This is a genomic window from Methyloceanibacter sp. (assembly GCF_051306395.1).
In the GTDB taxonomy this organism is placed as follows: domain Bacteria; phylum Pseudomonadota; class Alphaproteobacteria; order Rhizobiales; family Methyloligellaceae; genus Methyloceanibacter.
On the sequence record NZ_JBPPND010000143.1, the window covers coordinates 1 to 51,183 of the forward strand.

The following is a 51,183-nucleotide window of genomic DNA, read 5'->3' on the forward strand; positions in this document are numbered from 1 at the left end:
CGGACCTCACTGGGCTTACCAGCGCCAAGGAGCTCAAGAGGATCGAGTCCGCTGGATTTGCAGGCTCCAATCTCTAAGACATCCGATCCAACACAACTCTCTCCACTAATAGAAATTTTTCTCTCTTAGCGATTCGATGACGGTCCAGAGGTAAGCCGTCGCCGAAGTCGGTATCGAGTGAGGCTGAATTCTGGCGGCATGTCCATCGTTCTCAGTGGGCTCACGCAATATGAGGAACACGGTCACGAGATGAAGCCATTGCCACATCTGTACGAAGTCAGCCTTTCCGGTGGTCCAACAGGTTATCCAACGCTATCGGCCGCAGGACTTCCCCCGTTACGTTCGGCGCCGCCAAAGGAGTTTGACGGCCCTGGCGATGCATGGAGCCCTGAACAGCTCCTCCTTGCCGCCGTGGTAACGTGCTTCTTGTTCACATTCCGGGCGGTCGCGCGGGCTTCCAAATTCGACTACGCATCGCTCGATTTGTCGGGCAGCGGGACGGTCGACCGCGTGGAAGGCACCACCCGCTTCACAGAAATTGTTCTCAAGCTGCGGCTCACACTTCCCAACGGCGGAGATCCTGAGCGCGCAAAAAGGATGCTTGAGAAGGGCAAGAATGCCTGCCTTGTGACCGCGTCGCTTTCGGTCCCAGTTCGTCTAGAAAGCGTAATCGTGGTTGAGTCCGTTTAGGGTCATGAGCGCACGTCTTCGAATGAACACGGGAGGTCCGCTTTCCGGCCGATTGCGGACATTCTGCTACTAAGCCAGACCGAACAATTCCGAGCGTCTTTTCCTCTGGACTTCTGGTGCACACGAAGCATGTGTGGTGGAGGCGGACGGACAGACTGACCTCTGAGCACGCCCTGATGCCCGGCCTCGGTTCCGGGCTTGTAACGGTGCAAGAACCCAAGCTCGGGCCCAAAGGAGGTCAACGATGAGCCCTCTCAACTGCTCTGTCGCGGAAGATCACGACAGCGAGCCCAAGTCGGCGCCGAGGCGATTTCTGCACGGCCCCGAAGGAGACCTGGCTGGCGCCAGTCTCGACGAGCTTCGTGGCGAATGGAGGCGACTCTACCGCTGCCAGCCCCCAAGGGTCAGCCGCGAACTTTTGATCCGCGGGATCGCCTATCGGCGTCAGGAGCTTCAGCATGGCGGCCTCGGCAAGACGACCCGCCGTAAGCTCAAGACGCTAGCAAAGATGTTCCGAACCACAGGAAGAGTGGCTCCAGATCCCGGCCTCGCTTTGAAGCCGGGCGCGCGGCTCGTGCGGGAATGGCATGGCGGCACGCATACTGTCACGGTGACGGAGGACGGCTTCGAGTATGCCGGGACGAGTTACTCATCCCTCACGAAAGTCGCCAAGAAGATCACGGGAGCCCATTGGTCGGGGCCCCGCTTCTTCGGTCTCGTGCGAGCCAGTGCAAGCTCTGAGAAAGAAACCGGCAATGCCTAAGTCGCAAGAACCGACGCTTCGCCCCTCGAGACGGCTGCGTTGCGCCATCTATACCCGTAAGTCCTCGGACGAGGGTCTGGAGCAGGCATTTAATTCGCTCGATGCGCAGCGTGAAGCCTGCGCTGCCTTCATTCTCTCCCAGAAGCACGAAGGGTGGTCGGTCTTGCCGACCTTGTATGACGACGGCGGCTTCTCGGGAGGAACCCTGGAGCGCCCTGCCCTGCAACGGCTTCTCAGCGATATTGCGGACGCCAAGGTGGACGCGGTGGTCGTCTACAAGATCGACCGTTTGACGCGCTCGCTGTTCGACTTCGCCAAAATCGTGGAGGTCTTCGAAGCGCGCGGCGTCTCGTTCGTCTCTATCACGCAGCAGTTCAACACCACCACGAGCATGGGGCGGCTGACCCTCAACGTCCTTCTCTCCTTTGCGCAGTTTGAGCGGGAGGTGGCCGGCGAACGGATCCGCGACAAGATCGCCGCCTCCAAGAAGAAGGGCATGTGGATGGGTGGCCTGCCACCGCTTGGCTACGATGTCCGGGACCGGAAGCTCGTCATCAACAAGGAAGAGGCACAGACCGTCCTCGATATCTATAGGCGCTACGCTGAACTCCGATCGGTGCGTGCTCTCCAGGCAAAGCTCGATACTGCGGGGATTCGCAGCAAACGCCGCACCTTCGCCGACGGGACTGTCTATGGCGGTCACAAGCTCTCTCGCGGCGCCCTCTATCTCATGCTCCAGAACCGCATCTATCGCGGCGAAATCACGCACAAAGGCGACGCCTATCCCGGAGAGCATAAGGCCATCGTGGACCAGGCCCTTTGGGACAAGGTCCAGGCTGTCCTCGCCGAGAACCGGATCGACCGCACCACAGGCGCAGATGCAAAGTATCCCAGCCTCTTGGCCGGGTTGACCTTCGACGACAGCGGCGAACGATTGACGCCCACGCACGCCGTGAAGAAGGGCACGCGCTACCGGTACTACGTCTCGAAGTCACTGATTACGGGTGCTGCTAAGGACCATTCACAGGGGCGGCGGATTCCTGCCGGCAACCTAGAGACTCTGGTCATCGACAGACTCCGCGACTTCCTCGGCGATGAAGGGGCCGTGCTGAGTGCTATCAGCGATGCTGAGCAGAATGGAGTTCAGCAGAAGAGACTGATCGCGCGCGGACGTCAGATCTCAGAGGAACTCCCGACGCTTGCCCCAGACGCGGTCCGATCCATCCTCATGGCGCTCGTCAACCGGGTCGACATCAGAGCGGAGCACGTCGAGATCCGAGTCTGTCGGCAACGGCTTCGCGACCTGCTCCAGGCACAGTCGATAGAGCCGCCTGCGCCGGCTCTCGCGGGCACTGGCTACATTTTGAAACTCAAGGTCAAGGCGCGGCTCCGGCGCGTCGGGCGCGAGATGAAGCTAGTCGTGCACAATGCCGAGGATCGCACGATCGCTGATCCCGGCCTGCTGCGGATCGTTGCGCGGGCGCATGACTTCCAAGAGCGATTGATGCAGGACCCCGAGCTGCCCGTGCCAGCAATAGCCAGTCAGGAGCGGCTGACCATCGGTTACCTGTCACGCCTGCTGCGGCTTCCGTCGCTAGCGCCTGATATCGTCACGGCCATCATCAATGGCAAACACCCGCGTGAACTCAGCGCAAAGCGGCTGATGCGACTGGCCCTCAAACTCCCCACCGACTGGGTCGAACAGCGCAAGGTCCTCGGGTTTCAGCGGCAATAGGGCGAGTTTTGCGAAGTTGTTGCGCGATGCTTTCTGATGCACTCGTGCGAAAATGTTGACCCCCAAATGCCCCCCGAGAGACTTCCGCGTCGGCAGCGGCCCTCGTTCCGCGCAAAGACGTCTCTGCCGCTAGACTGGCCCGGTAAGGGCGGGCAAATGCGCCGGAAACCGCCCGAAAAAGGGAGGTTCCGTGAAACGCTGTTTTCCATGCTATATCAACGACTTAGACTGGCTGGGGCGCCAGGATTCGAACCTGGGATCACGGGATCAAAACCCGATGCCTTACCGCTTGGCTACGCCCCAATGCGCTCTGTTTCGAGAGGATCCGCCCGCGATACGCAACATATGGCAGGCGGCTGCTCTCCTACCAGGATCGACGCACCTGGGCAACGTCATGCTAGGCCCCTGTCTCCGGGCCGATCTTGGGTTTGCCGAGCGATACGGCCTGCTCGGCCGACTTGGCGTAGCGCACCAAGGGCTTGGCCAACCCCGCCTGAATCAGGACACGGCGCACTCCGGGCGAGGCGCCGGCGAGGAACACCCTTGACCCCGACTTGGTGAGCTTCTCGGCGAAGCGCTGAAGCGCCTTCGCCGCCGTGGAGTCGACGATCGGCACCTCGGAGAAGTCGAGCACCAAAACGCGCGGCATCTCGCCGATCCGTTCGAGCACGCCGCTCACGGTCGACACCGCACCGAAGAAAAAAGCCCCGCTGATCCGGTAGACCACGATGTCGCGGTCCGCCGACGTGGCGGGATCATACGAGGTGCGGCCGGCGTAATCGTCGGCCCGGTCCTCGGCGATCAACTGCGTCTCTCCCGCCACCTCGACGCTCTCCGCCATGCGGTGCAGGAACACGAATGCGCCGAGAACGACGCCAACGGCAATGCCGGTGGCGAGATCCACGAAGATCGTGAGCAGAAAGGTGGTGAGCAAAACTAGCCGGTCGCCGGCGGAAGCGCCGAGAAGAACGACGAAGTCCTCGCGCTCCGCCATGTTCCAGGCGACGATGGCGAGCACGGCGCCAAGGGCCGCGAGCGGGATGTAGCCCGCCAGCGGTGCGGCCACCAGCATGAACAGAAGAAGATAGCCGGCGTGGAGCATGCCCGATACCGGCCCCTTGGCGCCCGCCCTGACATTGGTGGCGGTGCGGGCGATGGCGCCGGTCACCGGAATGCCGCCGAACATTGTGGAGCCGACATTGGCGACGCCTTGCGCGACCAGCTCGCAATTGGAGCGGTGCCGGCGGCCGGACATGCCGTCGGCCACAACCGCCGACAGCAGCGACTCGATGGCGCCGAGCAGCGCGATGGTCAGCGCGTCGGGCAGCACGGCTTGAAGCTTGGCCAGGCTGAATGGCGGCAATGACGGCTCGGGAAGGTTGCGCGGTAAGTCGCCAAAGCGCGAGGCAATGGTGGCCACCTCGAGATCGAGTCCCCAGGCTAGCAGCGCAGCGGCAACGACCGCGATCAAGAAACCGGGCCAGGTGGGGCGCCATTTGCGCAAGCCCAAGATGACGGCAAGCGCCAAAGCGCCAACGGCGATGGCTTGTAGGTTGATCGTGGCGCGCGCGCCCCACAGCGCTCCCAGCTTGGGTACGAAGGCGGCGGGCTCGCTTCCCAGATCGAGCCCTAACAGCTCTTTCAGCTGACTTGCGAAGATGATGACGGCGATGCCCGCCGTAAAGCCGACGGTGACGGGAAACGGAATGTACTTGATATAGGTGCCGAGCCGCAGGAACCCGGCCGCGATCAGAATCAATCCCGCCACCAGCGTCGCCAGCACCAGCCCGTCATAGCCGTGCCGTTCGACAATCGCCGCAATGAGGACGATGAAGGCGCCGGCCGGGCCGCCGATCTGAAAGCGGCTGCCACCCAGCGCGGACACCAGGAAGCCGCCGACGATCGCGGTGAAGATCCCCCGCTCCGGGCCGACGCCCGAGGCGATGGCAATGGCCATGGACAGCGGCAGCGCGACGATGGCGACGGTGAGCCCGGCGACCGCATCGGCCCGGAAATCCTTGAAGCTGTAGCCTTCGCGAAAAACCGTGACGAGCTTCGGCGTGTAGAGCTCGGCGAAGGTCGGGCTGCTGCGGGGGCGCCTGGACCTCAACGATGCCTCCCCACCTCTGGCGAAAGCCTCTCTCGAACCAGGCATGGGCGGAGCCCCCACGCGCAGGTCTTGCGGCGGCGGCTGCCCCGTTTTCGGCGAGAATCGACGATGCCTAGCGGATTGGCTTTGGGATACGAGGCCGCGCACGGCTTCACAATGCGCTTTAATGGCGCGGGGTCGGGCACCCTCACCTCCCCTGTTCGGCCGTGTTGCGGGGCGTGGCCTCTCCGTCTATATACGTCCCTCTTCAGCCAGGCGGAGTGTAGCGCAGCTTGGTAGCGCACCTCGTTCGGGACGAGGGGGTCGCAGGTTCAAATCCTGCCACTCCGACCACTTCTTGTGTGTTCGCTGGCTGTTGGTTTTCCCGCCAATATATCGCGAGGCAAATAGGCCGCGAGGCGCCGGAAAACAGTCATATTTTGCGCAAAAAGCCATGGGAAATTTAACGCTGCCGGGGCGGCAGCCCTGTTTCCCGGCGACCGCTCCGCTAGTATGCCGCGCGGGTTCTCGAGAAGACCAAAAAAGCGTCCAAACACCATGTCGGCGGAGCTTGCCTTCAATCGTAGCGTTGACGTCGATTACGGCGTGGCGGAAGAGGTCGCGCCCGGCGTGCGGCGCATCGTTGCCAACAATCCGGGCCCCTACACCTTTCTCGGCACCAACACCTATCTCGTCGGCTCCGGTGAGATCGCGGTGATCGATCCGGGTCCGGCCGACGCGGACCACCTCGCGGCAATTGCGGCCGCCACGCGGGGCGAACGCATCAGCCATATCCTCATCACCCATAGCCACCGCGATCATTGCGACGGGGCGCTTCCCTTACAGAGGCGACTGGGCGGCGACATCGTGGCTTTCGGGCCGACCGGTACGGCGCGCGGCGCCGGCGCGCCGGGCCTCGGCGACACTTTTGTCGACAAGGCTTTCAGGCCGGACCTGCCCGTCGGCGACGGCGACACGGTGAAGGCACGCGGCTTCGCGCTCGACGTGCTTCATATGCCCGGGCACGCGCCGGACCATCTGTGCTTCGCGCTCGTCGGCAAGCGCACGATGTTCACGGGCGACCATGTGATGGGCTGGAACACGACGGTGATCGCGCCGCCGGAAGGCGACATGGGCGACTTCATCGCCTCCCTCGAACGGCTGATGCAGCGTCACGACAAGGTCTTCCTGCCGGGCCATGGCGGGCGTATCGAAACGCCGCAACGTGTCGTGCGCGCCTACATCACCCACCGCAAATGGCGCGAGCAGAATATCCTCGCCTGTATCGACGACGGCGTGAGCACTATTCCGCGCATCGTGGCCAAGCTCTATGGCGCGCTCGACGCCAACCTGAAAGAGGCGGCGGCTCTCTCCGTGCTCGCCCATTTGGAGCATCTGAACGCGCGGGGCATGGTCTCGGCGGAAGGCGCCACCGACAAGCTTAGCGGCTTCTACGTACGCGGCTCCGGCGCCGCTCCTTCTTCTTGACCTCTGTCGCGGGCTCGGCGACGGGTTCTTCTTCGACCTCGGGCGCCGCCTGCTCGAGCACGGTCTTCTCGCCCTTCTCCAGCGCCGTGTTGACCTCGCCGTAGAAGGCGCGGATGCGCTCGGCGTTGGCGCCAAAATCGTGCATGCCGTAGCGCGACGCCGAGCGGATGTCGACCAGGGTGTTGGCGTCGTTGCCCTTCACGCGCACCACCACGTCGTCGGTGAAGCCCATGATCATGGTGCTGTCCGTCGCCTCGATGCGGCCGACGCCGCTTTCGCCCGGTGTCTCGTTCACCACCACGGTCCAGCCAAGCCGGCCCACCGCCTCGTTGACCAGGGCGTAGACGGAGGGCGCGGAGCGCTCGAGGAACATCGGCCCGATATCCGGATAGGCTTTCGCCTGCAGCGCCGCCTTGTCGGGGTCCGGCGGCGTCAAAGAATTGGCGTCGCGGGGGCGCTGCTCGCCGAGCACCGTGAACTGCAGCGGTTCGCCGGGCGAGGTCTGCACGTCGGTGAGCGGCGGCAGCAGCACGGCCTTCGACAAAAAGTAGACCGGGAGCGCGAGCCCGACGAGGCCGACGGAAATCGCGGCGAAGTCGTTCGCCGCGCCGGTCTGGCCGCCGAACCAGATGCGAATGAGTGAGATGAGGGCGATAATGACCGCGACCGCCATGCCGGCCACCGAGACACCGACGAGATTGATGGCCGCGGGCGTGCCGAGCCCGGCGAAGCGGTGGAGAATCACCGTCAAGATCAGGAGCTGAAGAAAAAAGACCGCAATCCGGCGCGCCCATTTGGCCTCATACGCGTCCTTGACTACGTAGCGCGCGGTCGAAAAGCGATCCAAGGAATGCTGCGCCGTCACCTTGCCCAATCCTTCATGCTGAAAAGCCGCCTGCCTCTAGTTTACCGCTAAACCGGCCCGGTGGCAGGTTTGTGGTGGCCGCATCAGACATGCTGGCCGCCATTGATGTGGATTTCCGCGCCGTTGATATAGCTCGACGGGTCGGTACAGAGGAAATAGATCACCTTCGCCACCTCCTCCGGCTCCCCGAGCCTGCCCATGGGAATGCCGGCGATCAGGGCTTCGGTCCCCGGCGACAAGATCGCCGTGTCGATCTCCCCCGGGGAAATGGCGTTGACCCGGACGCCGCGCGGGGCGAAGTCGGCGGCCATCTCGCGGGTCAGCGCCGCGAGCGCCGCTTTCGAGGTGGCGTAGGCCGGGCCGGCGAAGGGGTGGACGCGTCCGCCGGCGATCGAGCTCACATTCACCACAGCGCCGGACGCCGCCGCGAGCTCATCGAGAAGGCCGCGCGCCAGCGTGATGGGCGCAAAGAAGTTGACCTGGAACACGTGCCGCCAATCGTCGAGCGAGGTGTCGAGGGACGACAGCCGTTTGCCGCCCTCCGCTTTTGGCGAGATGGCCGCGTTATTGACGAGCGCATTCAGCTTCGAGCCCTGGGCCTTGAGGCGGTCCTTGATCTCGGCGATGGCGCGGTCGGTGCTGCCGGGATCGGCGAGATCGACCTGGATGTGGTTCTCAGGACCCGCCTCCCAGGGACAATCCTCCGGGAAGGCCTGGCGCGAGCAGGAGATGACCCGCCATCCGGCGGAGGAGAAGCGCTTGACCGTGGCATGGCCGATGCCGCGCGAGGCGCCGGTCAGGAGCAAGGTTTTGCGGTCTTCATTCGGGATCAAGGTCATGGGATCAAGGTCATGGGATCAGGGCCATGGGATCAGGGTCATGAGATCAGGGTCATGAGATCAGGGTCATCGGCGGCTACGGATTGAGTCGTGTCTTGATCCAAGGGCCTTCGGGAACCGCACGGCGAAACACGATCCGGTCATGCAGCCGGTACTTCCCGTTCTGCCAGAACTCGATCTCCACGGGGCGCACGCGGTAGCCATGCCAATGGGGCGGCCGGGACACCTCGGCATCGGCGAACTTTTGTGTGTAGCGGGAGACCTCCTCTTCCAGCGCGGCGCGGCTCTCGAGCGGCCGCGACTGTTGCGAGGCCCAGGCGCCGATGCGGCTTTCCCGGTGGCGCGTGGCGAAATAGGCATCGGCCTCGGCGTCCGTCACGGGCGCGATGGGGCCGCGCACGCGGATCTGCCGGCCGAGGCTCTTCCAATAGAACAAGAGCGCGGCCTTCGGGTTGGCGCCGAGTTCCTGCCCTTTGGCGCTCTCGCTGTTCGTATAGAAGACGAAGCCCCGCTCGTCGGCGCCCTTCAAGAGAATCATCCGCACATTGGGCAAGCCATGGGCGTCAACCGTCGCCACCGCCATGGCGTCCGGGTCGGCCGGCTCGGTTTTCTCGGCCTCGGCGAACCAAGCCTGGAACAAGGCAAAGGGATCGGCGGCGGCGGTAAAATCCTGAGCTTCCGTCATTTTCTCCATCGCTGATCCGCGCCTCGGGTTTTGAGAAAAAAATCTCCGGCCGGCACGGGTATTTACGATTTGCTCACTCTGATAGGCCAGGATCGGTCCCGTTGATAGAGGGCGCGGGGGATTACAGTAGCCGCGTCAGAGTTGGGGACGATCTGTTATGCGTACGTTCCATTGGAACGCCCCTATCATTGGGGCGGGCGCTCTAGTGTTGTCAGTATTGCTGCCCGCCCTTTCTCCTCTCAAGGCCGAGGAAATTGGGGCAAATGACGTCGCGGCGGTGGCTACGAGCCCCGCGCCGCAAGGCCTGACGGAACTCAAAACCAGTCTCGACCGTTCGGACCGTACGGTCGCGCTCCAGGCGCTGCAAATGGCGCTTTCGGAGCTCGGCGACGGAGTGACGCTCGTGTGGCGGCGGCCGATCAGCCAGCTTACGGGCCGGGTGAAGCCGGTGTCGGTGTTTCGGGACGATCAGGGGCGCATCTGCCGTACCGTCGTCTATTCACTGGCATGGGGCGAGCGAGAGAAAGAGATCGAAGGCGCCGCCTGCCGTGAGGAAGACGGAAGCTGGGCGATCGCAGGTTAAGGGGAACCAAGATGTCTCATATCCAGAATGCTTTCGCCGCCCTCACGGACGGCGAAAAGGACCGGAAGCCGCAAGAGCAAAGCCAGCGCTTCACGCCCTTGCGCTCAGACGTGGCACGGGCGCGCGAGCCGCGCGACGAGTTGACGTTGTCCCGCCTCATTCCGGTGCCGCGGCTACAGAGCTAGGGTGGCCGGCAGCTTTCTCGCCGAAAGCCGTTCCTGCCGTGGGAGCCTCGCTCCCGTTCGCGCATTGCCCCCTGTGTATACAATTGACCTGAAAGCCCGGCCGCGTCGGGTTATGGGTGTCTGGGACGCTGCGTAAAGTATCCTCCAAACTCCCTAACTTGGCCGTTTTGAGCGGCCCATTTTTTTTGCCGGTCGCATTGTCTCATTTTGCACAGACCTGGAGTCACGCCGGTGTCCAAATAGAAATGGACCAAGGCGCGGCGAGCCTGACGCTTAGATCGCCATTCCTCCCGTGAAGAGGGATGGCGATCTCTGCTCCGGCGCGTGAATGCGCCGCCAGGGGCGGAATCGCGCTTGTTCACCGCTGCGACGTCTGGGGCAGGTCACTTGGCCGAAAAGCCTTCCGACCCGGCTCGCCCGGCATGTATAAAGCCCCGAATTCGTGCGCGAAGGAGGGCTTATGGCGGACGGCGGAAATCTCATGGCAGGCAAGCGCGGCGTCATATTCGGCGTCGCCAATAACCGCTCCATCGCCTGGGGCATCACCAAGGCCGTGACCCAGCAGGGCGCGGAGGTGGCGCTGACCTATCAGGGCGAAGCGCTCAAGAAGCGCGTCGAGCCGCTTGCCGCCGAGGCCGGTTCAAAGCTCGTGCTGCCCTGCGACGTGACCGACGGCGCCTCCGTCGATGCGGTCTTCGAGGCGCTTAAAAAAGAATGGGGCACCATCGACTTTCTGGTCCATGCCGTCGCCTTTTCGGACAAAGACCAGCTCGACGGCCGCTATGTCGACACCACGGAAGACAACTTCACCAAGACGCTGCTGATCTCCTGCTACTCGTTCACGGCGCTGGCCAAGCGCGCCGAGGCGCTGATGCCCAATGGCGGCTCGCTACTGACGCTCACCTATTACGGCGCCGAGAAGGTCATGCCCCATTACAACGTGATGGGCGTGGCCAAGGCGGCGCTTGAGGCGAGCGTGCATTATCTCGCGGCCGATCTCGGCAAGAACAATATCCGCGTGAACGCCATCTCCGCCGGGCCGATCAAGACACTCGCCGCCTCGGGCATCGCCGACTTCCGCTACATTCTGAAGTGGAACGAATACAATTCGCCCTTAAGGCGCACCGTGACCATCGAGGATGTCGGCGGCGGCGGGCTCTACCTTCTCTCCGACCTGTCCAACGGCGTCACCGGCGAGGTGCTGCATATCGATGCGGGCTACCACGTGATCGGCATGAAGAACGAGGACGCCCCCGACATCTCCGTGGTGAAGGAATAAGGGACGCCGGCCAGACCGGCGCCCCATCTTTCCTTCTCAATCTAGACTTTGCGGAAGACCGCGCCCGCGACAGAGCGCGGGCGCTCGCGCACGCGGCCGTCGTCATTGCCGGATTTCACGATCCACTGACCATCTTCCGTCCGGCCTGTGATCATGCCCACATGATGGGACCACACGACCACGGCGCCGACGCGCGGAACGTTCAGGGCACGGCCGCGATTGGCCCAGTTCCGCGCGAGATTGTATTCGGGGCCCCCGCCGAGCTGGGTACGCATCCACCAGCCGCACCAGCGCGCCGGCTTAGCCCCGACGCTGTAGCGCCCGGCCGTGGTCCTTGTCGTTCTGGCGGATCTTGCGGTCTCGCCCTTGTCTGCCGCCGGTGAAGCGTTTTTCACAAATGGCGACGGGAAGGCTTTTGCGGGGGCGAGCGGCACGGCGCTCGCCAGGATTAGAACAGTCAACGTCATGAACAACGCATGCGCAGCACGCATCGGCTACTCCTTACTCGTTACTCTTTGGGGTGAATGACCGGCGAAGACTCGGCCGGTCCGCGCGAGAACCGCGCGCAGCGCAAGCTACGGAAAAATAAGACGAAAACTGGCGCCTGAAGCGGCCAGGATGGGTTCATTTCTGGGCCCGGGTGGCGCCCTGAAAGGTCTCAACCGGCAAAACCGCCGAAATGCGAGCGTTTGACCCTTCACTCGCCCTCAACTAGAAGCGGCTAGAGAGACGCCATGTCGCACAACAGCTTCGGTCACCTGTTTCGCATCACCACCTGGGGCGAGAGCCACGGGCCGGCCATCGGCTGCGTGATCGACGGCTGCCCGCCGGGCATTCCCATCACCGAAGCGGAGATCCAGGCCTATCTAGACAAGCGCAGGCCCGGCCAGTCGAAATACACCACCCAGCGGAAAGAGCCGGACACGGTCGATATCCTTTCCGGCGTGTTCGAGACCGAAGGCGGCAAGCTGGTCACCACCGGCACGCCTATCGCCCTTCAGATCCAGAATGTCGATGCGCGGTCCAAGGACTATGGGGACATCAAGGACAAGTTCCGCCCCGGCCACGCGGACTACACCTATTTCCTGAAATACGGCGTGCGCGATTGGCGCGGGTCCGGCCGCGCTTCCGCGCGCGAGACCGCGGTGCGGGTTGCCGCCGGCGCAGTGGCGCGGAAAGTCGTACCGGGCTTGCGGGTGCGCGGCGCGCTGGTGCAGATCGGCCCCCACCAGGTCGACCGTGCCGACTGGGATTGGGACGAGATCGACAACAACCCCTTCTTCTGCCCGAGCGCCAAGACGGCGAAGGTCTGGGCGGAGTTTCTCGATGAGGTCCGCAAGAACGGCTCGTCCGCAGGCGCCGTAATCGAGGTCGTGGCCGAAGGCGTGCCCGTCGGTCTCGGCGCGCCCATCTACGCCAAGCTCGACCAGGACATTTGCTCAGGGCTGATGAGCATCAACGCGGTGAAGGGCGTCGAGATCGGTGCCGGCTTCGCCTCGGCGGCCTTCTCGGGCGAGGAGAACGCCGACGAGATGCGCATGCACCCGAACGGCACGCCCGAGTTCCTGTCGAACAATGCGGGCGGGATTCTCGGCGGCATCTCCTCAGGCCAGCCCGTGGTCGCGCGCTTCGCGGTGAAGCCCACTTCCTCGATCCTCAATACGCGCAAGACCATCGACATTTCGGGCACCGACACCGAGGTCTCCACCAAGGGGCGCCACGACCCGTGCGTCGGCATCCGCGCCGTGCCGATCGGCGAGGCGATGCTGGCGCTCGTGCTGGCCGACCATTATCTGCGGCACCGCGGCCAGACCGGCCAGGGCTGACGCCGCGGATCCATGTCTTTCGAGCGCATCGTCATCCTGACCGGCGCGGGGCTCTCCGCCGAAAGCGGTCTCAGCACCTTTCGCGACACGGATGGGCTGTGGGAGCAGTACGATCTGGAAGAGGTCGCGACGCCCGAAGGCTTCGCCCGCAACCCGGTCATGGTCCACGACTTCTACAATATGCGGCGCCGCGGGGTGAAGGACGCCAAGCCCAACGCCGCGCATGCGGCTCTGGCGCGGCTCGAGCAGGACTACGCCGGCGACGTGCTGACCGTGACGCAGAATATCGACGGGCTGCACGAGGCGGCCGGCTGCACCCACTTGATCCACATGCACGGAGAACTCTCCCGCGCGCTCTGTGCCCGTTGCGGCACGAGCCTGCCCTGGGATCAGGACCTCTCGCTCACCACCGCCTGCCCGGTCTGCCACAAGGCAGGTTTCCTCAGGCCCGACGTGGTGTGGTTCGGCGAGATGCCGCGGGAGATGGAGCGGATCTGTGAGGCACTCTCCGCTTGCGACCTGTTCGTGGCTGTCGGCACCAGCGGCAGGGTCTATCCGGCGGCCGGCTTCGTGGCGGAAGCGCAGAATGCGGGCGCGCACACGGTCGAGCTCAATCTCGACCCGTCCGAAGGGGCGAGCCTGTTTGCCGAGGCCCATTACGGCCTGGCGACGGAGGTGGTGCCGGCCTTCGTCGAGAAATTGCTCAATGGCTGACGCTGTCATTGCCCGGCTCGACCGGGCAATCTAGTAACCCGTGCCTTCAGCGATCACGATGGTCGGTGGTTACTGGATGCCCGCCTTCGCGGGCATGACAAGACTCAGCGCGTTAGATGCGCGACCGCCTCGACATGACCGGAGAACAGGAACTGGTCGATCGGCACGACACGGGTGATGCGGTAACCGCCATCGACCAAAAGACGGAGATCGCGGGCGAGCGTGCCCGGATTGCAGGACACGGCGACCAGGCGCTTCACCTTGGATGCCGCAAGCTGCTCGGCTTGCGCCGCAGCGCCTGCACGCGGCGGATCGAAGACCACCGCGTCGTACGGTTTCAATTCCTGTGGCCCAAGAGGCATACGGAACAGATCGCGCGCGATCGTGCGGACAGGCTTCAGCTTCGGTGTATGGCGGGCGGCTTCGGCGAGCGCCGCCAGCGCTGCCTCGTCGGACTCGTACGCGTCAACGGCGCAGGATTCGGCCAACGGCAGGGTGAAGGTCCCGAGCCCGGAGAACAGGTCGGCGACACGCTTCGCCTTGCCGACGCCCGCCAGCACGAGCTCCGACATGGCCGCTTCGGCTTGTGGGACGGCCTGCAGGAACGCATCCGGGGGCGGCTTCACCTGCGCGAGCCCGAACCGCACGCTGGGCGGGGCCAACATGACGCTGTCGCCGCCAACGGTCACCCGCGCGACGCCGAGCTTCCCGGCCTCTGCCGCCAGCTTGGCAAGCGCGGTCTCCTTGGGCCGAACGCCCTGCACGACAATGTCGAGACCGGTGTTGGTCTCGGTGACGCCGACACGGGCTTCGCGCCTGTTGCCCAGAAACGGGGCCAAGGCCGCTTTCAGCTTGGGGAGACGCGAAACGATTGCCGGGGACAAGATGGGACAAACATCGACGTCGATGAGGTCGTGGGAGCGGGCGCGGCGATAGCCGAGCGCGAGGCTTTGCCCCTCGCGGCCGAGTGCGAAGGTGGCCCGCCGGCGGCTTCCCGGAGGCACGGGGCGCACCGGCTCAACCTCCGCCTCGAGACCGCGCGACCTCAGAGCCTGCACCACGAGCTCGCGCTTCCAGGAGAGATAAGCGTCCGTCTCCAGATGCTGGAGCGTGCAGCCGCCGCAAATGCCGAAATGGGGACAGATCGGATCGACCCGGTCTGGGCTTTGCGCCAGCACTTCCAGAAGCGTCGCGTGCTTGCCGTCGGCGTCCAACTCGATGCGGACCCGTTCGCCCGGCAGCGCGAAGGGCACAAAGACCGGACCGTCAGCGCTCTCGGCGATCCCATCGCCTTGGGCGCCGAGCCGGTCGATCTCGACCTCAATGGCCACGGCACGCCCCGATGAGGAACTCGACATTGCCGCTGCCCCCGGTGATGGGGGATTGGATCACGCCGAGGATCCGCCAACCCTCGGCCTCGAGAAACCCGCGGACCCGGGCAATCGCCCGTTCCCGGTCCTTCTCGTCGCGCACAATGCCGCCTTTGCCCACCGCCTCGCGGCCGGCCTCGAATTGCGGCTTGATCAGCGCCACCAGCCAACCGTTTTCGCCGGCGCGTTTCAGGGCCGCGGGCAGCGCCTGCGTCAAACTGATGAAACTCACATCGGCGACTATGGCCGCGACGGGTTCCGCGATCAGCGTCTCGTCGATGCGCCGTGAATCGGTCGCCTCCAAAGACACGACCCGTGGGTCGGCCCGCAGGGTCGCATGCAGCTGCTCGCGGCCCACATCCACGGCGTAGACCTTGGCCGCGCCACCCGCGAGCAAGACCTCGGTAAAGCCGCCGGTCGAGGCGCCCACGTCAAGCGCCACCAGGCCCTCGGGCGAGAGCCCGAACGCCTCGAGCGCCGCCTGGAGCTTTAGCCCACCCCGGGAGACGTACTCGTTCTCCTCCGCCGACACCGCGAGCGGCGCTTCGTCCGCCACCAGGGCGCCCGGCTTCGACGCGGGCAGGCCGGCCACGGTGACGCAGCCCCGGCGCACGAGGTCCGCCGCGCGGGCGCGGGAGGGGGCGAGCCCCTCCTCCACCAATCTTTGGTCGATGCGTCTTTTTTTGTAGCTGGCCAATTTCGGTTCTCATATGCTTCGCTTCGCGTCGGGAGTCCTCGCGCGCGGTCGAGGCCGGGAGCGGCCGCCACCGCATCATACACATACTGCGAAGCGCCCCGCTCGGCGCGCCCTCGCGGAGGTCTCGTGAGCCCAGAGTCGACGGCTTACCTTACCGAGAAATGCGAAGTCCGAAATCGCGACGTAGCCGGCGGCTATGCCGTCTTCGCCCGGTCCGTGATCGAGCCGAGTGAGCTTGTCGGCGTGTGGAGTGGCCGCGTGGTGGCCACGGACGCACTCGATACGCTGCCCGAGGCGATCAGGCATCACACCGTGCAGATCGAGGAGGATCTGTTCCTCGCCTCGACGAGCGAGAACGAGCCGCCGGACTTCATCAATCACGCTTGCGAGCCGAACGCGGGGCTCGATGGCCAGATCACCATCGTCGCCTTGCGGCGCATCCTGCCCGGCGAGGAGGTGACCATCGACTACGCCATGTGCGACGGCTCACCCTACGACGAGTTCGATTGCGCCTGCGGCTCGGCCATCTGCCGGGGCAAGGTGACGGGCAACGACTGGCGCGATCCGGCTCTATGGAAGCGCTATGCCGGCCATTTCTCGCCTTACCTTCAGCGGCGCATCGATGCTTTGCAACGCGCGCAAGCACCACGACGCCCACGGCGCAAGCAGGCTCTCGTTCTGACTGCGAGAGAAGCCGCTGACGGGGCCCGATGAAGCCTGGCGATTGTCCCAGGCGCTTCGGAGCGCCTGTCTCCCTCTTCCCCAACCAACCGCGTCAATCCTAGGAGCGCGAAATGCTGCTTATCAGCACCTATGTGGCGCCGAGTTCCATCGAAGGGCTCGGCGTGTTCTCTGACGAATACGTGCCGTGTGGAAGCTTGATCTGGAGCCTCAACCCGAAGTTCGACATCTTCGTCAACGAGATCGAGCTTGGGTCTCTGCCTGCGCATGTGCGGAGCTACATCGCCCGCTATAGCTATCCCCATTTAGAAATGCCGGGCTGCCGGGTGATCGACGTGGACAACGGCAAGTACATGAACCATAGCCTCGCTCCGAACACTGACTTTCGCATCTTCGACAAGGGCTATGCCTTGGCCGACATCGCCCGCGGCGAGGAAATCACATGCAACTACCACGAGTTCGATCCGGACTTTGTCGGATTCATGCCGGAATTCGCGGCGGCCGCGCTCGAGCAACGGTTGAGCGCCACGGCGCCCTAGTTGGTCTCGCTCGGCCTTGCGGGAAGGGTTAATCGCGCTGCCCGCAGGCGCCCTTGCCAAGTTTGCCAAGGTCAGCCTGGTAGACTAAGCAAGAGCGCCTTGAAGTCCCTCGCGAGCGTCCCATGACAAAGCGCTTAATGCTGTCCGTCCTTCTTGCCGGCGCTCTGCTCGCCGGCATGTTGTCCGGGGCGCATGCCCAAGGCAGCAATCTGTGGCAGGCCAAGGCGAGCGGGAGCTTCGTGACGCTCCGCTACGGACCGCTCGATGAGCGAGAGAAGCCGCTTTTTCTCTTGTCCTGCTTGAACGGCGTCAATATCGCCGTGCTCTCGGTCCATATGGACTTTCCGCAACGGGAGCCGGGCGACGCCATCACCATCCAGCTGAGCGCCGGCGGCCAATCCACGTCGGTGGCGGGCGAGTCGGCGCATGAAGACGGAACCGGCGTCATCTATTTCGAAGCCGGCGACATCGCGGTGAAGCCCATTCTCAAGATCTTGAGCGAGAAAGGGCAAGTGTCGATGACCACCGGCGCGATCGGCAACGATCTTTCCGAGGACGGTCGCACCGCGGCGGTCGCCGAATTCTCCAAGGACTGCAAGCTGGACTAAGCGAGGCGGGCGGCGCCCGGTTTGGCGTCCTTGCCAAGCGCGGCGAACACCGCGCTGACGATGCCTTGCGCGTCGAGGCCGGCTTCCGCGTACATCGCCTGCGGTTTGCCCTGCTCGATGAAGCGGTCGGGCAGGCCGAGGGTGCGAACCTTCAGGCCGCCGTCGAGCAGGCCTTCGCCCGCAAGCGCATGCAGCACTTGCGTGCCGAAGCCGCCCATGGACCCCTCCTCCACGGTGATCAGCACTTCGTGGTTCTCGGCGAGATCGCGAATGAGATCCATGTCGAGGGGCTTGGCGAAGCGCGCATCGGCCACCGTAGCCGGGAGCCCATAGCCCGCCAACTCGTCGGCCGCGCCCAAGCACTCGGTTAGCCGCGCCCCGAAGGAGAGCAGCGCCACGGCGGAGCCTTCGCGCACGATACGGCCCTTGCCGATTTCGAGCGGCGTGCCGCGCTCGGGCAGCGCCACGCCCGTGCCTTCACCGCGCGGATAACGAAAGGCCGACGGCCGGTCGTCGATGGCGGCCGCGGTGGCGACCATGTGCATCAGTTCCGCCTAGTCGGCGGCGGCCATGACGATCATGCCGGGAAGGCAGGAGAGAAAGGCCGTGTCGAACGTGCCGGCATGGGTCGGGCCGTCGGCGCCGACGAGCCCCGCGCGATCTATGGCGAAGCGCACCGGGAGCTTCTGCACCGCCACGTCGTGCACCACCTGGTCGTAGGCGCGCTGGAGGAAGGTCGAGTAGATCGCCGCGAAAGGCTTATAGCCTTCCGCCGCGAGCCCCGCGGCAAAAGTCACGGCGTGCTGCTCGGCGATGCCCACGTCGAAACAACGGTCTGGCAGGCTTTCAGCGAATTTGTCGAGGCCGGTGCCGGAGGGCATGGCCGCGGTGATGGCCACGATCTTGTCGTCCGCGCGCGCTTCGGCGATCAGCGCCTTGGCAAACACCTTGGTGTAGCTCGGCGGGCCGCCGGCGGGCACCTTCTCCTGCGTGCCCGTCACCACGTTGAAGCGGCCGACGCCGTGATATTTGTCGGCGGATTCCTCGGCCGGGCCGTAGCCCTTTCCCTTCTGCGTCACCACATGGACCAGGATCGGCCCGTTCTGCATCTTCTTCACGTTGCGCAGCACGGGCAGCAAATGATCGAGATTGTGCCCGTCGATCGGGCCGACATAGTAGAAGCCAAGCTCCTCGAACATCGTACCGCCGGTCCAGAAACCGCGCGTGAACTCCTCGGCGCGGGCGGCGCGGCGGAACCAGCTCTTGGGCAGAAGCTTGTGGGCCGCCTGCTTCATCCAGCGGCGAAAGCTGCGATAGGTGCCGCCAGAGATGAGGCGCGCCAGATGCGCGCTCATGGCGCCGACAGGCGGCGCGATCGACATGTCGTTGTCGTTGAGGACGACGATCAGGCGCGAATCCATGGCGCCCGCATTGTTCATGGCCTCATAGGCCATGCCGGCGCTCATGGCGCCGTCGCCGATCACGGCAATCACATTGTGCGAGCCGCCGGAGAGGTCGCGGGCGACTGCCATGCCCAGCCCCGCGGAGATCGAGGTCGACGAATGCCCGGCGCCGAAGGTGTCGTATTCGCTCTCGGCGCGCTTGCAGAAGCCGGACAGTCCGCCCGGCTGGCGCAGCGTACGGATGCGGTCGCGGCGCCCGGTCAAGATCTTATGAGGATAGGCCTGATGGCCGACGTCCCAGATGAGCTTGTCGCGGGGCGTGTCGAAGACGTGATGCAGCGCCACGGTGAGCTCGACCACGCCCAGCCCCGCGCCGAGATGGCCGCCGGTGACGGACACGGCGCTCACCGTCTCCCGCCGCAGCTCGTCGGCGAGCTGCTTCAGCTGGTCGTCGGCAAGGTCGCGCAGGTCCTCGGGCGACTGGATACGGTCCAGCAATGGCGTGGCAGTCTCGGCGCTCATATGTTGTCCCAGCAAATTTCGGGAAAAAGCCCCAAAAGGATCAGCACGTTATACCTTGTTTGGCCCCTGCTATGTGGCCTTCGGAGGGCCGGGCGGCAAGGGCTTGGACCTTAGCGGAGAGACCGCCCCGGCCCAAGGCGTTTGTCGGCCCCGGACCCGCTAGTCCTCGACGTCGAGCGGCTCGGCGCCGGTCGGCTCGCCGTTCTGATTGAGGGTGATCTTCTCCACGCGCGCTTCCGCCTGGCGCAGCAGCCCGTCGCAATGGGCGCGCAAGGCCTCGCCCCGCTCGTAGATCAGAATCGAGGCTTCGAGTTCCACATCGCCCTTCTCCAGGCGATCGACGATGGTCTCGAGCTCCTTGAGCGCGGCTTCGAAGCTCATGGTCTTGATGTCGGCGGTGTCGGTGGGAGTGGCCATGGCCTGGCTTAGCTCTTTCGGTTGGACGCCTCAAGCGCCCATCAGGGTCTTGACATGGACCGCGCTCGAATCGGCGAGCGCCTCCAGATCGTAGCCGCCTTCGAGGGTCGAAACGAGCTTGCCGCTGGAGTGTTTCGCGGCCGCCTCCACCAATTTCTCGGTGACCCAGGCGAAGTCGGGCTCCAACAGTCTGATCTGGGCCAGCGGGTCCTTCAAATGCGCATCGAAGCCGGCGGAGACCAGGAGAAAGTCCGGCGCAAATTTATCGAGCGCGGGCAGGATGCGCTCCTCGAAGGCGGCGCGGAAATCCTCGCTGCCGTCGCCGGGCGAGAGCGGCGCGTTGCAGATATTGCCGACGCCCGTCTCGTCCTTGGCGCCGGTACCCGGAAACAGCGGCATCTGGTGGGTGGAGCCGTAGAACAGATCCTTGTCCTCCCAGAAGGCGGCTTGGGTGCCGTTGCCGTGATGGACGTCGAAATCGATCACCGCGATGCGCTTCGCGCCGTGCTTGGCGCGCGCGTGGAGCGCGCCTACCGCCACCGAGTTGAACAGACAGAAGCCCATGGCCTTCGAGGGCTCGGCGTGGTGGCCCGGCGGACGAATGGCGCAGAACGCATTGTCGACCTCGCCGGTGGCCACTTGATCCACGGCGTGGACCACGGCGCCCGTGGCGCGCAAGACCGCCTCCCAGCTCCCCGGCGACACGACGGTGTCCGGGTCGAGCCAGTTGTGATGCTGCTTGGGGATCTCCGCCTGCACCATCTCCACATAGGCCTTGGGATGCAGGCGCTCGATGGCAGCGAGATCGGCGCGCGGAGCCCGCTCGCGCTTGAGGGCCGCGAAGTCATTCCCGGCCAGCGCACCCTCGATGGCACGCAGGCGGTCGGCGCGCTCGGGATGGCCGAAGCCCGTATCGTGCTCCAAACAAGCAGGATGGGTGAGAAGCAGTGTGGTCATGCGGTTTTCACGATACCCGACTGGGCCCGAGGCGATAGCCCGCCCGGACATAGCTTGACCGGACATAGCTTGACCGGACCTGGGTAACACGCGAAATGGGGACCGACCATGCCCGTTCTTGCCGCCACCGAAGAGGCCATCTTCCAAGCCGCGCAGGCGCTCGTCCGCGGTGAGATCGTGGCCTTTCCCACCGAGACCGTTTATGGGCTCGGCGCCAACGCGCGCGACGCGCACGCCGTCACGAAAGTGTTCGCGGCCAAGGATCGGCCGCGTTTCAACCCGCTCATCGTGCACGTGCCCGATATCGGGGCGGCGGAGACCTATGCGGCGTTCGACGACACGGCGCGGAAGCTGGCGAAGGCGTTCTGGCCTGGCCCGCTGTCGCTGGTCTTGCCAAAGCAACCGGCAAGCGGCATCGCCGATCTTGTCACGGCTGGCCTCGATACGATTGCACTACGCGCGCCCAACCACGCGATTGCGCAAGCTCTTCTCAAGGAAACGCAGTTGCCCATCGCCGCGCCATCCGCCAACCGGTCCGGGCGCATCAGCCCGACAGACGCAACTCACGTGGTGGCGGAGCTCGGCGATCTACCCGCGATGATCCTCGACGGCGGGCCGTGTGTGCGCGGCCTGGAGTCGACGGTGGTTCGCGTCACAGGCGAAACGCCGGTGCTCCTACGGCTCGGCGCCGTGCCCCGACAAGAGATCGAGGCTGTTCTCGGGCATTCAATTGCGTTGGCGAACGAGGACGCGCCCATCGCTTCCCCGGGCCAGCTCGAACGCCACTACGCGCCGAATACGCCGTTACGGCTCGACGCCACGGACGTGGAGCCGGACGAAGCGCTGCTGGCTTTCGGGACGGAGGAGCCACTAGGCGCGCTCACGACCATCAACCTGAGCGTTGCCGGCGATCTGACGGAAGCCGCCACAAATCTCTTCGCCGGCTTGCGGGCGCTCGACGAAACGGGCGCCTCGCGCATCGCCGTCACGCCTATTCCCGACCAAGGGTTGGGCGAGGCCATCAACGACCGCTTGCGGCGCGCGGCCAAGGCGCGCTAGCCCTCACCCATGAGCGAGACCGAAAAGCTCCGCCCGCCGACCGCCGACACCATCGAGAGGCTGGTGCGTATCGTCGGCGATGAGCATGCCTTACGCGACGAAGCCGACATGACGCCCTATCTGACCGAATGGCGCGACCGCTATCACGGCAAGGCTGCGCTCGTGCTCAGACCCGGCTCGACGGACGAGGTCGCCGCGATCCTCAAATGCGCCAACGAGGCGCGGGTCGGCATCGTGCCACAAGGCGGGAATACGGGCCTCGTCGGCGCGCAAATCCCCGACGAGAGCGGCAGCCAAGTCGTCCTCTCTCTGGGACGACTCAGCCATGTGCGCGACGTGGACCTCGCTTCCAACACCATGACAGTGGAGGCCGGACTGACGCTCGCCAGCGCGCAGCAAGTGGCCGAAAGCGCGCACCGCCTCTTTCCCTTGAGCCTCGCCTCGGAGGGAAGCTGCCAGATCGGCGGCGTGCTCGCCACCAATGCAGGCGGGCTTGCCGTGCTCGCCTACGGCAATGCGCGCGACCTCGCGCTCGGGCTCGAAGTCGTGCTGGCCGACGGGCGCGTCTGGCATGGGCTGAAAGCGCTGCGCAAGGACAACACGGGCTACGACCTCAAAGACCTGTTCATCGGCTCGGAAGGCACGTTGGGGGTCATCACCGCGGCCGTGCTGCGCCTGTTCCCGCGTCCCATGGAGCGGGTGACATGCATGGCGGGCTTGAACGATCTGGCGCGCGCGCCGGAGTTCTTCACACGGGTGCATGAGGCCGCGGGGCCGATGTTGACGGCGTTCGAAATTTTACCGCGCATCGGCATCGAATTCGCCGTGAAGCACGGCAACGACACACGCGAGCCCTTTCCCGCCCCGCACGCCTGGTACCTGCTGTTCGACTTGACGAGCCCGCGCGTGGGCGAAGAACCGCACCGGCTGGCGGAGACGCTGCTCCAGGAAGCGATCGAAGGCGGCGAAATCGCCGACGCCATCGTTGCCACCTCGATCAAGCAAGCGCAAGATTTGTGGCGCTTGCGCGAGCTGATGAGCGAAGCGCAGAAGCCTGAAGGCGGCAGCATCAAGCACGACGTGTCGGTGCCGGTGGCGCGCGTGCCGGAGTTCATCATCCGCGCCAACCAGCTCGTGGAGCTGATGATCCCCGGTGCGCGGCCCGTACCCTTCGGTCATCTTGGCGACGGCAACATCCACTACAATGTCAGTCAGCCCATCGGCATGGAGAAGGACGTGTTCCTCGCCAACTGGGAGACGCTGAACACGGCGGTGCATGAGATCGTGCTCGATCTCAACGGCTCGATCAGCGCCGAGCACGGCATCGGCCGCATGAAGCGCGATCTTCTGCCTCACGCCAAAGGCGAGGTGGCGGTCGAGCTGATGCGCAAGATCAAGGAGAGTTTCGACCCGAACGGCATTCTCAATCCGGGAAAGCTGTTATGAGTGAAAAACCTCCGCACAAGACCCAAGACGAGAAGTGGATCGCGATAGACGATTATATCGCCGAGAACTTCCTGGATGACGATCCCGCTCTCGACGCGACGCTTGCGGCAAGTAAGGCCGCCGGCCTGCCGCCGATCCAGGTGGCGCCTCTTCAAGGCAAACTCCTGATGATGCTGGCCGCATCGCTCGGCGCCCGAAACATTCTCGAGGTCGGCACGCTTGGCGGCTACAGCACGATCTGGCTGGCGCGGGGGCTCTCCGACGGCGGACGTGTCATCACGCTCGAACTCGATCCCGGCCATGCAGAGGTGGCCCGCAAGAACTTCGAGAGCGCCGGCCTTGCCGACCGCATCGAGGTGCGCGTTGGCGCAGCGGTCGACACGCTGGCTGCGCTCCACTCCGAAGGTGTGGGCCCCTTCGACCTCATTTTCATCGACGCCGACAAGCCGAGCACGCCGGACTATTTCGATTGGGCCGTGAAGCTCGCACGCAAGGGCGCGCTCATTATCGTCGACAATGTGGTGCGCGAAGGCGCAATCCTCGCCGCGCAGAGCGAGAACAAGCATGTGAAGGGCTTGCGCAGTTTCTATGCGCGCGTTGCCGCCGACCCGCGCGTCACCGCCACGGCCATCCAGACGGTGGGCAATAAAGGCCATGACGGGCTCGCGATCGTGTGGGTGATCGCGGAGCCGGACTAAGCTCAGAGCTTAGAGTTGACCTTCCATCTTGCGCGTCGCGCTACGCGTCACTTGGCTTTGCGGAGCGCTGCACGCTTTGAGATAGGCTTCTTTGTCATCGCCGGTGAGGCTGCGATTGGCGGCTTGCTTCTGGCAAATCTCCGGCATTTCCGCTGCAGTCGCCTGCTGACCTCCGCCCTCTCCGCTCACTTCCTCATCTGCGGCGTAGACAGGATTGGCCGCGAGCAAGAGTGCCGTGACGGCGAAACAAATCGTCGGTAACGAGAGTTTGCGGTTCATCTTGCGGATCCTCTACGTTATCCTTCCTCGTACACACCTATCGCTATCACACGGGACGTTGCCCTCCAATCCCTCGACGGTGACGCCGGGTATTAAATTTTGTTCAGGGCAGATAGGAGTTCGAGACTTATGCATAGTACACGGGAGGTTAGCTTGAGAAAACTTAGCTTAGCCCTTGCATCAGTCGCTGTCGTCTTCGGTGCGGTTTCGGCGATGCCCTCTCAGGCGTTCGCCTGCTATTGCGAGGCTCGGAGCAGCTCTGCCTGGGGGTGGGGTCAGCACGCGTCTTGTGGCTGGGCGGAAAGCAAGGCTTTGGTTGAATGTGCCAAGCGTACGCCTCGCGGTAGCTACTGCTGGATAACTTTTTGCCGGGGATAGTCGATTGCGCTGTTTGACCCGCTCTCTTGTGATGCTGGTGCGGACTCTCATGCGCTGTTAGCGATCTTTCTTCTCGGCCAAAAGCTCGGCGTGCGCCTTCTCGATGGCCTTCATGTCCTCATCGCTGACCTTCGGGAACTGAAGGTCGAGCTTCTCCATCTGCTCGGCGAGCGCGCCGGCGACGACGAGCCGGGCGAACCACTTCTTGTCGCACGGCACCACGTACCACGGCGCATGCTTGGTCGCGGTGTTGCGGATCGTGTCCTCGTAGACCTCCTGATACTGGTCCCACAACTTGCGCTCGGCGACGTCGTAGGGAGAGAACTTCCAGGTTTTGTCCGGATCGTCGACCCGGGCGAGCAGACGCTTTAGCTGCTCCTCTTTCGAAATGTTGAGGAAGAATTTGAGCGGCACAGTCCCGCATCGCGCGAGGTGCCGCTCCCAGTCGTTGATATCCTGGTAGCGCTCTTTCCAGATATCCTTGGTCACCAGATTCGGCGGAATGTTCTGCTTCTCCAAAAGATCGGGATGCACGCGCACCACGATGGTTTCCTCGTAGTAGGAGCGGTTGAAGATGCCGATGCGGCCGCGCATCGGCAGCGCGACGGTGCAGCGCCAGAGATAATCATGCGCGAGCTCAAGATGGCTCGGCTGCTTGAAGGAGTGCACCGAGCAGCCCTGCGGATTGACGCCTGACAGCACGTGCTTGATGACGCCGTCCTTGCCGGCCGTGTCGATGCCTTGCAAAACCATGAGAATGGCCCACTTGCCTTCCGCGTAGAGGCGCTCCTGGAGCCTGGCGAGCTTCTTGACCCCGACTTCCAAGATCTCCTTGCCGTCCTGCTTGTCGAAGTCGACATCGCCGGTGTCGCCGGGGTCGAAATCCTTGAGCTTGAACTTGTCCCCATCGGTGACGCGGTAACGCTCGATGATCTTGTCTGGCAGCATGCTCCTCCCCTTCTTCGCTTTCGCCGCCTTTTAGAGCAGCGACAGCTGCAACGGCTCTCGGATGCCGGGCTCGTCTTTTCGTGAATCGTTGATCTTCAGATCGAGCTCGACCGCCTCGAACAGATCGTCGGCGGCGGGGGCGATCATGGCAAGGGCTTCCTCGGCGCTGACCCGCTTGGCATCGAGCCAACCCTCGTACTGTTCCGGATCGAGGACCACGGGCATACGATCGTGCAACGCGGCTACGGTACGGTTGGCCGCGCAGGTGAGGATGGTGACCGTGTCGAGTTCGCCGCCTTGCGGATCCTGCCAGCGCTCATACAGTCCGGCAAAGGCGATCAAGCGCGGCGGGTGCGGCATCAAGTGGAACGGCCGCCGTTTCCCCTTCGGCCCCGTCCACTCGTAGAAGCCGTCGGCCGGAATTAAGCAGCGCCTTCGGCGCACCGCATGGCGGAAGGATGGCTTCGCCAGCACCTCTTCTGAGCGTGCGTTGATCAGAGTCGGAAATTTCTTCGGGTCCTTGGCGAAGCCGGGCAGCAGCCCCCAGCGCATCAGCCGGAACCGGCGCGCGCCCGTTTCGTCGAGCAGGACGACGGGAATCGCCTGGGTCGGAGCAATATTGTATCGCGCCGGGAAGTTTGGCCTGTCGGCGTAGCCGAAATAGGCCCGCACGGCCTCCGGAGGCGAGGTCAGATTGTAGCGGGAGCACATAGAGGGTCTCTCGGTAACGCTTTGGCAATCATAATCGTGCGAGCTTCTCGTTGAGGACGGTTTGCCAATGTTGCCCGATGAGAATCGTAACGCCCAAGCGGTGGAAATCCAGGAAGATGTGAGCCGGGAGGATATCGTCTCGGCGTTCCGCTCGGCCATGGTCGGCCATTTCCGTTCGCATATTCCGGGCACGAACATCAACGAATCGACGCTGCTGGCCAGCGATTATCTGAATCACTTCCACGAGCTGGTGATGCTTCTGGAAGCGCTGTCGTCCGAGCCAGAAGCGTTCTCCGAGGATCTTCTCGCCTGGCGGCCTCTGACCTACGAGGAACATTTCACCCAATCGGGTTTCCGGGACAAGAACCTGGCGATTGCCGCCTATCGCCGTGCGCCGCACAGAATCCGGGCGCGCTTCGATGACGCCGTTGCCCGGCTTCATGGCGAGGCGCTGACCCTGGTCGCCACCGTCGGTAACGTGCTCGACGGCGGCCGCGACCTGGAGAAGACTTGCCAGGAGTCGGCGGCCCGGCTGCGCATTTTGATCGACGAGGCCAACGCCATCGCCAATGGCGAGATTCCCGCCGAGCGCGGCGATACCGAGGCTCAAGGCGAGGTCAGCAACCAGGCCGCCATCGACGCCCTGTTCGGCACCTAATAGGCCCCTCTCGGATCCATTTTTGCGCTGTCTGCGGCCCCCCGGGTTGGCTAGATTTCACCATGAATTGGGCGTAGTGAGACCCCATGGGACGGCTTGCAAAGCCTTTGGCGCTGCTCGCCTTCGGGGTCCTTTGGGTGGCCACGGGGTCAGTCACCTATGCGCCGCCGGCCGAAGCTCAGTTCGGCTGGTTCTTCGGCCAGCCGAAACAAAAGGCCAAACCGCAGGTGCGGCGCGCCCGGCCGCCAGGCGACGACCTGCCGCCAATCACGCCGCGGGAAAGCCTCGCGCCTCCCCCGCCTGACGACCGCCCTTACGACAACAAGCTGATGCGGCTCGCAGAAATTCTCGGCGCCGTGCATTACTTGCGCGAACTCTGCGGCGCCGAGGAGGGGCAGATCTGGCGCGACCAGATGCAGGAAATCCTCAAGAACGAGGGCACCACCGCGGTGCGCCGCGCCAAGCTGGTCAACAAGTTCAATGACGGCTATCGCGGCTACCGGCGCACCTACCGCACCTGCACCCAGTCGGCCACGCTCGCCACGCGGCGCTTCTCCACCGAGGGCGCGCAAATCGCCGCCTCCTTGGCGCAGAGCTCAATCTACGCCAGCGGACCTCAGGTGCAGGTCCAGGAGCCTCAGGAGGCGGAAGCGAACGCTTCGACGCCCGACCAGACCGGGGCCACTCCCGTCGCACCAAATACCTCAAATTAAGAGTAAAATTTAACCGTTAGTTCACTCCGTCCCACAGACAGCGAACGAGGGGTGTAATTGTGACGCTCGAAGTTTCCGTGGCTGAGGGAGGCACCCGGTGCGGACGGCAAAGCGGCCATTGCAACATTCCGATCCAGGCGACGCCCAGAAGCAGGAGGCGCTGCGCTATATCCTCGATGCGTGGGAGGAAGCGCTCCACGACGGCATCGAGCCGGAGATGCTCGCCAACGCCGCCCTGTTCGCCGCCCTGGCGGACCTCATCGACGTCTATGGCGAGGGCGCGGTGGCCAAGATGACCTCGGGCCTGTCGCGGCGCATCCATCACGGTGAGTTCACCTTGCGGCGCACCGCGCAGTAGCTGGCTAGCGGAAGTACCGCACCAATCCTTCGACAATCAAAGCCGCGCCGAAGCCGAACAAGATGAAGCCGGCGACCCGGTTGATGACGTTCAGGCGGCCCTCGGTGAGCTTGTGCCGGATGGTGGCGATCAGCTCGGATAGGCCAAGCCACCACAACAGGCTGCCGCCCATGATGGCGGCCACCAGAATCAGCGCCTCGAGATTTGTGTTAAGGCCGCCGATGAGCGAGCCGAGACCGCCGATCATCGCCGCCATGCCGAGGACGGCACCCGGATTGGTCACGGTGAGAATGAAGGTCTGCGGGATAATCCCGGTGTGCTCGAGAAGATGAGACCGCTCGTTGATGGGGGTCGCCAGCACGGGCCGGCACAACAGCAGCGCAAGCCCAAAGGCGATAAGGAGCACGCCGCCCACGTATTGGATGGTGTCGCCATAGGCGACCATCACGTCGGAAATGGCCGCGATACTGAAGGCGCCGATCGCTGCGAGCACGCCGTCGCCGAGAACCGCGCCGATCCCTGCGGCCAGGCCCCCCCAGAAACCGCGCGAGACGGTGCGCTGGATTACCAGCACGTTGACGGGCCCGATGGGCGCCGCCATGAGCACACCGATCCCCAGCCCGGCAAGCACCAGCTGGATGCCGGACAGCACAATTTGCGCGCCTGCTTGCAATGCCTCTAGCCTACTCGCCCGATCATGGGCCGGGCGGAAACGCCGCGACCCCGATCTTGGCGGTCCAAGTCTTCTCCGAGAGCGATGTGCTGCCCGAGAGCGATGTCTGGCCCAAGGCCAACCTGGACTTGAAGTTGGTCGCGGTTCTGCGAAATTGACTGCATACGCATGGAGTTATGCATGAATCGGCGGAAAAACCTGGTCATGATCGCCCTGGCCGCATTGGTAGCGGGCGCTGCCGTCCTTGTCTACGCCGAGGGCGGCAACGTCCCCCCACGAGCACAAGCCGAAGATAAGACCGCGCCTGCCGACCACGGCGACCGGCTGCCGGACCCGGCCGGAAAGGCTGAAGATACGAGCGCGCAAGCGGCCGATGGGCCCAAGGTACTTTATGACGCCACCGCCCTGCCGGAGCCCGTGCAGCGCATGTTGAGAGAGATCATCATCGCGGCACGAACCGGTAATATCGAGGCGATGCGGACCGTGCTCGAATCGAACGAGCTAAAGCCGATGGTCGCCGCGGCGCATGTGGCCGATCCCATCGCCTATTGGAAAGAACAGTCGGTCGACGGCTCAGGCCGCGACGTGCTCGCCGCCATGCTGAGCCTGCTCGATTCCGGCTTCGTGCTGACCGGAAAAGACCATGACGCGATGTACGTCTGGCCGTATTTCGCGGAAGTAGACATCACCAAGCTCACGCCGGCGCAAGAGGTGGAGTTCTACCGAACCGTGCCGCCGAAGCGCGTGAAGGCCATGAAGAAGAAGGGCAAATACAGCTATTACCGGCTCGGGGTCTCGCCGAGCGGGGTGTGGCACTACTTCATTCAGTAGACTTGCTCAGGCGCGTTGCGGGAGCGCTTCGCCGAAGCACACCGGGGCGCCCGCCGCCTGTCCCAACTCGCCATCCCACATGGCACGACGTCCGCGCACGATGGTGCCAACCGGCCAGCCCTTCAGCTTGTGCCCGGCAAACGGCGTCCAGCCGCATTTGCTGCCAATCCACGCGTCCTCGACGACCCGCTCGGCCCTGAGATCGACAATCGTCAAGTCGGCGTCATAGCCGACGGCGAGGCGTCCCTTACCGGCGATGCCGAACAGACGCTGTGGGCCGGCACTGGTGAGGTCAACGAAACGGGCAAGGCTCAGGCGGCCCGCGTTCACGTGATCGAGCATTACGGGCACCAGCGTCTGCACGCCGGGCATGCCCGATGGCGTGGCGGGATAGCTGCCGCTCTTCTCTTCGAGTGTGTGCGGGGCATGGTCCGAGCCGAGCACATCGACAACGCCTTGCTGCAGGCCCCACCACAGAATTTCCTGATGGGCGTGGTCCCGCAGCGGCGGATTCATCTGCGCGCGCGTGCCGAGCCGCTCATAGGCGTCGGGCGTCGCGAGCGTCAGATGCTGCGGTGTGACCTCGACACTCGCCACGTCCTTGTGCAGCGACAACAGCTCCATTTCCGCGCCGGTCGACACATGAAGAATGTGAATGCGCTTTCCCGCCTCGGTGGCCAGGCGCAATAGTCTCTCGGTCGAGGCCAGCGCAGCGGTCACGTCGCGCCACTCCGAGTGGCTCGACGGGTCGCCTTCCCGCTGCACCGAGACGCGTTCCCGCAGCCGCGACTCGCATTCGGAATGGAAGGAGCAGCGGCGCCTGATCGTGGCGAGCAGGCGCGACAGCTCTTCCTCGTTATCGACGAGCAGATCGCCGGTGGAGGAGCCGGCGAAAATCTTGATCCCCGCCGCGCCGGGCAAGCATTCGAGCTCGCCGAGGTCTTCGATATTGTCGTGGGTGGCGCCGACAAAGAAAGCGAAGTCGCAATGCATGCGGTTCGTGGCGGCGGCGACCTTGGCGGCCAACGCCTCGGCGTTGGTGGTGGGGGGCTTGGTGTTAGGCATCTCGAAGACGGCCGTGACGCCGCCGAGCACCGCCGAGCGGCTGCCGGTCTCCAGATCCTCCTTGTGCTCCATGCCGGGCTCGCGGAAATGGACCTGGGTGTCGATGACCCCCGGGAGGATATGGAGGCCGCGCGCGTCGATAGTCTCGCCCGCAAGCCCCTCCCCGATGGGGCCGACAGCGCGGATTTGGCCGTCTCGGATGCCGATATCGGCGGTCCCCTCGCCCGCCTGATTCACCACCGTTCCGCCCTTGAAGACGATATCGAAGGTCTCGGCCATGATTGCGGCTCGCCTCCCTTGCAGGCTCTCGCCCCCGCTCATAGATTCGTCCGCCTTGGTAGCAGAAGGGCGCCCCATGAGTCATTGCCAAGCCACACGGCTTTCCGACCGCGGCGTGTTGCGTGTGAGCGGTGCGGATGCGCGCAAGTTCCTCCAAGGCGTGATCACCAACAATCTCGACAAAGCAGAACAAGGCACGGCCGTCCACACGGGGCTATTGAGCCCCCAAGGCAAGATCCTGTTCGATTTCTTCGTGGTGCCGCATGCCGGCGACTTTCTCATCGAAGCGCCCAAGGACACGCTCGCCGAGCTGGCCAAACGGCTTGGCTTCTATCGATTGCGCGCGCAGGTCGAGATTGCCGAAGCCCCGGAGTTCGATGTGGCCGCCACTTGGGACGGTACGCCAAACGTGCCCGAGGAGGCGATCGGGTTCGCCGATCCGCGGCTGCCGGCGCTTGGTATGCGGGTCTTGTTGCCGGACCGCGCTGCGATCAGCCGTCTCGCCTGCGCCGAGGCCAGTGAGGACGCCTACCACGCGCACCGCATCATGCTCGGCGTACCCGAGGGCGGGCGCGATTATGCGCTTGGCGACACGTTTCCCCACGAGGCTCTGTTCGACCAATTGAACGGGGTCGACTTCAAGAAGGGCTGCTTCGTCGGGCAAGAGGTGGTGTCGCGCATGGAGCACCGCGGCACGACACGCAAACGGGTCGTGCCTGTGGAGGGCGATGGCCCCTTGCTGAGCGGCGCCGCGGTCCAGGCTGGAGATTTGCCCCTCGGCACCCTTGGCTCGGTGGCCGGAACGCGCGGGCTGGCGCTGCTTCGCTTGGACCGGGCCGCGGACGCCACGTCAAAAGGGACGGCGCTCAAAGCGGGCGATGCGACCATTACGCTATCCCGTCCGGCTTTTGCCGGGTTCGAAATTCCTGCCGCATGACAGGCGCAGCACTCAAGCGTTGTCCGTGGCCGGGCACCGATCCGCTCTATGTCGCCTATCACGACGAGGAATGGGGCGTGCCCGAGCGCGACGACCGCGCGCTCTACGAGAAGCTGATGCTCGACGGCTTTCAAGCGGGTCTCTCGTGGATCACCATCTTGCGCAAGCGCGACGCTTTCCGCCGCGCCTTCGACGACTTCGCGCCTGAGAAAATCGCCCGCTACAACGCCAAGAAGGTCGCATCCCTGATGCAGGACGCGGGCATCGTGCGAAACCGCATGAAGATTGAAGGTGCGATCGCCTCGGCTCGTGTCTGGCTCGACATGATGGAGGCGGGGCCCGGCTTTTCGGCTTTCCTGTGGGACTTTGTGAACGGCGAGCCGATCCTCAACCGCTACAAGACAATCGACCAAGTCCCTGCGGAGACGGCGCTCTCGCGCGCCATCTCCAAGGAGCTCAAGTCACGTGGCTTTAAATTTTGTGGGCCGACGATCGTCTATGCCTTCATACAGGCCACGGGCATGGTCAACGACCATTTGACGACCTGCCATCGCCACAAGGCTTGCGCCGTCCTCGGGCGGTCTTAAGCGTCAGCCGCGGCCGCTCGGATCCATGCTGCGCGGATAGGTGCGCTCCTCTTGGATCTTGCCGTCGCGCTTCCTGATGCGAACCGAGCCCATCTTCTTGACGGCCCTTTCAAGCACGCCGCCCTTGGTGGCAGCGGCTTTGGTCTTGAACCGTTTGATGATCTCGCCTGATCCCTCACGCTTTAGTTCCCACTTTTTATTCTTATCATTGTGGCTGAGGGAAAATCTGGGCAGTTTCGCCATTGTGCGTTCTCCCGACTCTCTGATTGAGTTGCCTCTCGCTCAAATGAGACCGCGTATGAATGGCATCCGAAGCGTGAATCGTCCATGCTTTTTCTCAATGAGACGGTTTGACTCGCGTGCGCGGACTCGATCCGTGTCTTGCCGCCGCTGACGAGGACTTGATGGTCGTGAGCAACATCGCCGCCAGTACAGGCCCACGCGCATGGCAGCGCATGCTGAGCGGACGGCGGCTCGATCTGCTCGATCCCTCGCCGCTCGACATCGAGATCGAGGACATTGCGCACGGGCTCGCGCGCGTCGCCCGATGGAACGGCCAGACGCGCGGCGACCACACATTCTCGGTGGCGGAGCACAGCCTGCTCGTCGAGGCCATCGCCGGCGATCTCGACTCCTCTCTACCCGAAGAGTTCGCGCTCGCGGCGCTCCTGCACGACGCCCCGGAATATGTCATTGGCGACCTCATCAGCCCGTTCAAGGCGGCGCTATCGCTCGACTATCGCGCTTTCGAGGCAAAACTGCTCGCCGCCATTCATCTGCGGTTTGGGCTTCCGGTGGACCTCCCCGAGGCCGTTAACAGGCTGATCAAGCGGGCCGACAAGATCGCCGCCTACTATGAGGCCATTGGTCTTGCAGGCTTTTCCCGGGACGAGGCGCGGCGCTTTTTCGGCCAGCCCCGGGGGCTCAGCCCCGCTCTCGTCCAGGCGCTGACGCAGTTAGGCCCCCTTCCTGCGGCAGAAGGTGAGGCGAGGTTCTTGAAACGGTTTCATGAGCTTGCCAGATGAACGGCGTAAGTGCTGCAATCGATTCGCTAGGCAAGAGAGGCCCATGGACACCCTGATTTCCGAGAGAGATCGAATGATAGTGCCGGAGGCCATATCGCCGGACACGATCTTCGTCTCGCCCTTGAGTCTCGTGCACGGCACGGTCGCCGACGTCCGGGTCAGCCATCTGGTGACCCTGATCAACGGCGAGACGCTGATCGACACGCCGCCCAGCATCGTCAAGGAACGCCATCTCAGGCTCTCGATGAACGACATTTGCGAGGCGCGTGATGGGCTCGTCGTACCGTGCGAGGACCATGTCGCGGAGCTGATCCAGTTCACGCTCGACTGGGATCAGCAGGCGCCGCTTCTCATCCACTGCTGGGCCGGCATCAGCCGCTCGACCGCCGGAGCCTTCATCGCGCTGTGCGCCCTAAATCCCGATAGCGACGAACATACGCTTGCCCGGGCGCTGCGCCGCGCCTCGCCCACCGCCTACCCCAATCGCCGTCTCGTCGCCCTGGCTGACAACGTGCTCTGCCGCAAAGGCCGCATGAGCGCAGCCGTGGAGCATATCGGACGCGGTCAGCTCGCCGAGCAAGGCGTGGTCTTCTCGCTACCCGCCCGGCCCGCGGCGTAAGCCATGGTCGGCGCTCGGGGCAACAACGCGGCCGCCGCGGAACCGTCCACCAACGACTCTCAGATCGAGCTCGGCCTGAACGCGGCCATCGTCATGGTGCGCGATCAGCAGCCGCATATCCTCGTGGCGCGGCCCGGCACCGCGGGGCCGGGCACCTGGGATGCGCTGCCTTTTGGTCCGTTCGCGCCGCGCGCGCACCGCACTCTCGAGATCGGCTTGCGTGAGTGGGTGAAACGGCACACCGGAATCGAGCTCGGCTACGTGGAGCAGCTCTACACGTTCGGCGACCGTGGGCGGCATGCGGAGCCAGGCGGCGCGCATACGCTCTCGGTCGGCTATCTCGCGCTCTCACGTGGCGCGACCGAGGAAATGATGGGCGCACATTGGTCGCCCTGGTACGCCTACTTCCCCTGGGAGGATTGGCGGGACGGTAAGCCCGAGATTCTCACAGAGGAAATCGAGCCGCGCCTGAAAGAGTGGGCCGAACGGCCGCCCAGACCGAACGAGTCCGCGCGCGCCTTGCGGCGCCCGGAGCGCCTCAAGATCGGCTTCGGTATCGGCGGCGGCTGGGACGAGGAGAAAGTGCTGGAGCGCTATGAGCTTCTCTACGAGGCCGGTCTCGTCGAGGAGGCGAAGCGCGACGGGCGCTCGGCGGCAAGCCAATGGGACGAACTGCCGGTGCTTGGCAGGCCCATGGCGCTCGACCACCGGCGGATCCTGGCGACCGCCATGGGGCGCTTACGGGGAAAGCTGAAATACCGGCCCGTAGTGTTCGAACTACTGCCGCCCGAATTCACGCTTTATGATTTGCAAAAGACCGTGGAGGCGATCTCGGGCACACTGTTACACAAGCAGAATTTCCGGAGGCTCGTGGAGAAAGGCGGGCTGGTGGAGCCCACCGGCAACGTCTCGACGGAGACCGGCGGGCGCCCTGCCCGGCTTTACCGTTTCCGCCGCGAGGTGGTGCTGGAGCGCCCGGCCCCGGGCTTGCGGGTTAAGGCGGCCCGCGGCTGACGGACGCGCCTTGAACTCGCCTAGCCCACAACCGACATTGCAATAGGTATGATCATGAGCTGGCAGCCATCGAACCGTTTCTGCTGGGCGCGGCAAGGCGCTTTTGCGCTGATCGCGGCCTCGCTCGCGCTTCTGCCCGCGGCGGGCTGCGCCGAGGACCGCACCGACCGCACCGTCGACACCGAGACGGGGACGATCAAGGTGGAGACCCTCGCCGAGGGCCTCGATCATCCCTGGGGCATGGCGTTTCTCCCCGATGGCCGCTTGCTGGTGACCGAACGAGCCGGCGATCTGCGCATCATGAGCGCTGACGGAACGCTGACGGAGCCTCTGTCCGGGGTGCCCAAGGTGGTGGCCAAGGGGCAAGGCGGCCTGCTCGACGTGGCGCTCGACCCGAATTTCGCCGACAACAAGCTGGTCTATCTGTCTTATTCGGAGCCGGGCGACGGCGGCGCAGGCACCGCGGTGGCGCGTGGACGGCTTGCCGGGAACGCAGTGGAAGACGTGAAGGTGATCTTCCGTCAGACGCCCAAGGTCTCCGGCGGTAATCATTTCGGCGGCCGGCTTGCATTCACCCCAGATGGCAAGCTCTTCATCACACTTGGCGATCGCTTCAAGTTCGAGCCTGCGCAAGACCTCACCAGTCATCTCGGCAAGATCGTGCGCATCAATCCCGACGGCTCGGTGCCGCCGGACAATCCCTTTATCGGCCAGAAGGACGCACAGCCGGAAATCTGGTCCTACGGCCACCGCAATGTCGAGAGCGCGGCTATTCACCCCAAGACCGGCAAGCTCTGGGAGCTGGAGTTCGGGCCCAAGGGGGGCGACGAGCTCAATATCCCCGCGCCCGGCTTGAATTACGGCTGGCCCGTGGTGAGCTGGGGTAAGCATTATGACGGCAAAGACATTCCCAATCCGCCGACCCACCCGGAGTTCGCCGATGCCGTGCGTCATTGGACGCCGGTGATCTCGCCGTCCGGCATCACCTTCTACACCGCCGACGCCTATCCCGGGTGGACTGCCGACACCATTCCCGCCTGGAAGGGCAATCTCCTGATCGGCGGGCTATCATCGCAGGCGATCATACGTCTCAGCCTCGACGGGGAGACGGTGACCGGCGAAGAGCGTATTCCCATGGGCGCGCGCATCCGCGACGTGGAGCAAGGGCCCGACGGCGCCGTCTACGCGCTGACCGACGCGGGCGACGGAGCGGTCTTGCGGCTGACCGCGGAAGGCCCGTGAAGCCCGCGCTTTCCCTTGGTTTTTTCGGATTTTTCGGCCGTTCCGCAGTCTTGCGCGTGTTCGATGCGGACCTGCGGGCTGTCGACCTCCATCCCAATCTGGTGCCCGAGGCGGTGAAGCTCACCGCCATGCGGCTGCTGATGGACCGGGCCGGTGGCAACGACCCCAGCGCGGAAGAAAGCCGCGCCGCGGCGGAGATCATCGCTTATTGCATGATCGGGGCAGACGCCTTTGCGGGCGCCAACGGATTCCCACTCACCGAAGACATCGAGCAGCGCATCGATGCGGCTCTCGACCACGGCACGAGCTTAGACGCCAAGCTCGTGCTGCTAGCCCTTCAGGCAAACGTGATTCAGCCGAGCGTGGTCGATCACTTTAGGTTAGAAGCCGCCTCAGACTGAGCCGACGTATTGTTGCCCTACTCAGCGCCGATGGAAGGCGCCCTGCCCCGCCTCACTGTCCGGTCCCGTTCGCTCCCATGCCGCCAATCATCTCCGTCAAAGACCTGTCGAAGACCTACGGCACGGGTTTGTCCGCGCTCAAGGACATCAATCTCGACATCGACAAGGGCGAGATCTTCGCCCTGCTCGGGCCGAACGGCGCAGGCAAGACTACGCTCATCAGCATCATCTGCGGCATCGTCACGGCGAGCTCCGGCTCGGTGACGGTCGGCGGCCACGACATCATCACGGATTACCGCGCGGCGCGCTCCATGATCGGGCTGGTACCCCAAGAGCTCACCGCCGACATGTTCGAGACGGTTTGGACCACGGTGTCCTTCAGCCGCGGGCTGTTCGGCAAGTGGCCGAACCCGGCCTATGTCGAGAAAATTCTCAAAGACCTCACGCTGTGGGACAAGAAGGACTCCAAGCTCATGACGCTATCGGGCGGCATGAAGCGGCGCGTCCTCATCGCCAAGGCCCTGTCGCACGAGCCTTCGATCCTGTTCCTCGACGAGCCCACGGCGGGCGTCGACGTGGAGCTGCGCAAAGAGATGTGGCAGGTCGTACGGGATCTGCGCGATTCCGGCGTGACCATCATCTTGACCACGCACTATATCCGCGAGGCCGAGGATATGGCCGACAGGATCGGCGTCATCAACAAGGGGGAACTGATCCTGGTGGAGAACAAGCACGAGCTGATGCACAAGCTCGGTCAAAAGCAGCTTACGCTTCAGCTCCACGAGGCCATCCACACGATTCCCGCCGAGCTCGGCAGCCACGACCTGAAGCTCGGCAACGGCGGCAGCGAGCTTGTCTACACCTATGACAGTCAGGGACCGCGCACCGGCATCACTCATCTCCTGACGGACCTCTCGCAGGCCGGCATCCGCTTCAAGGACCTCGACACCTCTCAAAGTTCGCTCGAGGACATCTTCGTCGATCTGGTGAGGCGCGACCGATGAACCTGCCGGCGATCATATCGATCTACAAATTCGAGATGGCGCGCTGGGGCCGCACCTTCCTGCAAAGCCTGGTGTCGCCGGTCATCGCCACCTCGCTCTATTTCGTGGTGTTCGGCGCGGCCATCGGCTCGCGCATCACCGAGATCGAAGGCGTGCCCTACGGCGCTTTCATCGTGCCTGGGCTCATCATGCTGACGCTCCTCACCCAGAGCGTGGCCAACGCTTCGTTCGGCATCTATTTTCCGCGCTTCACCGGCACGATTTACGAGCATCTTTCGGCGCCGATCTCACCCGTGGAGATCGTGGTCGGCTATGTGGGCGCCGCGGCCACCAAGTCGATCATTCTCGGGCTGATCATCCTTGCCACCGCGGCCCTGTTCGTGCCGCTCCAGATCGATCATCCAGTGTGGATGGCAGGATTTCTCGTTCTCACCGCCGTCACTTTTAGCCTGCTCGGCTTCGTTATCGGCATTTGGGCCGACGGCTTCGAGCAGCTTCAGCTCGTACCGCTTCTCATCATCACGCCGCTCACGTTTCTCGGCGGCACGTTCTACTCGCTCAACGTCCTGCCGCCGGTTTGGCAGACCGTGTCCCTGTTCAACCCGGTCGTCTATCTGGTGAGCGGGTTCCGCTGGAGTTTCTACGGCATCTCCGACGTGAGCATTGAGCTCAGCCTCGTCATGATCGGGCTGTTTCTCGCCATCTGCCTCGGCGCGGTATGGTGGATCTTCAAGACCGGCTATCGCCTAAAGAGCTAGGGACCCGCGGTCTCGATTCCATCCCGCGGATGATGCCGTTCCACGCCTAGCTTTTCGCCGGCGACCCGAAGGCCGTTCGGTCCTTCAACTGACAGTTCCGAAACAGCCGCGATTAGATTTTTCGGTTCAAAGAAAACTCAAATAGCCTGGAAAGACAATTCAACGCACCCGTACGCCTAGTTTTTGTCATCAAAAATCTCTATATATCCTCAGAGGCTGCCTCTAAGCCTCGAAGAGAATATTTCCCAATATTTTTGGTCTAAACGAAGGTTACAGTCCATGACGACAATCGATTTCACTGCATCTGCTGAGCTTTTTCCAGCCAGAAGCTGGAAAGCCAAGGCGCATGGCATTCGTTACAAGCGGTTCGACGACGCGGCCGAAGCCGTCCGCTACGCGATTGAGGATTTGCCGCCTGAGTGCCTGCTCGGCACCTATCTCGAGGTCGAGGAAGCGCGGTTCGACAGCCGCGGCATCCGGCGCCTCTATGAGCGCGAGGACTTCCCGCGCAAGAGCGCGCCGAAAGCAAAGCGCGCGAAGCGCACGAAGGCCGCCTAAGGGCGGACCCTGCTCCCCAAACTAACAAGCCGCCCCCGAAGGGGCGGCTTTAATTTCGTCAAGACTCGCGTTGTCCTTTGAGGACTACGCGGCCTTAATGGTCGCGACAGCGGTCTTGCCGCTGCGGCTGTCGACCTCGGTGTCAAACTCCACCTTCTGGCCTTCGGCCAGGTCAGACATGCCGGCGCGCTCAAGCGCAGTGGCGTGGACAAAAACGTCCTTGCTGCCGTCGTCGGGCTGCACGAAGCCAAAGCCCCTTTGGGAATTGTAGAATTTCACAGTGCCCGCAATCATCGGGTTCGTCCTTTCGTTTAAGTCGGTACAGTTGTGCTCAAGCCCACGCGCGTGCGCGTGCGCAGTCTAGAGCGAGTGGTCGATGTTTGGGAGGGGTCTGATCGTGCGCCATAGCGCGCGGCCACATGGTCCGGCCAAATGTCGATGAACAACACATAAGCGCAAAGCGTGGCTTTTGCAAGGCACGAAACGTCGAGCCGTGGTAGAGCCGAACCAAGGGCAAACGAGGGGAACACATGGCCAACCAGGGAAAACCAGAGCCGGCAGCGCAATCGGGGGGCGAGCCGACGCTTCATCGCTCGATCGGCCCCACGCAGATGGCACTCTACGGACTCGGCAGCATGCTGGGCGCCGGCGTCTACGGGCTGATGGGAAAGGCGGCGGGCCAGGTGGGCAATGCCGTGTGGCTCGCCTTCGTGGTGGCCTTGGTCGCCGCGCTCCTCACCGCACTCTCCTATGCCTCACTTGGCTCGCGCTACCCACGCGCCGCCGGCGCCGCTTACGTTACCCAGCGCGCTTATGGGTTTCCTCTGCTCAGCTTCATGGTCGGACTGGCGCTGGTCTGCTCGGGGCTTACCTCGATCGCCACCCAGAGCCGGGTGTTCGCCGCCAACCTTATCGAACTCGTCGGGCTCGACGGGCTGCCGGTGGCTTGGTTGGCGCTGGGCTTCCTGCTGATCATGGCCGGCATCGTATTCCGCGGCATCCGGGAATCCATGTGGGTCAACGTCCTTTGCACCATCGTCGAGGCCGCCGGCCTCATTCTGGTCGTGGCAGTCGGTATCTCCTATTGGGGGTCGGTCGATTATTTCGAAACACCAGCAGCACCGGGCGACGATCATGTCATCTTGATCGTCATGCAAGGCGCGGTGCTCGCCTTCTTCGCCTTTATCGGCTTCGAGGACATGTACAACGTGGCGGAGGAGGTGCGTGACCCGCAGCGCACGATCCCGCTCGGGCTAATCACCGCCATGGCGGCGGCGGCGGTCCTTTATATCGCCGTGGCGATCACCGCCGTCTCGGTCGTTCCGTGGCAGGAACTTAGCACGGCTCCAGGGCCCATAACCGAAGTCGTATCGCGCGCCGCGCCGATCATCCCGCCGATCCTATTCACCGGCATCACGATGTTTGCCGTCGCCAATACCGGCCTTGTAAATTTCGTCACCGCCTCCCGCCTGCTCTACGGCATGGGACGGCAAGGGCTGCTGCCGTCGATCTTCGGCCGGGTGCATCACGGCCGCCGGACGCCGCATGTCGCCATCCTGGTTCTGTTTCTCATTCTCGTGCCGCTCGCTCTGGCGGGCACGATCTCCGAGCTCGCCTCCGCCACCGTTTTGCTCCTGCTCAGCGTGTTCGCGGTGGTGAACGGCTCGCTGTTCGTGCTCAAAGGGCGGAAGAGCGAGGAACCAGGGAAATTCGAGATTCCCCGGTTTGTGCCGGCGCTTGGGGTGATCGTCTGCGTCGTACTGGTTGCGGTGCGGGTCTCGACCGGCGATTGGCGCGCACCGGCCATTGCCGGGGGATTGTTGCTCGGTTGCTTCGTGATCTATTTGGCCATGCGCGCGTATACGTTACCGGCCGGCGGCAAGATCGAGGACAACCACTAAGGAAAGACCTGGGATACCGCCGGTCCTTAGGGCGCGGAGGCGGCGAGGCTTCCGTTCACGGGCTTGCGGGCCGGGATCGGCGCCGAGCCCGCCACGGGAGGCGACACTGCAGCCGCATCGTCAGGGTCCCCGATCTCATCCAGCTTGTAGACATCGCCGAAGGTTTTCACCTCGCCCTGCTCGTCCACCAGGACCGTGAAATAGGTCATGTGCACGGGAATAGGCTTGTCGAGCTTGACCGCTGTCGTGTTGCTGCCGGCCGCAAGCTGAGTGGCCTTGGCCGTGCTCCACCCGTTGCTCTCGGTCAGGAGCAGGCCTGCAAGCTTCTCAGGATTGGCGACGCGCGGCTCGCTTGACCCCTCGGCACGGACGGCGCGGGTCAACTGCGAGCGAATGATTGTGTCGTGCAGATAGATGTCGCGGTCATTCGGGTAGAGGAACTGGACCTTGCCCAGAATGTTGGTGCGACCCGGCGCCTGCACGAAGGTCAGCTTGGACAGGTCGACCGTGTCCCAATCGATCTTGCTCGGGTCGATCGCCCTGCCCCGGTTTTTGACGGTCAGTTGGTACTGTTCGAGGATCGACGTGCCGCCGCCACCGAACAAACCGCCGCTTTCTCGCAATTTCGGCAGGACGTCCCGGCGGATGACCGACAGCGGCACCACGCGTTCGGGATTGAACACAATCTCCGTCATATCCGTTGAGAGCACCGGCGTCGGGCTGTTGGGATTGCCGACGACGACCTTCTCTGACTCGGCCGTCTTCCCGTCCTTGACCACATGCAGCATGAATTCGGGGATGTTGAGCCACACATAGGTCTCGCCGAGCGTCTCGGGCATCCAGCGCCAGCGATCCATGTTGACCTTAAGGCGCTCCTTGTCCGCTTCCGTCTGCGCCTTGAGCAGCGCCTGACGCAGCCGCGTGAACTGCTCATGCTTGGGATGCAGATCCGCAAGATAGGTGTCTGGCGCCGAGGCGGCGGAAATCTCGGTCAGCACCGTCTGCGGCGGGCGGACCGTAGGGCTCTGGTCGTAAATCTTGCTCAGCGCGCTGGGCTCGACGAGCCCGCCGCGGGCGGCGCGGGCATATTTCAGGATGGCCAAAGAGATCGCGATCTCGGTCGCAGCCTGATCGTCCGTCAGGGTGGGCTGGTAGCTCGCCGGCGGCACCCGGAAGTGGCTCGGATCAAGACCCCATTCCCCTGCCCTGCCTATCTCGCCGAGAACGGTTTGGCCCCCCGGCGAGATGCCGGCGCTTGTGAGCCACAGCGCGGGGCCGCTATGGGCGGTGTAGAAGGCCTCGACCGCGGCAATATCGTCCGGATGCGCGCCCTGCCGCAGGACAGGATCGCTGAGCTTCTGGCGGATCGTCTCGGCGATGAGGAGCTCCTGCGGAACCGCGGGCTCCGCCATCGCCTCCTCTTCCTCTTCTTGGACGGGTTCTTTCGCGGCGCCCGGCAGCGTCGCGACCACCTCGGCCTCTTGGGCCTCGCTGGCTGCGAGTGCGGCTGGGTTGTCGTCGATCTTGATTTCGATACCGGGAGCCGCAGTTTCCGGTTGCTCGCCCCCCATGGACAAGACGCCCAGTATCACGGCGAGGACGAAAACACCTGCCGCCCCAAGGATCGCGACTAGTGACTGTCTACGCATCCCGCTAAACCCCGCTCTCGGCGATTAGGTTAGTCCCCTAACGCAGGCTCGGCCACCAAGAATTGCCCGGTGTCTAGGCGAGCTCTCAAGTTTTAGGCGGATTTGCCCTCTAACCGTTGGCAATCGTTGGTCCCAGGGACCTTGATGCACTGCATCAAACGCCTATACTCTATGTGAGGATAGGGAGTGGCCCGGCCTTGCGCCGGACCTTTTTACACCCCATATATACTCATTATGAGTATATATCCACAAGGAGGCCGTGAGTTCATGGCGACAGTTCAGACTGGGAGCCCCGAGTGGGAAGCGAAGGCACAAGCCCTGCCGCCGCCCTCTCTTCTGCCCGATCTCGCCTATACGCCCGAAGTGGCGCGCGAGACCGCTCATCTTTATGAGCGTGTGTCACGCGTGATCCCGCCGATCGAGTGGCCCGGCTTCGCGCCCTATATCAAGGCTATCAACGATCTCAAGCGGGCGCGGAACGCGGTCGTGCTGGCGCACAACTACATGACGCCAGAGATTTACAATTGCGTCGCCGATGTCATCGGCGACTCGCTTCAGCTTGCGCGCGAGGCCTCCAAGGCCGACGCCGAGGTGATCGTGCAATGCGGCGTGCATTTCATGGCCGAGACCTCGAAGCTGCTGAACCCCGACAAGACGGTGTTGATCCCCGATAGCCGTGCGGGCTGTTCGCTTGCGGCGTCGATTACCGGTGAGGACGTGCGTGCTTTGCGCGAGGCCTATCCCGGCGTGCCCGTGGTCACCTATGTAAACACCTCAGCCGACGTGAAGGCGGAATCCGATATTTGCTGCACGTCCTCCAACGCCGTGCGCGTGGTCGAGTCGCTCGGCACCAAACGGGTGATCATGATCCCCGACGAGTTCCTGGCGAAATGGGTGCAGACTCAGACCGACGTCGAGATCATCACCTGGAAGGGCCATTGCGAAGTGCATGAACGCTTCACGGCGGATGAGCTGCGCGCTTATCGCGAGACCGATCCCGGCGTGAAGATCATCGCGCACCCGGAGTGTCCCCCCGATGTGATCGGCGAAGCCGACTTCACCGGCTCGACCTCCGGCATGATCAAGTGGGTCGAGGACAACCAGCCTTCCAAGGTGTTGCTGGTGACCGAGTGCTCGATGAGCGACAACGTCGCGGTCGAAGCGCCGAACGTGGAGTTCGTGCGGCCATGCAACCTCTGCCCGCATATGAAGCGAATCACGCTGCCGAAGATCTTGGACAGCCTCGTCTTCATGAAGGAAGAGGTGACCGTCGATCCGGCGGTTGCCGAGCGGGCGCGCGCCGCCGTCGAGCGGATGATCAATCTCAATCACTAAAGAGGGCGCGCCTTATCAGCGCGAAGCGGATGTGACGAGCACTGGCAACATGCGCACCGATGCGCACCGCACGGGCAACCACATTGTCGTGGTCGGTGCGGGCTTGGCAGGCCTGTTCACAGCGCTCAAGCTCGCGCCGCTTCCCGTCACCGTCATCTCGCCCGCTCCGTTTGGTGAAGGCGCTTCCAGCCTCTGGGCGCAAGCCGGCATCGCCGCCGCGCTCGCCGAGGGGGACACGCCCGAGGACCACGCAGCGGATACGGTGCGTGCCGGTGCCGGCATCGTCGATGAGGCGGTAGCGCTGTTCATGGCGCGGGAGGCGCGCCAGCGCATCGAGGACTTACTGCGCTACGGCGTGCCCTTCGACAAGGATCTAGAGGGGCGGCTGGCGCTCGGCCACGAGGCGGCACATCGCACCAACCGTATTCTGCATGTGAAAGGCGACACCGCGGGCCGCGCCATCATGGGCGCGATTACCGAGGCGGCGCGGGCGACCCCCTCGATCACCGTGCTGGAAGGCTATACCGCCCGCGACCTGATCGTGCGCAACGGGCGGGTTCAGGGAATCGCATTGGCGCCGGCGGACAGAGATTCCGACAAAGAGGGTCTGGTACTGCCGGCGCGCGCCGTCGTGCTGGCAACCGGTGGCGCAGGGCAGATCTACGCCATCACCACCAACCCTAGGGAAGCACGCGGCGAAGGCGTGGCCATCGCCGCGCGGGCTGGCGCTGTCATTGCCGACGCGGAGTTCGTGCAATTCCACCCGACCGCCATAGATATCGGGCGCGACCCGGCGCCGCTCGCCACCGAGGCGCTGCGCGGCGAAGGCGCGCTTTTGATCAACAGCAAGGGCGAACGCTTCATGCGCGCGGTGCATGAGGACGCCGATCTCGGCCCCCGGGACGTAGTGGCCCGCGCGGTCTATCGCGAGGTGGTCGGCGGACGCGGCGCGTTTCTCGATTGCCGTCCGCTGGGGCCGGCGCTCGTTGACGATTTTCCGACGGTGGCCGCCACCTGCCGGTCTGCCGGTATCGATGCCACGCAAGAGCCGATCCCCGTGGCTCCGGCCGCCCATTACCACATGGGCGGCATTCTCACCGACGCTCAGGGGCGCAGCACCGTGGACGGGCTGTGGGCCTGTGGCGAGGTCACCTCGACCGGAGCGCATGGCGCGAACCGGCTTGCCTCCAACTCGCTGCTGGAGGCGGTGGTGTTCGGGGCACGGGTCGCGACGGACATCGCGGCCGCCGTGCCCCCGCTTCCGTCGCGGAATTTCGCCTCCGTAGCGAGGGAGAACGATCCCGTCCGCCACGACGCGGAACCCGAGCAGACGCTGCGCCGGACCATGTCGGCGGAGGTCGGCGTGATCCGCGACGCGGGCTCGCTGTCCAAGGCGCTCGCCACCATCGTTACGCTGGAGCGGGAGAACGACGGCGATCCTCAGCTGGCCAATATGCTCACCACCGCCAAACTGGTGACGGCCGCCGCGCTTACACGTAAGGAAAGCCGCGGTGCACAGTTTCGCAGCGACTACCCGACCTCGGATGAAGGCCAAGCAAAGCGGAGCTTCCTAACGCTGAGCAAGGCTGAGGAAGTTGCCCGCGAGGCGGCTGGCGTCTCGAGCCCGCCGCAGCTGCGGGTGGTCTCGCAAGGATGACCAAAACAACGCCGTCCCGGCTTGAACTGCCCAGGCTGCTCGTGGACCGGGCCGTGCGCGCGGCGCTGGAAGAAGACTTGGGGCTCGCCGGGGACATCACCACGGATCCCATCATTCCACCGGACGCGCATGGCGAAGCCGCCATCGTGGTGCGCGAGCCCGCGGTCATCGCCGGACTCGATTTGGCCGAAGCCACTTTCAGAATGCTCGATGCAGACATTGGCTTTACCCGGATCGTGGAGGACGGTGCGCATGTCGAGGCCGGCGCCACCGTCGCAAGGATCGAGGGCCGCACGCGGGCGCTGCTGACCGGGGAGCGGACGGCGCTCAACTTCTTCGGCCGGCTGTGCGGCATCGCCACGCTGACGGCTGAGTATGTATCGAAAGTCGAAGGGACGCTCACGCGCATCGCCTGCACGCGAAAGACAACGCCGGGATTGCGCGCTTTAGAGAAATACGCCGTGCGATGCGGCGGCGGGATCAACCACCGCTTCGGCCTTTATGACGCAGTGCTGGTCAAGGACAACCATATCGCCGCGGCCGGCGGGCTCGCGGCGGCGCTCGAACGGCGTCAGGCGCGCGGCGGCCACATGGTCAAGATCGAGGTCGAGGTGGACACGCTCGAACAGCTGGAGGAGGCCTTGCGGCTCCCGATCGATGCCGTGCTGCTCGACAATATGGATACGGCGACGCTCAAAAAGGCCGTGAGGCTTGCCAGCGGCAAGGTGCTGACCGAGGCCTCGGGCGGCGTCAACTTAGAGACAGTGGCTGAAATTGCCCGGACGGGCGTCGACCTGATCTCGGTCGGGGCGCTTACTCACTCGCCCCGTAACCTAGACTCATCGCTTGAGTGGGCGCGCTCGCGCTAGTGCCCGCGACGGCGGTGACCGAGTTTGTGACGGTCTCGCCGACGGCGCTGACCGAACCCGAAACGGCGCTGACCGCCGAAGCGAGAGACAGCGTGGGCAACAGATAACCGTCTTCGTCGTCGGAGCCGGCACCGCCCTCGGGCGCGGCCGAAGCCTCGACCACGTAAGGCTCTTCGTTGCGTTTCTTGTAGAAGATATGCGCGCCGATCCTATCGACCTTATTCATGCGGCGCGCCCAGCGGGGGCTCACATAGTTCGCGTGATAGAAGGTCGAATATCCCACTTCGGGTAGCCATAGCTCGCCGGACATGATGCGCTTGGACAGATCCTGAGCCAGCGCCCATTGGGAGTTGTCACGCGGAGTGTCGGAGTGGCCGTCGCAGGCAAAGGAGAACTGGCAGCCTTTGCGCATCTGTCCCTGATAGACAACGCCGCAGATTGTCTGCGGGAAGACCGGGCTGCGTACGCGATTGAGGATGACCTGCGCCACGGCAACCTGGCCGCGCTCCGGCTCGCCGCGGGCCTCGAAATAGATGGCGGTGGCGAGACACCGGCGCTCGCGGTCCTCAAACTCGGCTTGCGACTCGCCCTGGTAACGGAAGTTGAGGGCCTCTTCGTTCGGCTGATAGGCGATGTCGTGCGGGTCCGGCCGGAAGGCATCCACCTGGAAATCGGCGTTGAATGGCGAGGAGTAGCTCGCGTTCATGAAGAGCGAACTGTCGGGGCGCCGCCTCTCCGGAACCTTGAGGGCGATTTCGGTCGTGGTGGGCATCAGGCGATCGCTTTTGGCGTCACGGCTGACGCCGCCGGCGACCACCCTGGCAAGACCCGCGCCGCCGGTGAGGCTCGCGGTGATGAGCTGCTTGCCGGCGTCGGTTACGGCCTGTGCCGCCGCATAGTGATCGGCGCGCGGGCCTTTGACACCGGTGGTGAAAAGTTTGGCCGCGTCGCCGGAAATCTCCCGTGGCGCGGCGGATGCGCTGGCGGTGCGTGTGGCGGTGTAGATGGCTTCTGGGGGGGTCAGGTACAGCTCGACCTCGATCGCGAGCTGATTGCTCGACGCAACGACGTAGCCCACACCGATGAGGGGAAGCGGCACGAACGCAATAATCGCGTGCCACATCCGACGAGACGAGCGCCGGCCCATTATCCCTCCAGGTCCCCGTGCGGAAGACGGCCGGTCTTGTCCGGAAGTCCCCCTGTGCATTTACCCTAGCAGCGCGTCCTCATAGGCCCGCGAGTCTAGAGCGTCCCCAAAACAAACCAGGCAAATTGGTGGGAAATTACCGACGTCGTTTGGCAGTCCCCCACCGGATCAAACCCGGAATCCCGTCTGTTGCCATTAACGCTGCCCGATAATTTAGGGCAAATTGTGTTGATCGGCAACGACCGCCTATTTCGACCGCCAAGGCCTAATTATCCGTTAGCGTTTGATTTTTCAGAGTCGCTTGGGCCGCGGCAAGCCGCGCAACGGGCACCCGGTAGGGTGAACAGGACACGTAGGTGAGGCCGATTTTCTCGCAAAATCCAATGGTTTCCGGGTCGCCGCCGTGCTCCCCGCAGACCCCGATCTTGAGGTCCGGATGGACGGCGCGCCCGCGCTCCGTGCCGATTTTCATGAGCTCGCCCACCGCAACGTCGAGGGTTACAAAGGGATCGTGGTGAATAATCCCTTTCTCGGCGTACTCACTCAAGAATCGCCCGGCGTCGTCGCGACTCAAGCCAAACGTGGTCTGCGTTAGGTCGTTGGTGCCGAAGGAGAAAAACTCCGCGCTCTGACCGATCTCGCCGGCCATGAGACAGGCGCGCGGCAGCTCCACCATGGTGCCAACCTGATAGGCGAGATTCGTCTCGCGCTCCTTCTCGACAGCGCGCGCGGTCGCCGTGATGCGCTCCTTGATGATATCGAGCTCGGCCTTGACGGCCACGAGCGGCACCATGATCTCCGGCGTCACCCGTTCATGCAGGGTCTTGCCGGTCTCGATCGCCGCCTCGAATATCGCGCGCGCCTGCATCTCGACGATCTCCGGATAGCTGACGAGAAGACGCGCGCCGCGCTGGCCGAGCATGGGGTTGAATTCGCTCAAAACGCTGATGCGCCGTTTTAGCCGCGCGAGGCTCACGCCCATGGCCTCGGCCACGTCGGCGATGGCCTCTTCGCCGTGAGGCAGGAACTCATGGAGCGGCGGATCGAGCAGCCGGATGGTCACGGGGAGGCCGGCCATGATCTCGAACAGCTCGATGAAATCTTGACGCTGCGCCGGCAGCAACTCTGCAAGGGCCTTGCGTCTGGCTTCCGGGTTCTCGGCCAGGATCATCTCGCGCATGGCGATGATGCGATGCTCCTGAAAGAACATGTGCTCGGTGCGGCACAGCCCGATGCCTTCCGCGCCGAAGTCGCGCGCGTGGCGCGCATCGGCGGGCGTATCGGCGTTGGCACGGATCTCCATGCGGCGAAAGCCATCGGCCCATTTCATCAAGGTGGCAAAGTCCTCCGACAGCTCGGGCTGACGCATGGTCACGCGTCCCTTGATGAGCTTTCCCGAGGAGCCGTCGATCGTGACGATATCGCCCTTGTGCAGTGTGTGACCGCCGGCTTCGAGCGTTTCGCGCTCGAGATCGATATGCACCGCGGCGGCACCCGCCACGCAAGGACGCCCCATGCCGCGCGCGACCACGGCCGCGTGGCTCGTCATGCCGCCGCGCGTGGTGATGATGCCGACGGCGGCGTGCATGCCTTGCACGTCTTCCGGCGAGGTCTCGATGCGCGCCAGGATCACCGTGTGGCCTTGCGCTTTCATGTGTACCGCTTCGTCGGCATCGAACACGATCTCGCCGGAGGCCGCGCCGGGCGAGGCCGGCAAGCCCTTGGCGAGAACGGTCATCTCCGCGTTGGGATCGAGCGCCGGATGGAGAAGCTGATCGAGCTGCGCCGGGTTGAGGCTCAGCACCGCCCCCTCCTCGGTGATGATGCCCTCGCGCGCCATGTCGATGGCGATCTTCAGCGCGGCTTGCGTGGAGCGCTTGCCCGAGCGGGTTTGCAGCATGAACAGCTTGCCTTCCTGCACGGTGAACTCGATGTCCTGGAGATCGCGGAAGTGCTTCTCCAGCGCCGCGCAGGCTGCCTTCAGATCCGCGAAGGCTTCCGGCAGGAGGGCTTCCAGCGATTGCTTGCCGTTGCCCGAAGCGGCGCGATCGTTCTCCGTCAGAGGCTGGGGCGTGCGCAGGCCCGCCACCACGTCCTCGCCTTGCGCATTCAGAAGAAACTCGCCGAACAGCTCGTTGGCGCCAGTAGACGGGTTGCGGGTGAAGACTACTCCCGTGGCGCTGTTGTCGCCTCGGTTGCCGAACACCATGCTCTGAATGGTGACGGCGGTGCCCCAGTCGTCGGGGATATCGTGGAGCCGGCGATAAGCGATGGCGCGCGCGTTCTGCCAGGAGCCGAACACCGCGGCGATGGCGCCCCAAAGCTGCTCATGGAGATCCTGCGGAAAGGGCTGCTCCAGCTCCTTGCCGACCAGGGCCTTGAAACGGACGACGATCTCCGCCCAGTCCTCGGCAGCGAGCTCGGGATCGAGCTCGAAGCCTTTGAGATTCTTGTAGTTCTCGAGGATCTCCTCGAACATGCCGTGATCGATGCCGAGCACCACGTCGGCATACATCTGAATGAAGCGCCGATAGGTGTCATAGGCGAAGCGGCGGTCGCCGGTGAGCCGCGCCAGGCCCTCAACCGTCTCGTCGTTGAGGCCGAGATTGAGAACGGTGTCCATCATGCCCGGCATGGAGGCGCGCCCGCCCGAGCGCACCGACACCAGCAGGGGATTGTCGACATCGCCGAAGCGTGCGCCGGTGATCTTGCCAACCTTGGCCAGCGCCTCGTCCACCATGGGTTTCAGCGCCTCGGGCAGTTTGCGGCCGAGCTCGTAGTAAGCGGCGCAAACTTCCGTCGAGATGGTGAAGCCCGGAGGCACGGGGAGCCCGAGGCGCGACATCTCGGCCAAATGCGCGCCCTTGCCGCCGAGAAGCTCTTTGTCCTCGGCGGAGCCGTCGGCGCGTCCATCGCCGAAGGTGAACACCCATTTGGGCGCAGCTTTTGCCTCCACGGCTTCGTTCATTGATTCCATGATCCCTTCCGCAGTCAGCCGTCCTTTTAGCCCGTTCGGGGGGTGTCGCACAAACGAGCCGGAGAAGAAGACCTAAGGACGAACCGGGCGCGGCGTCTTCGCGTTCCGATGTGCGACGAAATCGCCGCTCGAAATAATCCGTGCATTCGGGGCCTCGGTCACACCATAGGCCCAGGCGGTCACCGTACCACCGTCCAGAAGCGTCACCTGCAACGGCACGCGCTCGTAGTTGGGATCGCCGGCCTCATAGGCATCGAGCTCGGCCAGCAGCGTGCCGCCGGGCTTCAGCGCAAAGACGTCACCGAGGATGTGACGCTTCTCGCTGTCATCGAACATCGCGGCCGGGTACCAGCCGAGATCGTAGAGGCGTCCGCGGACGCGTCCCTTGCCCACGTGACGTGCCCGCGCCGAGAGGCGCCGCGCCATGGGATGATCGCTTTCGGCGCGCAGCGTGCCGTAGACGAAGATGTGG

Annotated in this window: 53 protein-coding genes, 2 tRNA genes and 1 pseudogene; 34 read left to right on the plus strand and 22 right to left on the minus strand. The window is 64.1% G+C overall.

Annotation, left to right across the window (positions count from 1 at the left end; translation table 11 throughout):
* Positions 1-198: 198 nt before the first annotated feature.
* From ACSLE4_RS07420 to ACSLE4_RS07430, 3 genes are all read left to right on the plus strand, one after another.
* Positions 199-690: an OsmC family protein gene (locus ACSLE4_RS07420; protein WP_435903838.1), complete on the plus strand. Its 492-nt coding sequence runs from the start codon at positions 199-201 to the stop codon at positions 688-690.
* Between the two features lie 244 nt (positions 691-934).
* The gene (locus ACSLE4_RS07425; protein WP_435903839.1) at positions 935-1,453 is read left to right on the plus strand and encodes a DUF2924 domain-containing protein; all 519 of its coding nucleotides are present in this window, start codon (positions 935-937) and stop codon (positions 1,451-1,453) included.
* A complete protein-coding gene (locus tag ACSLE4_RS07430) occupies positions 1,446-3,188 on the plus strand; it encodes a recombinase family protein (RefSeq protein WP_435903840.1) in 1,743 nt (580 codons plus the stop codon). Before ACSLE4_RS07425 ends, ACSLE4_RS07430 begins: the two co-directional genes overlap by 8 nt.
* Before the next feature lie 229 nt (positions 3,189-3,417).
* On the opposite strand, the gene ACSLE4_RS07435 is transcribed toward ACSLE4_RS07430, so the two are convergent.
* Positions 3,418-3,491 (minus strand) — tRNA-Gln (locus ACSLE4_RS07435).
* Positions 3,492-3,585: 94 nt separating this feature from the next.
* Positions 3,586-5,343, minus strand: coding sequence for a SulP family inorganic anion transporter (locus tag ACSLE4_RS07440; protein ID WP_435903841.1), 1,758 nt, complete (start codon positions 5,341-5,343; stop codon positions 3,586-3,588).
* Between the two features lie 211 nt (positions 5,344-5,554).
* On the opposite strand from ACSLE4_RS07440, the gene ACSLE4_RS07445 reads away from it, so the two are divergent.
* Together ACSLE4_RS07445 and ACSLE4_RS07450 are read left to right on the plus strand one after the other, a co-directional pair.
* A tRNA-Pro gene (locus tag ACSLE4_RS07445) sits at positions 5,555-5,631 on the plus strand.
* Between the two features lie 204 nt (positions 5,632-5,835).
* Positions 5,836-6,765, plus strand: a complete 930-nt coding sequence (locus ACSLE4_RS07450) for an MBL fold metallo-hydrolase (RefSeq protein WP_435903842.1) — start codon at positions 5,836-5,838, stop codon at positions 6,763-6,765.
* On the opposite strand, the gene ACSLE4_RS07455 is transcribed toward ACSLE4_RS07450, so the two are convergent.
* From ACSLE4_RS07455 to pdxH, 3 genes are all read right to left on the minus strand, one after another.
* Positions 6,719-7,630, minus strand: a complete 912-nt coding sequence (locus ACSLE4_RS07455) for a DUF1499 domain-containing protein (RefSeq protein WP_435903843.1) — start codon at positions 7,628-7,630, stop codon at positions 6,719-6,721. The genes ACSLE4_RS07450 and ACSLE4_RS07455 overlap by 47 nt on opposite strands.
* An 83-nt stretch (positions 7,631-7,713) precedes the next feature.
* On the minus strand, positions 7,714-8,469 hold the full coding sequence (locus tag ACSLE4_RS07460) for an SDR family NAD(P)-dependent oxidoreductase (protein ID WP_435903844.1): 756 nt from the start codon (positions 8,467-8,469) through the stop codon (positions 7,714-7,716).
* Between the two features lie 76 nt (positions 8,470-8,545).
* On the minus strand, positions 8,546-9,163 hold the full coding sequence (gene pdxH, locus ACSLE4_RS07465) for a pyridoxamine 5'-phosphate oxidase (protein WP_435903845.1): 618 nt from the start codon (positions 9,161-9,163) through the stop codon (positions 8,546-8,548).
* A gap of 196 nt (positions 9,164-9,359) precedes the next feature.
* Here pdxH and ACSLE4_RS07470 point away from each other — a divergent pair, with 196 nt between their 5' ends.
* The 3 genes from ACSLE4_RS07470 (at position 9,360) to fabI (ending at position 11,201) form a co-directional block, all read left to right on the plus strand.
* Positions 9,360-9,737, plus strand: a complete 378-nt coding sequence (locus tag ACSLE4_RS07470) for an RT0821/Lpp0805 family surface protein (protein ID WP_435903846.1) — start codon at positions 9,360-9,362, stop codon at positions 9,735-9,737.
* A gap of 11 nt (positions 9,738-9,748) precedes the next feature.
* Positions 9,749-9,922 (plus strand): hypothetical protein, encoded by a 174-nt coding sequence (locus ACSLE4_RS07475; RefSeq protein WP_435903847.1) that lies wholly within the window; start codon positions 9,749-9,751, stop codon positions 9,920-9,922.
* A gap of 460 nt (positions 9,923-10,382) precedes the next feature.
* Entirely contained in the window at positions 10,383-11,201 is an 819-nt protein-coding gene (gene fabI / locus ACSLE4_RS07480; RefSeq protein WP_435903848.1) for an enoyl-ACP reductase FabI, read from the plus strand.
* A 41-nt stretch (positions 11,202-11,242) separates the two neighbouring features.
* On the opposite strand, the gene ACSLE4_RS07485 is transcribed toward fabI, so the two are convergent.
* Positions 11,243-11,692: a hypothetical protein gene (locus ACSLE4_RS07485; protein ID WP_435903849.1), complete on the minus strand. Its 450-nt coding sequence runs from the start codon at positions 11,690-11,692 to the stop codon at positions 11,243-11,245.
* Positions 11,693-11,935: 243 nt separating this feature from the next.
* Here ACSLE4_RS07485 and aroC point away from each other — a divergent pair, with 243 nt between their 5' ends.
* Both aroC and ACSLE4_RS07495 read left to right on the plus strand, forming a co-directional pair.
* Positions 11,936-13,027: a chorismate synthase gene (aroC, locus tag ACSLE4_RS07490; RefSeq protein WP_435903850.1), complete on the plus strand. Its 1,092-nt coding sequence runs from the start codon at positions 11,936-11,938 to the stop codon at positions 13,025-13,027.
* A 12-nt stretch (positions 13,028-13,039) separates the two neighbouring features.
* Entirely contained in the window at positions 13,040-13,741 is a 702-nt protein-coding gene (locus ACSLE4_RS07495; protein WP_435903851.1) for an NAD-dependent deacylase, read from the plus strand.
* 104 nt (positions 13,742-13,845) lie between these two features.
* On the opposite strand, the gene ACSLE4_RS07500 is transcribed toward ACSLE4_RS07495, so the two are convergent.
* The gene (locus ACSLE4_RS07500; protein ID WP_435903852.1) at positions 13,846-15,099 is read right to left on the minus strand and encodes a class I SAM-dependent RNA methyltransferase; all 1,254 of its coding nucleotides are present in this window, start codon (positions 15,097-15,099) and stop codon (positions 13,846-13,848) included.
* A complete protein-coding gene (locus ACSLE4_RS07505; protein WP_435903853.1) occupies positions 15,062-15,808 on the minus strand; it encodes a TlyA family RNA methyltransferase in 747 nt (248 codons plus the stop codon). Before ACSLE4_RS07505 ends, ACSLE4_RS07500 begins: the two co-directional genes overlap by 38 nt.
* 126 nt (positions 15,809-15,934) lie before the next feature.
* Between ACSLE4_RS07505 and ACSLE4_RS07510 the strand changes: the two genes are divergently transcribed.
* The 3 genes from ACSLE4_RS07510 to ACSLE4_RS07520 all read left to right on the plus strand — a co-directional run bounded on the left by ACSLE4_RS07510 (position 15,935) and on the right by ACSLE4_RS07520 (position 17,636).
* Positions 15,935-16,522: an SET domain-containing protein gene (locus tag ACSLE4_RS07510; protein ID WP_435903854.1), complete on the plus strand. Its 588-nt coding sequence runs from the start codon at positions 15,935-15,937 to the stop codon at positions 16,520-16,522.
* A gap of 80 nt (positions 16,523-16,602) precedes the next feature.
* Entirely contained in the window at positions 16,603-17,028 is a 426-nt protein-coding gene (locus tag ACSLE4_RS07515) for an SET domain-containing protein (RefSeq protein WP_435903855.1), read from the plus strand.
* 122 nt (positions 17,029-17,150) lie between these two features.
* Positions 17,151-17,636 (plus strand): hypothetical protein, encoded by a 486-nt coding sequence (locus ACSLE4_RS07520; RefSeq protein ID WP_435903856.1) that lies wholly within the window; start codon positions 17,151-17,153, stop codon positions 17,634-17,636.
* On the opposite strand, the pseudogene dxs reads toward ACSLE4_RS07520, so the two are convergent.
* The 3 genes and pseudogenes from dxs to ACSLE4_RS07535 all read right to left on the minus strand — a co-directional run bounded on the left by dxs (position 17,633) and on the right by ACSLE4_RS07535 (position 20,935).
* Positions 17,633-19,561: pseudogene (gene dxs / locus ACSLE4_RS07525) on the minus strand (1-deoxy-D-xylulose-5-phosphate synthase). The gene ACSLE4_RS07520 and the pseudogene dxs overlap by 4 nt on opposite strands.
* Positions 19,562-19,720: 159 nt before the next feature.
* The gene (locus tag ACSLE4_RS07530; protein WP_435903857.1) at positions 19,721-19,978 is read right to left on the minus strand and encodes an exodeoxyribonuclease VII small subunit; all 258 of its coding nucleotides are present in this window, start codon (positions 19,976-19,978) and stop codon (positions 19,721-19,723) included.
* 30 nt (positions 19,979-20,008) lie between these two features.
* Positions 20,009-20,935, minus strand: coding sequence for a histone deacetylase family protein (locus tag ACSLE4_RS07535; protein ID WP_435903858.1), 927 nt, complete (start codon positions 20,933-20,935; stop codon positions 20,009-20,011).
* A gap of 108 nt (positions 20,936-21,043) precedes the next feature.
* On the opposite strand from ACSLE4_RS07535, the gene ACSLE4_RS07540 reads away from it, so the two are divergent.
* Genes ACSLE4_RS07540 through ACSLE4_RS07550 form a run of 3 tightly spaced genes read left to right on the plus strand, consistent with a single transcriptional unit; the run spans position 21,044 to position 24,138 of the window.
* A complete protein-coding gene (locus ACSLE4_RS07540) occupies positions 21,044-21,994 on the plus strand; it encodes an L-threonylcarbamoyladenylate synthase (protein ID WP_435903859.1) in 951 nt (316 codons plus the stop codon).
* Positions 21,995-22,003: 9 nt separating this feature from the next.
* Entirely contained in the window at positions 22,004-23,440 is a 1,437-nt protein-coding gene (locus tag ACSLE4_RS07545) for an FAD-binding oxidoreductase (protein WP_435903860.1), read from the plus strand.
* Complete coding sequence (locus tag ACSLE4_RS07550) at positions 23,437-24,138, plus strand: O-methyltransferase (protein ID WP_435903861.1); 702 nt, start codon at positions 23,437-23,439, stop codon at positions 24,136-24,138. Before ACSLE4_RS07545 ends, ACSLE4_RS07550 begins: the two co-directional genes overlap by 4 nt.
* 9 nt (positions 24,139-24,147) lie before the next feature.
* On the opposite strand, the gene ACSLE4_RS07555 is transcribed toward ACSLE4_RS07550, so the two are convergent.
* The 3 genes from ACSLE4_RS07555 to ACSLE4_RS07565 all read right to left on the minus strand — a co-directional run bounded on the left by ACSLE4_RS07555 (position 24,148) and on the right by ACSLE4_RS07565 (position 26,454).
* On the minus strand, positions 24,148-24,417 hold the full coding sequence (locus ACSLE4_RS07555; protein WP_435903862.1) for a hypothetical protein: 270 nt from the start codon (positions 24,415-24,417) through the stop codon (positions 24,148-24,150).
* 435 nt (positions 24,418-24,852) lie between these two features.
* Positions 24,853-25,743 carry a polyphosphate kinase 2 family protein gene (locus ACSLE4_RS07560; RefSeq protein WP_435903863.1) on the minus strand — a complete coding sequence of 297 codons (891 nt, stop codon included), beginning with the start codon at positions 25,741-25,743 and terminating at the stop codon, positions 24,853-24,855.
* Between the two features lie 30 nt (positions 25,744-25,773).
* On the minus strand, positions 25,774-26,454 hold the full coding sequence (locus ACSLE4_RS07565; protein ID WP_435903864.1) for an SOS response-associated peptidase: 681 nt from the start codon (positions 26,452-26,454) through the stop codon (positions 25,774-25,776).
* A gap of 67 nt (positions 26,455-26,521) precedes the next feature.
* Here ACSLE4_RS07565 and ACSLE4_RS07570 point away from each other — a divergent pair, with 67 nt between their 5' ends.
* The 3 genes from ACSLE4_RS07570 (at position 26,522) to ACSLE4_RS07580 (ending at position 28,183) form a co-directional block, all read left to right on the plus strand.
* Positions 26,522-27,112, plus strand: coding sequence for a hypothetical protein (locus ACSLE4_RS07570; protein ID WP_435903865.1), 591 nt, complete (start codon positions 26,522-26,524; stop codon positions 27,110-27,112).
* Positions 27,113-27,198: 86 nt separating this feature from the next.
* Complete coding sequence (locus ACSLE4_RS07575; RefSeq protein ID WP_435903866.1) at positions 27,199-27,825, plus strand: TIGR02301 family protein; 627 nt, start codon at positions 27,199-27,201, stop codon at positions 27,823-27,825.
* Positions 27,826-27,922: 97 nt separating this feature from the next.
* Entirely contained in the window at positions 27,923-28,183 is a 261-nt protein-coding gene (locus ACSLE4_RS07580; RefSeq protein WP_069623412.1) for a hypothetical protein, read from the plus strand.
* A gap of 4 nt (positions 28,184-28,187) precedes the next feature.
* On the opposite strand, the gene ACSLE4_RS07585 is transcribed toward ACSLE4_RS07580, so the two are convergent.
* Complete coding sequence (locus ACSLE4_RS07585) at positions 28,188-28,835, minus strand: LysE family translocator (protein WP_435903867.1); 648 nt, start codon at positions 28,833-28,835, stop codon at positions 28,188-28,190.
* A 201-nt stretch (positions 28,836-29,036) separates the two neighbouring features.
* Here ACSLE4_RS07585 and ACSLE4_RS07590 point away from each other — a divergent pair, with 201 nt between their 5' ends.
* Positions 29,037-29,687 (plus strand): hypothetical protein, encoded by a 651-nt coding sequence (locus ACSLE4_RS07590; protein WP_435903868.1) that lies wholly within the window; start codon positions 29,037-29,039, stop codon positions 29,685-29,687.
* Positions 29,688-29,693: 6 nt separating this feature from the next.
* On the opposite strand, the gene ACSLE4_RS07595 is transcribed toward ACSLE4_RS07590, so the two are convergent.
* Positions 29,694-31,031, minus strand: a complete 1,338-nt coding sequence (locus tag ACSLE4_RS07595; RefSeq protein WP_435903869.1) for a dihydroorotase — start codon at positions 31,029-31,031, stop codon at positions 29,694-29,696.
* Between the two features lie 76 nt (positions 31,032-31,107).
* On the opposite strand from ACSLE4_RS07595, the gene ygfZ reads away from it, so the two are divergent.
* Together ygfZ and ACSLE4_RS07605 are read left to right on the plus strand one after the other, a co-directional pair.
* The gene (ygfZ, locus tag ACSLE4_RS07600) at positions 31,108-31,968 is read left to right on the plus strand and encodes a CAF17-like 4Fe-4S cluster assembly/insertion protein YgfZ (RefSeq protein WP_435903870.1); all 861 of its coding nucleotides are present in this window, start codon (positions 31,108-31,110) and stop codon (positions 31,966-31,968) included.
* The gene (locus ACSLE4_RS07605; RefSeq protein WP_435903871.1) at positions 31,965-32,555 is read left to right on the plus strand and encodes a DNA-3-methyladenine glycosylase I; all 591 of its coding nucleotides are present in this window, start codon (positions 31,965-31,967) and stop codon (positions 32,553-32,555) included. Before ygfZ ends, ACSLE4_RS07605 begins: the two co-directional genes overlap by 4 nt.
* A gap of 3 nt (positions 32,556-32,558) precedes the next feature.
* On the opposite strand, the gene ACSLE4_RS07610 is transcribed toward ACSLE4_RS07605, so the two are convergent.
* On the minus strand, positions 32,559-32,798 hold the full coding sequence (locus ACSLE4_RS07610) for a DUF2188 domain-containing protein (protein WP_435903872.1): 240 nt from the start codon (positions 32,796-32,798) through the stop codon (positions 32,559-32,561).
* Positions 32,799-32,959: 161 nt separating this feature from the next.
* On the opposite strand from ACSLE4_RS07610, the gene ACSLE4_RS07615 reads away from it, so the two are divergent.
* The 8 genes from ACSLE4_RS07615 (at position 32,960) to ACSLE4_RS07650 (ending at position 39,176) form a co-directional block, all read left to right on the plus strand.
* The gene (locus tag ACSLE4_RS07615) at positions 32,960-33,580 is read left to right on the plus strand and encodes a YfbR-like 5'-deoxynucleotidase (protein WP_435903887.1); all 621 of its coding nucleotides are present in this window, start codon (positions 32,960-32,962) and stop codon (positions 33,578-33,580) included.
* A 43-nt stretch (positions 33,581-33,623) separates the two neighbouring features.
* Complete coding sequence (locus ACSLE4_RS07620; RefSeq protein WP_435903873.1) at positions 33,624-34,199, plus strand: tyrosine phosphatase family protein; 576 nt, start codon at positions 33,624-33,626, stop codon at positions 34,197-34,199.
* A gap of 3 nt (positions 34,200-34,202) precedes the next feature.
* The gene (locus ACSLE4_RS07625; protein ID WP_435903874.1) at positions 34,203-35,213 is read left to right on the plus strand and encodes an NUDIX hydrolase; all 1,011 of its coding nucleotides are present in this window, start codon (positions 34,203-34,205) and stop codon (positions 35,211-35,213) included.
* Positions 35,214-35,267: 54 nt separating this feature from the next.
* Positions 35,268-36,455, plus strand: a complete 1,188-nt coding sequence (locus tag ACSLE4_RS07630) for a PQQ-dependent sugar dehydrogenase (protein ID WP_435903875.1) — start codon at positions 35,268-35,270, stop codon at positions 36,453-36,455.
* The gene (locus ACSLE4_RS07635) at positions 36,452-36,856 is read left to right on the plus strand and encodes a hypothetical protein (protein WP_435903876.1); all 405 of its coding nucleotides are present in this window, start codon (positions 36,452-36,454) and stop codon (positions 36,854-36,856) included. The genes ACSLE4_RS07630 and ACSLE4_RS07635 overlap by 4 nt, the downstream gene beginning before the upstream one ends.
* A 77-nt stretch (positions 36,857-36,933) precedes the next feature.
* Entirely contained in the window at positions 36,934-37,860 is a 927-nt protein-coding gene (locus tag ACSLE4_RS07640) for an ABC transporter ATP-binding protein (protein ID WP_435903877.1), read from the plus strand.
* Positions 37,857-38,618 (plus strand): ABC transporter permease, encoded by a 762-nt coding sequence (locus tag ACSLE4_RS07645; RefSeq protein ID WP_435903878.1) that lies wholly within the window; start codon positions 37,857-37,859, stop codon positions 38,616-38,618. The genes ACSLE4_RS07640 and ACSLE4_RS07645 overlap by 4 nt, the downstream gene beginning before the upstream one ends.
* A 279-nt stretch (positions 38,619-38,897) precedes the next feature.
* Positions 38,898-39,176: a hypothetical protein gene (locus ACSLE4_RS07650; RefSeq protein ID WP_435903879.1), complete on the plus strand. Its 279-nt coding sequence runs from the start codon at positions 38,898-38,900 to the stop codon at positions 39,174-39,176.
* An 84-nt stretch (positions 39,177-39,260) separates the two neighbouring features.
* On the opposite strand, the gene ACSLE4_RS07655 is transcribed toward ACSLE4_RS07650, so the two are convergent.
* Positions 39,261-39,470: a cold-shock protein gene (locus tag ACSLE4_RS07655; protein ID WP_435903880.1), complete on the minus strand. Its 210-nt coding sequence runs from the start codon at positions 39,468-39,470 to the stop codon at positions 39,261-39,263.
* Between the two features lie 236 nt (positions 39,471-39,706).
* Between ACSLE4_RS07655 and ACSLE4_RS07660 the strand changes: the two genes are divergently transcribed.
* Positions 39,707-41,077: an APC family permease gene (locus tag ACSLE4_RS07660; protein WP_435903881.1), complete on the plus strand. Its 1,371-nt coding sequence runs from the start codon at positions 39,707-39,709 to the stop codon at positions 41,075-41,077.
* Positions 41,078-41,103: 26 nt separating this feature from the next.
* Here the strand turns inward: ACSLE4_RS07660 and ACSLE4_RS07665 are convergent, their stop codons facing one another.
* Positions 41,104-42,648, minus strand: a complete 1,545-nt coding sequence (locus ACSLE4_RS07665; protein WP_435903882.1) for a L,D-transpeptidase family protein — start codon at positions 42,646-42,648, stop codon at positions 41,104-41,106.
* A gap of 345 nt (positions 42,649-42,993) precedes the next feature.
* Between ACSLE4_RS07665 and nadA the strand changes: the two genes are divergently transcribed.
* The 3 genes from nadA to nadC are packed head-to-tail and all read left to right on the plus strand — an operon-like array spanning position 42,994 to position 46,587.
* Positions 42,994-44,061 (plus strand): quinolinate synthase NadA, encoded by a 1,068-nt coding sequence (nadA, locus tag ACSLE4_RS07670; protein ID WP_435903883.1) that lies wholly within the window; start codon positions 42,994-42,996, stop codon positions 44,059-44,061.
* A 49-nt stretch (positions 44,062-44,110) separates the two neighbouring features.
* Complete coding sequence (locus ACSLE4_RS07675; protein ID WP_435903888.1) at positions 44,111-45,718, plus strand: L-aspartate oxidase; 1,608 nt, start codon at positions 44,111-44,113, stop codon at positions 45,716-45,718.
* The gene (nadC, locus tag ACSLE4_RS07680) at positions 45,715-46,587 is read left to right on the plus strand and encodes a carboxylating nicotinate-nucleotide diphosphorylase (RefSeq protein WP_435903884.1); all 873 of its coding nucleotides are present in this window, start codon (positions 45,715-45,717) and stop codon (positions 46,585-46,587) included. The genes ACSLE4_RS07675 and nadC overlap by 4 nt, the downstream gene beginning before the upstream one ends.
* Here nadC and ACSLE4_RS07685 read toward each other — a convergent pair.
* From ACSLE4_RS07685 to ACSLE4_RS07695, 3 genes are all read right to left on the minus strand, one after another.
* Entirely contained in the window at positions 46,532-47,710 is a 1,179-nt protein-coding gene (locus ACSLE4_RS07685) for a cell wall hydrolase (protein ID WP_435903885.1), read from the minus strand. The two genes, nadC and ACSLE4_RS07685, sit on opposite strands and share 56 nt — an antisense overlap.
* A 289-nt stretch (positions 47,711-47,999) precedes the next feature.
* The gene (gene ppdK, locus ACSLE4_RS07690) at positions 48,000-50,702 is read right to left on the minus strand and encodes a pyruvate, phosphate dikinase (RefSeq protein WP_435903889.1); all 2,703 of its coding nucleotides are present in this window, start codon (positions 50,700-50,702) and stop codon (positions 48,000-48,002) included.
* Positions 50,703-50,783: 81 nt separating this feature from the next.
* Positions 50,784-51,183 (minus strand): gamma-glutamylcyclotransferase family protein (locus ACSLE4_RS07695; protein ID WP_435903886.1); only part of this gene is annotated, 400 nt, incomplete at its 5' end.

What these genes read in the sequence shown, in the direction of transcription:
- ACSLE4_RS07570 (WP_435903865.1), top strand. Translation starts at nt 26,522, where the DNA reads ATGTTGCCCGATGAGAATCGTAACGCCCAAGCGGTGGAAATCCAGGAA.
- ACSLE4_RS07615 (WP_435903887.1), top strand. Translation starts at nt 32,960, where the DNA reads ATGGTCGTGAGCAACATCGCCGCCAGTACAGGCCCACGCGCATGGCAG.
- fabI (WP_435903848.1), top strand. Translation starts at nt 10,383, where the DNA reads ATGGCGGACGGCGGAAATCTCATGGCAGGCAAGCGCGGCGTCATATTC.
- ACSLE4_RS07685 (WP_435903885.1), bottom strand. Translation starts at nt 47,710, where the DNA reads ATGTGGCACGCGATTATTGCGTTCGTGCCGCTTCCCCTCATCGGTGTG.
- ACSLE4_RS07640 (WP_435903877.1), top strand. Translation starts at nt 36,934, where the DNA reads ATGCCGCCAATCATCTCCGTCAAAGACCTGTCGAAGACCTACGGCACG.
- ACSLE4_RS07610 (WP_435903872.1), bottom strand. Translation starts at nt 32,798, where the DNA reads ATGGCGAAACTGCCCAGATTTTCCCTCAGCCACAATGATAAGAATAAA.
- ACSLE4_RS07420 (WP_435903838.1), top strand. Translation starts at nt 199, where the DNA reads ATGTCCATCGTTCTCAGTGGGCTCACGCAATATGAGGAACACGGTCAC.
- ACSLE4_RS07565 (WP_435903864.1), bottom strand. Translation starts at nt 26,454, where the DNA reads ATGTGCTCCCGCTACAATCTGACCTCGCCTCCGGAGGCCGTGCGGGCC.
- ACSLE4_RS07675 (WP_435903888.1), top strand. Translation starts at nt 44,111, where the DNA reads ATGCGCACCGATGCGCACCGCACGGGCAACCACATTGTCGTGGTCGGT.
- pdxH (WP_435903845.1), bottom strand. Translation starts at nt 9,163, where the DNA reads ATGGAGAAAATGACGGAAGCTCAGGATTTTACCGCCGCCGCCGATCCC.
- ACSLE4_RS07620 (WP_435903873.1), top strand. Translation starts at nt 33,624, where the DNA reads ATGGACACCCTGATTTCCGAGAGAGATCGAATGATAGTGCCGGAGGCC.
- ACSLE4_RS07450 (WP_435903842.1), top strand. Translation starts at nt 5,836, where the DNA reads ATGTCGGCGGAGCTTGCCTTCAATCGTAGCGTTGACGTCGATTACGGC.
- ACSLE4_RS07520 (WP_435903856.1), top strand. Translation starts at nt 17,151, where the DNA reads ATGACAAAGCGCTTAATGCTGTCCGTCCTTCTTGCCGGCGCTCTGCTC.
- ACSLE4_RS07515 (WP_435903855.1), top strand. Translation starts at nt 16,603, where the DNA reads ATGCTGCTTATCAGCACCTATGTGGCGCCGAGTTCCATCGAAGGGCTC.
- ACSLE4_RS07575 (WP_435903866.1), top strand. Translation starts at nt 27,199, where the DNA reads ATGGGACGGCTTGCAAAGCCTTTGGCGCTGCTCGCCTTCGGGGTCCTT.
- ACSLE4_RS07535 (WP_435903858.1), bottom strand. Translation starts at nt 20,935, where the DNA reads ATGACCACACTGCTTCTCACCCATCCTGCTTGTTTGGAGCACGATACG.
- ACSLE4_RS07540 (WP_435903859.1), top strand. Translation starts at nt 21,044, where the DNA reads ATGCCCGTTCTTGCCGCCACCGAAGAGGCCATCTTCCAAGCCGCGCAG.
- ACSLE4_RS07500 (WP_435903852.1), bottom strand. Translation starts at nt 15,099, where the DNA reads ATGTCGAGTTCCTCATCGGGGCGTGCCGTGGCCATTGAGGTCGAGATC.
- ACSLE4_RS07555 (WP_435903862.1), bottom strand. Translation starts at nt 24,417, where the DNA reads ATGAACCGCAAACTCTCGTTACCGACGATTTGTTTCGCCGTCACGGCA.
- nadC (WP_435903884.1), top strand. Translation starts at nt 45,715, where the DNA reads ATGACCAAAACAACGCCGTCCCGGCTTGAACTGCCCAGGCTGCTCGTG.
- ACSLE4_RS07660 (WP_435903881.1), top strand. Translation starts at nt 39,707, where the DNA reads ATGGCCAACCAGGGAAAACCAGAGCCGGCAGCGCAATCGGGGGGCGAG.
- ACSLE4_RS07425 (WP_435903839.1), top strand. Translation starts at nt 935, where the DNA reads ATGAGCCCTCTCAACTGCTCTGTCGCGGAAGATCACGACAGCGAGCCC.
- ACSLE4_RS07625 (WP_435903874.1), top strand. Translation starts at nt 34,203, where the DNA reads ATGGTCGGCGCTCGGGGCAACAACGCGGCCGCCGCGGAACCGTCCACC.
- ACSLE4_RS07460 (WP_435903844.1), bottom strand. Translation starts at nt 8,469, where the DNA reads ATGACCTTGATCCCGAATGAAGACCGCAAAACCTTGCTCCTGACCGGC.
- ACSLE4_RS07545 (WP_435903860.1), top strand. Translation starts at nt 22,004, where the DNA reads ATGAGCGAGACCGAAAAGCTCCGCCCGCCGACCGCCGACACCATCGAG.
- ACSLE4_RS07550 (WP_435903861.1), top strand. Translation starts at nt 23,437, where the DNA reads ATGAGTGAAAAACCTCCGCACAAGACCCAAGACGAGAAGTGGATCGCG.
- ppdK (WP_435903889.1), bottom strand. Translation starts at nt 50,702, where the DNA reads ATGAACGAAGCCGTGGAGGCAAAAGCTGCGCCCAAATGGGTGTTCACC.
- ACSLE4_RS07655 (WP_435903880.1), bottom strand. Translation starts at nt 39,470, where the DNA reads ATGATTGCGGGCACTGTGAAATTCTACAATTCCCAAAGGGGCTTTGGC.
- ACSLE4_RS07650 (WP_435903879.1), top strand. Translation starts at nt 38,898, where the DNA reads ATGACGACAATCGATTTCACTGCATCTGCTGAGCTTTTTCCAGCCAGA.
- ACSLE4_RS07495 (WP_435903851.1), top strand. Translation starts at nt 13,040, where the DNA reads ATGTCTTTCGAGCGCATCGTCATCCTGACCGGCGCGGGGCTCTCCGCC.
- aroC (WP_435903850.1), top strand. Translation starts at nt 11,936, where the DNA reads ATGTCGCACAACAGCTTCGGTCACCTGTTTCGCATCACCACCTGGGGC.
- ACSLE4_RS07430 (WP_435903840.1), top strand. Translation starts at nt 1,446, where the DNA reads ATGCCTAAGTCGCAAGAACCGACGCTTCGCCCCTCGAGACGGCTGCGT.
- ACSLE4_RS07665 (WP_435903882.1), bottom strand. Translation starts at nt 42,648, where the DNA reads ATGGGGGGCGAGCAACCGGAAACTGCGGCTCCCGGTATCGAAATCAAG.
- ACSLE4_RS07440 (WP_435903841.1), bottom strand. Translation starts at nt 5,343, where the DNA reads ATGCCTGGTTCGAGAGAGGCTTTCGCCAGAGGTGGGGAGGCATCGTTG.
- ACSLE4_RS07560 (WP_435903863.1), bottom strand. Translation starts at nt 25,743, where the DNA reads ATGCTGCCAGACAAGATCATCGAGCGTTACCGCGTCACCGATGGGGAC.
- ACSLE4_RS07595 (WP_435903869.1), bottom strand. Translation starts at nt 31,031, where the DNA reads ATGGCCGAGACCTTCGATATCGTCTTCAAGGGCGGAACGGTGGTGAAT.
- nadA (WP_435903883.1), top strand. Translation starts at nt 42,994, where the DNA reads ATGGCGACAGTTCAGACTGGGAGCCCCGAGTGGGAAGCGAAGGCACAA.
- ACSLE4_RS07630 (WP_435903875.1), top strand. Translation starts at nt 35,268, where the DNA reads ATGAGCTGGCAGCCATCGAACCGTTTCTGCTGGGCGCGGCAAGGCGCT.
- ACSLE4_RS07485 (WP_435903849.1), bottom strand. Translation starts at nt 11,692, where the DNA reads ATGCGTGCTGCGCATGCGTTGTTCATGACGTTGACTGTTCTAATCCTG.
- ACSLE4_RS07645 (WP_435903878.1), top strand. Translation starts at nt 37,857, where the DNA reads ATGAACCTGCCGGCGATCATATCGATCTACAAATTCGAGATGGCGCGC.
- ACSLE4_RS07530 (WP_435903857.1), bottom strand. Translation starts at nt 19,978, where the DNA reads ATGGCCACTCCCACCGACACCGCCGACATCAAGACCATGAGCTTCGAA.
- ygfZ (WP_435903870.1), top strand. Translation starts at nt 31,108, where the DNA reads ATGAGTCATTGCCAAGCCACACGGCTTTCCGACCGCGGCGTGTTGCGT.
- ACSLE4_RS07475 (WP_435903847.1), top strand. Translation starts at nt 9,749, where the DNA reads ATGTCTCATATCCAGAATGCTTTCGCCGCCCTCACGGACGGCGAAAAG.
- ACSLE4_RS07605 (WP_435903871.1), top strand. Translation starts at nt 31,965, where the DNA reads ATGACAGGCGCAGCACTCAAGCGTTGTCCGTGGCCGGGCACCGATCCG.
- ACSLE4_RS07590 (WP_435903868.1), top strand. Translation starts at nt 29,037, where the DNA reads ATGAATCGGCGGAAAAACCTGGTCATGATCGCCCTGGCCGCATTGGTA.